The organism is Rhodosalinus sp. K401, assembly GCF_041365735.1.
GTDB lineage: Bacteria > Pseudomonadota > Alphaproteobacteria > Rhodobacterales > Rhodobacteraceae > Rhodosalinus.
This window is the reverse complement of record NZ_JBGFSI010000003.1, coordinates 57,672-112,589: the sequence shown is the minus strand read 5'-3', so window position 1 is coordinate 112,589 and position 54,918 is coordinate 57,672. Positions and strand designations below refer to the sequence as shown.

The window sequence follows — 54,918 nt, the reverse complement described above, 5'->3', positions numbered from 1 at the left end:
ACCATATCCAGCGCCTGATGATAACGGGCAATTTCGCGCTTCTGGCGGGCGTCGATCCGGCCGAGGTGCACGACTGGTACCTTGCCGTCTATGCCGACGCCTACGAATGGGTGGAGGCGCCCAACGTGATCGGGATGAGCCAGTTCGCCGACGGCGGCATCGTCGCCTCGAAGCCCTATGTCTCGTCGGGCGCCTACATCAACCGCATGTCGGACTACTGCAAGTCCTGCGACTACGCGGTCAGCCGCAAGACGGGGGAGGGGGCCTGTCCCTTCAACCTGCTTTACTGGCACTTCCTCGACAGGCATCGCGAGCGCTTCGAGGGCAACCCGCGCATGGCGCAGATGTACCGCACATGGGACCGGATGGACGAGGACCGGCGCAGGACGGTCCTGCGCGAGGCCGGGGCGTTCCTCGACCGCATGGAGGCCGGCGAGACGGTCTGACCTACCAAACGCCGTGGTCGTCGAGGTCGCGGCGCAGCGCGCGCTTGAAATCGAGCGCCCCGGCGCGCGGTTGCGTCACGAGGCTGACACCCACGAAAAGCGCGACCGTGGTCGAGATCACGCCGAGCGCGAGGCGCGGATCGAAGACGCTGACGCTCGCCCCCATGACGAGCCAGATCGCAAGCCCCGCGCCGCCCAGGAAGGAGGCCAGCACCCCTGCCGCCGTGCCGCCGCGCCAGAAGAAGGCGCCGATGGTTGCGGGCACCGTGACCACGAGCCCGGCCGCCGAAAGCGCCGCGAGCTGGTCGATGATCGGCGCGTTCCTGAGCGCGAAGACGGCCGCGAAAAGCACCACCAGCACCACGACCACGCGGCCGATCAGGATCTGCCGCGCATCGCGTCCCTCGCCCTGGCGCATGAGGTCGCGCGCCACCATTGATCCAAGCGTCAGCGCGATGGAATCGAGCGTCGAGACCGCGGCCGAGAGGATGCCCACGATCAGCAGCAGGCTGACCGGCAGCGGCACCACGCCCGAGCCCAGCAGCGCCGGGGTCGCCCCGGCGGGGTTGTCGAGCCCCGGTTCCAGCACCAGCGCCGCGAAGCCCCAGATCACCGCGATCAGCGTGAAGACGAGCCCGAAGCTCAGCACCCAGAAGATCATGCGCCGCAGCGCGCGCATGTCCTCGGTGACGAAGAGGCGCTGGCTGACCTGCGGGTTGGAGAGCGGAAAGAAGAACCACGGGATCGAAAGCGCGAGGAAGGTGCCGAGGCTCCACAACCCCGGCCCCGGCACGTCGAGCCAGGGCCCGTGTTCCGCGGCGACCCGCTCGACGAAGACGCCCACGCCACCGATCGACGCGACGACGAAGCCCACGGCGAGGAGCGCCGAGACGAGCATCACCGCCGCCTGCACCGCGTCGGTCCAGGCGACCGAGCGCAGCCCGGCGACCAGCGTCCAGAAGATCGCGAGCGCCGCGCCCACCGCGATCGCCTGCAAGAGCGTGATCGCGCCCCCCGTCACGCCCGACAGCAGAAGGCCGATGCCCGCCATCTGCGTCGTGCAGTAGGGCATCAGGAAAAGCAGGCTCAGCACCGCCGCCAGCCGCGCCACGTTGCGGTCGCCGTAGCGCGCGCCGAGCATCTCGGCCGGCGTGATGAAGCCCCAGCGCCGCGCCGCGAGCCAGAAGCGCGGGCCGAAGACCACGAGAAGCGTGAGCCCCGAGAAATAGATCAGCTCGAAGCCCAGCGCGCCGATCCCGCCGCGATAGGTCAGCCCGGTGAGCACGACCAGCATGAATGCCGAGTAGGTGGTCGCGGCGTAGGACAGGCCCGACACCATGCCGCCGAAATGGCGGCCGCCGAGATAGTAGTCGGCGGCCGTTCCGGTGTTTCCGCGCATGGCGGCAAAGGCGATCGCGCCGCCCAGGACGGCGAAGGCGGCGACGGTCAGCCAGATGACGACGGCCGGGATCATCTCAGATCTTCCAGCGGGCGACACCGGCGGCGATCAGGCCGATGACGGCCGCGCCGAAGACGCACCAGAAGACGAAGATCACGAGCGACGGGGCGCCCCCGCTCAGAATGCCGTAGGGGACGACGATCCCCGCCAGTATGACGAGGGCCACCGCCACAAGCCAGATCCCGAAGCCTCGCATGGCATGTCCCTCGCAGGTTCGACGCGGCGACGCGTCGTTTCGCGGGCGCGCTATTGCGTGTCGTCCCCGTCGGTCAGGGCGCCGTTCACCCAGGTGCCGCTTTCCTCTTCACCGGAGGCGTAGCGCATCGTTCCCTCGCCCTGGCGGCGTCCGTCGACGAACTGGCCCTCGTAGACGTCGTGGCCCACGATCTCGCCCGCGTCGTTGCGGCGGGGATAGCGCGCGGTGCCCATGCCCTCGATCTCGCCCCGCGACCAGCTGCCCTCGTAGGTGAAGCCGTCGGGCATCTCGATCCGGCCCTCGCCGTGGCGCTGCCCATCCGCGAACTGACCGACGTAGACGGTCCCGTCGGGATAGGTCGCGGTGCCCTGGCCGTGGCGCTGACCGTCCCGCCACTCGCCCTCGTAGCGGTAGCCGTCGGCATAGGTCATGACGCCCTCGCCGTGGTTGCGGGCGTTCTGGAATTCGCCCTCGTAGACCAGCCCGTTGGGATAGGTCGCGCGGCCCGCCCCCTCGATCACGCCGTCCACCCAGTCGCCCTCGTAGGTGGAGCCGTCGGGGTAGGTGATGCGGCCCTCGCCATTGGCGAGCCCCTCGCGGAAGTCGCCCGTGTAGACCGATCCGTCCGGGTAGGTGACCTTGCCCTCGCCCTCGATCCGGCCCGCGACCCAGGAGCCTTCGTAGACGTAGCCGTCGGTGCCGGTGAAGGTGCCCTGGCCGTGGCGCTGGTCGTTCTGGAACGCGCCCTCGTAGACGTCGCCGTTGGCGTAGGTCACCTTGCCCATGCCTTCCCGGCGGCCATTCACCAGCTGGCCTTCGTAGATGTCGCCGTTGGGCTGGGTCAGCGTGCCCTCGCCGTTGATCTGGCCGTCTTTCCAGAGCCCTTCGTAGATCAGCCCCTCGGGCGTGGTGAGCGTGCCCACCCCCTCCCGGGAGCCGCGCACGATGGAGCCCTGGTAGACCGAGCCGTCGGGGTAGGTGATCGTGCCCTGGCCCTCCTTGACGCCGTTCACCCAGTCGCCCTCGTAGACATAGCCGTTGGGGCTCGACATCGTTCCGCGGCCATGGTGCAGGGCGTTGCGGAAGCCGCCTTCGTAGCGGGTGCCGTTGGCGTAGACCGCGATGCCCTGGCCGGTGATCTGCCCGTCCACCCAGGTGCCCTCGTAGGTGGACCCGTCGGCGAAGGTGATCTTGCCAACCCCGTCGGGCTTGCCCCGGGCGAAGGTGCCTTCGTAGACCGAGCCGTTGGGAAAGCGCGCCACGCCCTCGCCGCGGATCTCGCCCTCGACCCACTCGCCGGTGTATTCGTAGCCGTTCGGCAGGCGGTAGGTGCCGCGGCCGTGCTGCAAGCCATCCTTGAAGGTGCCCTCGTAGACGCCGCCGTCCTCGTACTGCTTCGTGCGGACGTCGCCGTCCTGCGCCTGGAGCGCCGGGGCCCACGCCGCGGTCAGAAGCGCCGCGGCAAACGCCCCGGCGAGCGGCGCGCGTCTGCTGCCTGACTTGCCTGCCATAAGAAGTGTCCGCCCTGTCGTTCCGGATTTCGACCGGTCAGGGGAAAGGGTAAAGGAGCCTCCCGGGGGTGACAACGCCTTTTGCCGCAACCCGCTTCCCCTCGCCCCGGCATCTGCTAAGTGAGGGCCGACACGTCAATTCCGGGGACAGACCCATGGCCGACAGGTTCCGCCTGACGCTCGCTCAGTTCAACCCCACGCTCGGCGACCTCGACGGAAACGCCGCGCGGGCGCGCGAGGCGTGGAAGACCGGCAAGGCCGCGGGCGCCGACATGGTGGCGCTGCCCGAGATGTTCATTCCGGGCTACAACCCCCAGGACCTCGTCCTGCGCCCGGCGTTCCAGGCCGCGGCGATCGAGACCGTGCAGCGTCTCGCGCGGGAGTGCGCCGAGGGGCCCGCGCTCGGCGTGGGCGGGCTCTGGCTGGAGGGTGCGGAACTGCACAACGCCTGGTTCGTGCTGAAGGAAGGCCGGATCGCGGCGGTCGCGCTCAAGCACCATCTGCCGAACTACCTCGTCTTCGACGAGATGCGCACGTTCCGCCCCGGCCCGATTTCCGGACCCTACGCGGTGGGGCCGGTGCGGCTCGGCAGCCCCGTCTGCGAGGACGCGTGGTACCCGGACGTGGCCGAGACGCTGGCCGAGACGGGCGCGGAGATCCTGCTCGTGCCGAACGGCTCGCCCTATTACCGCGACAAGCGCGACGTGCGGCTCAATCACATGGTGGCGCGGGTGGTGGAGACGGGGCTGCCGCTCGTCTACCTCAACCTCGTGGGCGGGCAGGACGACCAGGTCTTCGACGGCGGCAGCTTCGTCCTCAATCCCGGCGGCCGCCTCGCGGTGCAGATGCCGGTGATGGAGGAGGCGATCGCGCAGGTGGATTTCCGCCGCGGCGACAACGGCTGGCAGGCGGAAGAGGGCGGACGCACCCACATTCCCGACGCGATGGAGCAGGACTATCACGCCTGCGTGCTGGCGCTGCGCGATTACCTGGCGAAAAGCGGCTTCTCGAAGGTTCTGCTCGGCCTCTCGGGCGGCGTGGACAGCGCCATCGTCGCGGTGATCGCGGCCGACGCGGTGGGCGCGGAGAACGTCCGCTGCGTGATGCTGCCCTCCGAATACACCTCGGCGCTGTCGCTGGAGGACGCGGCCGCCGTGGCGCGGAACCTCGGCGCGCGGCTGGACGAGGTACCGATATCGGGGCCGCGCGCGGCGGTGACCGAGGCGCTCGCGCCCCTGTTCGAGGGTCTCGCGCCGGACGTGACCGAGGAGAACGTGCAGTCGCGGCTGCGCGGTCTGCTGCTGATGGCGCTGTCGAACAAGTTCGGGGAGATGCTGCTGACCACCGGAAACAAGTCCGAGGTCGCGGTCGGCTACGCCACGATCTACGGGGACATGGCGGGCGGCTACAATCCCATCAAGGATCTCTACAAGACGCGGGTCTTCGATCTGTGCCGCTGGCGGAACGCCCACCATCGCCCGTGGATGAAGGGGCCGGGCGGCACCGTCATCCCCGAGCGCGTGATCGCCAAGCCCCCCTCGGCCGAGCTTGCCGAGGATCAGAAGGACAGCGATTCGCTGCCGCCCTACGAGCGGCTCGACGAGCTTCTCGAAATCCTGGTGGACCGGGACGGCTCCATCGAGGACTGCGTGGCGGCGGGCCACGACCGCGCAGAGGCCGCGCGGGTCGAACACCTTGTCTATCTTTCGGAATACAAACGCTTCCAGTCCGCGCCGGGCGCGCGGCTTTCGAACCGCGCCTTCTGGCTCGACCGCCGCTACCCGATCGTCAACCGCTGGCGCGACGCTGCGCGCCGCGAGGACTGACCGGGGGCGGACGATCATTCCCACCAGCGGTCGATCGTCGCGATGTCGGCGTCGGACCAGCCGAAATGGTGGGCCAGCTCGTGCACCAGGACATGCGCCACGAGCGCGCCGAGGGTGACATCGCCGCGGTCCGCCCACTCGTCGAGGATCGGGCGGCGGAAGAGCCAGACGGTATCGGGGCCGTGCGGCTGGTCGCCCACCGATTTCTCGGTCATCGGGATGCCGTCGTAGAGCCCGGTGAGTTCGAACGGGTCCTCGATCGCCATCTCGGAAAGCATCCAGTCCGGCGCGAACTCATCGACCCGCAGGGCCACCTGCCGCGCGGCCGGGCGGAACGCCTCGGGCAGCGCGTCGAGGGCGGCGCGGGCGAGGCGTTCGATGTCCTCGGCGGAGGGGGCGACGTGATCCATGACCGCGACAATCGCGCGGCGCCTTGCCCGGCGCAAGCGCGCCCGGTGTCCCGGCTTGCGTAAATTGCGACAGCCGGGTCGCGGTGGAACGGGCGCGCTGCGGCTGGGCGCGCAGGGCTGCGGCCTGCAGCGCCGGGGCGGGCGGGCATTTCGACCGGCATGCCGACACCGGAAACGGGCGGGCCGCGGGGGTCCGCCGCGATCCCTGCCTGCGTGCTGCACCGGGCGACGCCCGTGACACGCGGGCGCCGGGTATCGTTTACACCGGGGGCGCCCGGCCCGGCCTTTCGGCTCGGCCGTGCGCCGCGCGGCCCGCGGTTCAGAGCAGCAGCTGGTAGGAGTGCGGAACGTAGGCGAAGCCCTCGCCCCGCGTCTCGACATAGCCGAGGCCCGGCCAGGGCATGTGATACCCGATGAAGGGAATCCTGTCCGTGGCCAGCATGTCGAGGATGCGCCGGCGCGTGGCGGCGGCCGCCTCCTTGTCGCGATCGAAAAGCACCTCCCAGTCGGGATGGGCGAGCGACCAGACGTAGTGGTTGGCGAAATCCGCCGCGATCAGCAGCCGCTGGCCTGCGCTTTCCAGCATGAAGGTCATGTGTCCGGGCGTGTGACCGAAGGCCGCCATGGCGGTGACGCCGGACGCCACCGCCGCGCCGTCGTCGAGAAACGCGATCCGTCCGGCCTCGGCGAGGGGGCGCACCTTGGCCTCGAACCCCTCGTCGCCCGACATGTCCCATGCGTCGAACTCGACCGCGCCGGCGAGGTAGCGCGCGTTCGGGAAGGTCTCGACGCCGCCCTCCATCAACCCGCCGATATGGTCGCCGTGCATGTGGGTCAGGACCACCGTATCCACCTGCTCGGGCGCGTAGCCCGCGGCCGCCAATGCGGCCACGGTGCCGGCGGGCGCGAGGCCGGTGTCGAACAGGATGAGCTCGCGGCCCGTGTTGACCACCGTGGGCGTGAAGAAGAACTGCGCCGCGTCGGTGGGGATGTTCGCGGCCCGGGAGACCTCGGCGAAGCGGTCGGCCGACACGTTCATGCCGAAGATGCCCTGCGGTTCGGGCACCGCGCGCGTGCCGGCGAGGATCGTCGTCACGTCGAACTCGCCCAGCCTGACGCGGTTGAAGGCGGGCAGGTCTTCGCCCATCATCGGGGCCGAGGCGCGCGCCGGGCCGGCCGAGGCGGTGGCGAGGGGCAGCGCCGCGGCGCCGGTGAGGGCCTGGCGGCGGGTGAGGGTACGGTCGGTCATCGTCGGATCCTCCGGTTTGGCGCTGGTGAAACTAGAGGATATTCGGCCCCGCACGCTGTGCAAGTTCGCGCAGGCCTTGTGGAGAGCCGCGCGGAGCCCCGCAAGCTGGACAAGTTTCCGGCCCTGTGACACAGGACACGCCCGACAGGAGAGCCGTCATGACCACAACCCGTTTCGCCCCGTCGCCCACGGGCTACCTGCATGTGGGCAACCTTCGCACGGCGCTGATGAACCACCTGATCGCCCGCAAGGCCGGGGGCACCTTCATCCTGCGCATCGACGACACCGATCCCGAACGGTCGAAGGAAGAGTATGTCGAGGCGATCAAGGAGGATCTGGCCTGGCTCGGGCTGGACTGGGACCGGCTCGAACGGCAATCGGCGCGTCTCGACCGCTACGAGGCCGCCGCCGAGCGGCTGCGCGGGATGGGCCGCCTCTACGAGTGCTTCGAGACGCCCACGGAGCTCGACCTCAAGCGCAAGAAGCAACTCAACATGGGCCGCCCGCCGGTCTACGACCGCGCGGCGCTCGCGCTCTCCGAAGAGGAGAAGGCCAGGCTGCGGGCCGAGCGCGGCGCCGGGCACTGGCGCTTCAAGCTCCTGCACGAGCGGATCGAGTGGGAGGACGGCATCCTGGGCCCGCTTTCCATCGACGCGGCCAGCGTCTCGGACCCGGTTCTGATCCGGGGCGACGGGCAGGTCCTCTACACGCTCGCCTCGGTGGTGGACGACACCGAGATGGGCGTCACGGACGTGGTGCGCGGCTCCGACCATGTCACCAACACCGCGACCCAGATCCAGATCATGGAGGCGCTTGGCGGGGAGGTGCCCCGTTTCGCGCATCACTCGCTGCTCACCGGCCCGCAGGGCGAGGCGCTGTCCAAGCGGCTGGGCACGCTCGCGCTGCGCGACCTGCGCGCGGCGGGGGTGGAGCCCGCGGCGCTTCTGAGCCTGCTCGCGCGGCTCGGTTCCGCCGATGCGGTGGAACTGCGCGGCGATCTCGACGCCATCGCGGCCGGCTTCGACATCTCGCGCTTCGGCGCCGCGCCTACGAAGTTCGATGTCGAGGATCTTTACCCGCTCACCGCACGATACCTGCACGGGCTGCCCTTCGAGACCGTGCGCGAGGAGATCGCGGCGCTCGGTGTGCCGGACGACCTGGCCGAGCAGTTCTGGGCGGTCGCGCGCGAGAACATCTCCACCCGCAAGGAACTGGCCGACTGGTGGGCGCTGTGCCGCGACGGCGCGGAGCCCGACATCGCGCCCGAGGATGCGGAGTTCGTCGCCGAGGCCATGGAGCTTCTGCCGCCGCCGCCCTACACCGCCGAAAGCTGGGGCGCGTGGACGGCCGCGGTGAAGGAGAAGACGGGGCGCAAGGGCAAGGCGCTTTTCATGCCGCTGCGCAAGGCGCTGACCGGGCGGGCGCGCGGCCCCGAGATGGCCGACCTGATGCCGCTTCTGCAGACGGTCCGGGACAAGCCCTGATCGCGCGCCCGGAACCCTGTGCGCGCCGCCCGGGGGCACCTCCTGGCGCGGCGCTCCGCCCTCTCGCGATTCAGGCCGTCGCGGGCAGTATCCGCGCCGAAAGGCCGCGCAGCATGGCATCCACGAAGGCGCGTTCGTCGGCTCCCAGCCCCTGGTGGCGCGGGTAGCGCGGCGCGGCGCGGTCGTCGAGGATCGGCGCCTCCCATCCCGCGGTCGTCTCGAAAAACCGCTCTGCCCCGGCCTGCCCGAATTCGCGCAGATATCCCTGGACCACGACATCGACGTAGCTGAGCAGGATCGGGTGCGCCGCGCTGGGCGCGGCGTGGCCGCCATCGGGCAGGCGGTAAAGCGCGACCTCCGGCCTGTGCGGCGCCTCGTGCCGGATGCCGGTCGTCACGCGTTCGCGGCGGTAGGCGGCCTCGCGGGCGTCGAGGGCCGCCCAGTCGCCGCCCGGGACGGCCGCGATCAGCCCCTCGATTTCCGCGCCGGGAGCGGGCTCCACCGACAGGAAGGCGACCGGGCGCAGCCGTGCGTGCCGCCAGACCCGCCGCCATCCTTGCACCCGCGCCCGGTGCGCTGACGGGTAGGCGTGGGTCGCCCGGTTGACGAGGCTTCCGTAGCCGAAAAAATGCGGCGCATCCTGCATGGCCGCAAAGATTGATGTACGATTGATGCATGTCAAACCCCGCGCCGCGGCTCTGTGGCACGGTCTGCTAAACATCTTGTCCGGGGAGCGACCGCTTGCGCGTCACGAAACGCACCAACATCGCCGTTCGCGTGCTCATGTACTGCGCCACCCATGACGGCCGGCTGGTCACAAAGCACGAGATCGCCACGCGCTGCAACGCGTCCGAGAATCACCTCGCGCAGGTGATCAACCAGCTTGCGCAGCTTGGCTATCTGCGCACCCAGCGCGGCCGGAACGGCGGCGTGGCGCTCGCGCGGCCGGCCGGCGAGATCTGCATCGGATCGGTCTTTCGCGCGCTCGAGGCGCCCGTGCCGATCGCCGAGTGTTTCGCCGACGCCGACAACACCTGCCCGCTCGTGGCGGGCTGCCGGCTTCGCATCGCGCTCAACGATGCGGTGGAGACATTCTTCGCGCATCTGGACGACATCACGCTCGAGGCGCTTGTCTGCAACAATCCCGCGCTCGAGGCGTTGCTCGCGCCCGCGGGGTGTCGCGGCTGACGCGCGACGGCGGGCTTGCCCGGCGTGAGGGGCTTCGCTATCTTGCCCTCGACGGATCGGGAGAACCGGCTCTTCGCCGGTGCCGAAGGAGCAACCGCCCCGGAAACTCTCAGGCCGAAAGGACCGATCCGGCAACGACACTCTGGAGAGAGATGCGCAGGCCGCATCCGCCGAAGGGATAGCGATCTCAGGCGAAAGGACAGAGGGGGCATCGCGGCGCAGGCGCTGGTCCTGCGCGATCGGGATGCCGGGCGCGTGTCGCAACCGACCACCTGGCGTAATAGGAGAGGCGGGCCATGGCCGAGGCTCAGCGCCTGACGCTTGATTCGCTGCACCGGGAACTCGGTGCGCGGATGGTGGATTTCGCAGGCTTCTCGATGCCGTTGCAGTATGCCGGCATCATGGCCGAGCACGCGCAGGCGCGCGAGCGCGCCGCGCTCTTCGATGTAAGCCACATGGGCCAGGTGCTCGTGCGCGCGGCGGATGTCGACGCGGCGGCGCGCGCGCTCGAGGGCCTCGTGCCGCAGGACGTTCTGGGCCTGCGCGACGGCCGCCAGCGCTACGGTTTCTTCACCAACGACACCGGCGGGATCGAGGACGACCTGATGATCGCCCGGCGCGGCGACGTGCTCTTCCTTGTGGTGAACGCGTCCCGCCGGACCGAGGACGAGGCGATCCTGCGGGCCGGGCTGGAACCCGCGGGCGTCAACGTGACGCTGCTTTTGGACCGGGCGCTCCTCGCCCTTCAGGGCCCGCGCGCGCAGACGGCGCTGGCCACGCTCGATCCGCGCGCCGGCGAAATGCGCTTCATGGAAACGGCCACGCTCGATCTGGCCGGCGCCGAGGCGTGGGTGTCGCGCTCGGGCTATACCGGCGAGGACGGCTACGAGATCTCGGTGCCCGCGGGCGCCGCGGAACCGCTCGCCCGGGCGCTGCTCGATCACCCCGATGTCGCGCCGGCGGGGCTCGGTGCGCGCGATTCGCTCCGCCTCGAAGCGGGGCTGTGCCTTTACGGCCAGGACATCGACGCCGCGACGACGCCGGTGGAGGCGGGGCTCGGCTGGGCGATCCAGCCCGTCCGCCGCGAGGGCGGCGCGCGGGCGGGCGGCTTCCCTGGCGCGGCGCGCATCCTCGCGGAACTGCGGGACGGCGCGGCGCGGGCGCGGGTCGGGCTGCGCCCCGAAGGCCGCGCGCCCATGCGCGCGGGCGTCGCGCTCTACGAGGAAGAGGCCGGCGGCGAGGCCGTCGGCGCCGTGACGTCCGGCGGCTTCGGCCCCACGGTGGGCGCGCCGGTCGCCATGGGCTACGTGCCCGACCGGCTGGCGCGGCAGGGCCAGCCTCTCTGGGGAGAGGTGCGCGGACGCCGCATGCCCGTGGCCGTGAGCGACCTGCCTTTCGTGAAACCCGGATACAAGCGCTGAGACAAGCGAGGAGACGTGAGCGTGACGACCATGAAATACACCGAGGAACACGAGTGGCTGCGCCCCGAGGAGGACGTGATCGTGGTGGGCATCACCCAACACGCCGCGACGCAGCTCGGCGACATCGTCTTCGTCGAACTGCCCGAGGAGGGGACGACCGTCTCGAAGGACGACGAGGTCGTGGTGATCGAAAGCGTGAAGGCCGCCTCGGACATCCTCGCGCCGCTCGACGGGGAGATCGTCGAGGTGAACGCCGCGATCGTCGACAACCCCGCCCTCGTCAACGAGGACCCGGCCGGCGAGGGGTGGTTCTTCAAGATCGCGCCGAGCGATACCTCGCAGCTCGACGACTACATGGACGAAGCCGCCTACAAGGACCTGATCGGCTGAGTTGACCAGATCCGGGGACGGGCCCGCAGGCGCATGGCCCCGGCAGACGCTTTGGCAACATGATGTCCGGGACCGCCGCGTTCCGGCAAGGAGGATCGCATGCCGTTCGAACCGACCGATTACCTTCCCTACGATTTCGCCAATCGCCGCCATATCGGCCCGTCTCCCGCCGAGATGCAGGAGATGCTCGGCATCCTGAAGGCCGACAGCCTCGATGCGCTCATGGAAGAGACGCTGCCCGCCGCGATACGGCAGGCGGAACCGCTCGATTTCGGCCGGGCCATGTCGGAGCGTGAACTGCTTCACCACATGCGGCAGGTCGCCTCGAGGAACAGGGTGCTGACCTCGCTGATCGGCATGGGTTATCACGGCACGGTGACGCCGCCCGCGATCCAGCGCAACATCCTGGAAAACCCCGCCTGGTACACCGCCTACACGCCCTACCAGCCCGAGATCAGCCAGGGACGGCTCGAGGCGCTGCTGAACTTCCAGACCATGGTGAGCGACCTCACCGGCCTCGAGATCGCCAACGCCTCGCTGCTCGACGAGGCCACCGCCTGCGCCGAGGCGATGACGATGGCCCAGCGCGTGGCCAAGTCGAAGGCGACGGCCTTCTTCGTGGACGAGAACTGCCACCCGCAGAACATCAACGTGATGAAGACGCGCGCCGCGCCCCTCGGCATCGAGATCGTGGTCGGCCCGCCCGAGGCGCTGGACCCCGCGGCGGTCTTCGGCGCCATTTTCCAGTATCCAGGCACATACGGCCATCTCCGCGACTTCGGGCCCGAGATTGCCGCGCTGCACGAGGCGAAGGCGATCGGCGTCGTCTCCGCCGATCCGCTGGCGCTTACCCTTCTGAAGGAACCGGGTGCGATGGGCGCGGACATCGCCGTGGGCTCCACCCAACGCTTCGGGGTGCCGGTGGGCTATGGCGGGCCGCACGCGGCCTATATCGCCACCCGCGACGCCTACAAGCGCGCGCTGCCGGGCCGGCTGGTGGGCGTGTCGGTGGACGCGCACGGCAATCGCGCCTACCGGCTCGCGCTCCAGACCCGCGAGCAGCACATCCGCCGCGAGAAGGCGACCTCGAACGTCTGCACCGCGCAGGCGCTGCTTGCCGTCATGGCGGGTTTCTACGCGGTGTTCCATGGGCCGGAGGGGCTGAAGGCGATCGCGCAGCGCATCCACCGCAAGACCGTGCGGCTCGCAAAGGGGCTCAAGGCCGCGGGCTTTTCCGTCGCACCCGAAACCTTCTTCGACACGATCACGGTCGAGGTTGGGGCGCTGCAGCGGGCGGTGATGAAATCGGCGGTGGACGAGGGCGTGAACCTGCGGCCCGTGGGCGAAACGCGCGTGGGCATCACCCTCGACGAGCGCACGACCTCCGACATCATCGAGGCGGTCTGGCGCGCGTTCGGGATCGAGCGGGCCGACGATCCGGCGCGGCCGGAGTATCGCCTGCCGGAGGGCCTGACCCGCACGAGCTCCTATCTCGATCACCCGGTCTTTCACATGAACCGCGCCGAGACGGAGATGGTGCGCTACATGCGCCGGCTCGCCGACCGCGATCTCGCGCTCGACAGGGCGATGATTCCGCTCGGGTCCTGCACGATGAAGCTCAACGCCGCGGCCGAGATGATGCCGGTCAGCTGGCGCGAATTCTCGCTGCTGCATCCCTACGCGCCGAGGGACCAGGCCGAAGGTTATACACACCTGATTGGGGATCTTTCCGAAAAGCTCTGCAAGATAACGGGTTACGACGCGATTTCGATGCAGCCGAACTCCGGTGCCCAGGGCGAGTATGCCGGGCTGCTGACGATCGCGGGCTGGCATCGGTCGCGCGGCGAAGGGCACCGGAACGTCTGCCTCATTCCGCTCTCCGCCCACGGCACGAACCCGGCGAGCGCGCATATGGTCGGCTGGGAGGTGGTGACGGTCGCCACCGCGGCGAATGGCGACATCGATCTTGAGGATTTCCGCGCAAAAGCCGAAAAACACGCGGAAAATCTGGCTGGCTGCATGATCACCTACCCCTCGACCCACGGCGTGTTCGAGGAGACGGTGACCGAGGTTTGCCGGATCACCCACGCGCATGGCGGGCAGGTCTACATCGACGGTGCGAACATGAACGCCATGGTCGGGCTCTCGCGGCCGGGCGATCTGGGCGGCGACGTGAGCCATCTGAACCTGCACAAGACCTTCTGCATCCCCCATGGCGGTGGCGGCCCCGGCATGGGGCCGATCGGCGTGAAGGCGCACCTCGTGCCCTTCCTGCCCGGCGACCCGGTGTCGGGCGAGGGCGCGGTAGCCGCGGCGCCCTACGGCTCTCCGTCGCTCCTGCCGATCAGCTGGGCCTACTGCCTGATGATGGGGGGCGAGGGGCTAACCCAGGCCACCCGCGTGGCGATCCTGAACGCCAACTACATCGCCAGGCGGCTCGAAGGCGCCTTCGACGTGCTTTACAAGGGCCCGTCGGGGCGCATCGCGCATGAGTGCATCCTCGACGTGCGCCCCTTCGCCGACAGCGCCGGCGTCACGGTGGACGACATCGCCAAGCGGCTGGTGGATTGCGGATTTCACGCGCCTACGATGAGCTGGCCGGTGGCGGGCACGCTCATGGTCGAGCCCACGGAGAGCGAGACCAAGGCGGAGCTCGACCGGTTCTGCGATGCGATGCTGGGCATCCGGGAGGAGATCCGCGCGATCGAGGATGGCCGCGTCGACCGGGAGAACAACCCGCTCAAGCAAGCGCCCCACACGGTGGAGGATCTCGTAGGCGTGTGGGACCGGCCCTACAGCCGCGAGCAGGGCTGTTTTCCGTCGGGCGCCTTCCGGGTCGACAAGTACTGGCCGCCGGTCAACCGCGTGGACAATGTCTGGGGCGACCGGCATCTCGTCTGCACCTGCCCGCCGGTCTCGGACTACGCCGAGGCCGCCGAGTAGCGGCGCGCGTAGGCGGCCTCGGCCCGCCAGCATGTCGAAACGGTCGCGGAGCCGCGCAGAGACGCGGCGCGACGGAGGCCCGGGTAAAGCGCCGCGGCCTCGCGGCGGAGCTTCTTGGGGACGGTTAGGGGGGATGACCCCCGACATCTCAACGATCAGCGCCTCGGCAGCGGCACCGGCGCGGGTCACGAGATCCTGCGGGCCGGACTTGGTCCCGATGTCGGCTTCGGACAGGCGGAGGAAGCGCGGCAGGATGTCCGCGCGCGCGGCGCGACGCACGAGGTTGATCGGCAAGGGCTGCCCTGCCGGGAAGAGGTGCATGAAGCGCCTCGGGTGGCTGTGCGGCACGGCACCGGCATGCTGTCGCCAGCCAGCCCGGACGCCGGCACCATCTATTCGCGCGCCCGCAACACCTGGGCGGGTCGGGCTGCCAGCGGCCTCCAGGCGAAGGCCAGCGTCGCCAGAAGCGTCGCCAGAACCCCGCCGGCGACGATCCCGATGGCCGAGGGCCAGATCACCGCGAAGCGCGTCTCCATCACGAAATGGCTGACGGCCCAGCCGCCGCCGATCCCGGCCGCAAGCGCCACGCCCGCCGCCGCCGCGCCCAGCAGCGCGGCGCGCAGCGCAAAACTTTGCAGGATGCGCGCGCGGCCGGCGCCCAGCGTCTTGAGAACCGCCGCCTCGTAGGTGCGCGCGCCTTCGCCCGCGGCCGCCGCGCCGATCAGGACGAGAAAGCCCGTGAGCAGCGTGGCGGAGGCGCCCCAGGCCGTGGCCACCGCGATCCCCGCAAGCAGGTCCGAGACCCGGTCGATCGCGTCGCGCACCCGGATCGCCGTGATGTTGGGGAACTGCCCGGCAAGATCGCGCAGGATCGCGGCCTCGGCGTCGGGCTCGGCGTAGACCGTGGCGATGAAGCTGTGCGGCGCGGCCTCGAGCGCGGCGGGGTTCATCGACATGATGAAGCCGATGCCGGCGGTCGAGAAATCCACGACGCGCAGGTTGGCCACTTCGGCGGTGATGTCGCGCCCGAGGATGTTGACGGTGATGCTGTCGCCCACGGCGAGGCCGATCTCTTCCGCCTCCTCGGCGGCGAAGCTCACGAGCGGGGGCCCGGCGTACTCCTCCGGCCACCACGCCCCGGCGGTGATCACGGTGCCCTCGGGCGGCGTGGCGGAGTAGGTCACGCCGCGGTCGCCCTGGNGGCGCGGCCTCGAGCGCGGCGGGGTTCATCGACATGATGAAGCCGATGCCGGCGGTCGAGAAATCCACGACGCGCAGGTTGGCCACTTCGGCGGTGATGTCGCGCCCGAGGATGTTGACGGTGATGCTGTCGCCCACGGCGAGGCCGATCTCTTCCGCCTCCTCGGCGGCGAAGCTCACGAGCGGGGGCCCGGCGTACTCCTCCGGCCACCACGCCCCGGCGGTGATCACGGTGCCCTCGGGCGGCGTGGCGGAGTAGGTCACGCCGCGGTCGCCCTGGATCACCCAGTGATCGCCCGCGACCTCCCGTGCCGGCTGGCCCTCGATCCGGGTGATGATACCGCGGAGCATCGGCGCGCTTTCCACCGCGCTCACCGCCGGGTCGCCTTCGAGCCGCTCCTGGAAGGCGGGCATCTGGTCCTTCTGGATGTCCACGAAGAAGTAGCTCGGCGCCACCTCGGGCAGGTCGCGGGAGATCGCGGCGCGCAGATTGCCGTCGATCTGCCCCACCGCCGCGAGCACGGACAGGCCGAGCCCCAGCGACAGCACGACCGGCGTCGCGGCGGCGCGTGGGCCGCCGATCGCCCCTAGCGCCCAGCGCAGCGCCGGCCGTCCCCGCGCAAGCGGCGCGGCGCGGCGCGCGATCCAGCGGATCGCGAGCGCCGAGAGGGCCAGAAGCGCGAGCGCGCCGGCCAGCCCCGCGGCGGACCAGAGGGTGAGCGCCGTGGCCTCGGAGAACCACGCCGCAAGCCCGACGAGGAGCGCCACCAACGTCACCGTGATCCCCACATAGCGCCACGCCGGCAACAGCCGCGCGCCCTCCAGCGCGTCTCGGAAAAGCGTGGCGGCGCGCACCTCCTCCGTCCGCGCGAGCGGCCAAAGCGTGAAGATGAGCGCGGTCAGCGCGCCGTAAAGCGCGGCCTCGGCCAGCGGAGCGGGAAAGATCGTGAACCGTGCAGGCACCGGAAGCCGGGCCTCGATCAGCGGCGCGAGGGCGAGCGGAAGAAGCCCGCCGAGCGCGAGGCCGATGAGGATACCGAGAAGGGCCAGCGCGCCGATCTGCAGGAAGTAGACGCGGAAAACCGTCGCCCGGTCGGCGCCGAGCGTGCGCAGCGTAGCGATCACCCCGGTCTTGCCGGCGAGATAGGCGCGCACCGCCGCCGAGACCCCGATCCCGCCCACGGCGAGGCCCGACAGCCCCACGAGCACGAGGAAGGCGCCGAGACGGTCCACGAAGGCCGCGATTCCCGGCGCGCCGTTCCGGGCGTCGCGCCAGCGCAGCCCGCTCTCCTCGAAGCGCGATCGCGCATCGGCGGCAATGGCGTCGAGATCGGCCTCGTCCGGCAGATCCAGGCGGTACTTCGTGGAAAACAGCGTGCCCGCGGACAGAAGCTGCGAGTCCGCCAGCGCCCCCGTGCGCACCAGCGTGCGCGGGCCGAGACCGAACCCGTCGGCGGCCGCGTCGGGTTCGCGTTCGAGCAGGGCGGAAAGCACGAAGTCCTGCGTGCCGAGGCGGAAGACATCGCCCGGCGCAAGGCCCAGCCGGTCGGCGAGCACACGCTCCATGACCGCGCCGGGGCGCGCGCCGTCGCCCGCGAGCGCGGCGTCGAGGGACATGTCGGGCGACAGCGCGACGCTGCCGACCAGCGGGTAGGCGTCATCGACGGATTTCACCTGCGTCAGGGCGCGCTCCGTTTCCGCCCCGCGCTCGACGACCGCCATGGAGCGGAAATCGGTGACCTCGGAAATCTGCCGGGCCACGCCCTCCATCCAGGCCCGCTCCTCCTCGGTCGCGAACCGGTAGGTGAACTCGGCCTCGGCATCGCCGCCCAGAAGCACCGCGCCCTCTGCCGCGAGCCCCGCCTCGATCGCCGCGCGCACGCTGGCGACGGCCGCGATCGCCGCGACCCCGAGCGCGAGACAGGCGAGGAAGATCCTGAAACCGCGCAAGCCCCCGCGCAGTTCGCGCCGGGCAAGGCGTGCCGCGACCGGCCAGCTCATTCCGCGGCCCGGGCGCGGGCGGCGTCGGCCACACGCCCGTCGGCAAGATGCACCATCCGGTCGCAGCGCGCGGCAAGCTCTTCCGCGTGGGTCACGAGCACGAGCGTGGCGCCGTGCCGGTCGCGCAGGGCGAAAAGCATGTCGATGATCGCCTCCCCGTTGGCGCTGTCGAGGTTGCCCGTGGGCTCGTCGGCAAGCAGGATCTCGGGACGTGGCGCCGCGGCGCGGGCCAGAGCCACGCGCTGCTGCTCGCCCCCCGAGAGCTGGGAGGGGTAATGATCGGTGCGGTGGCCGAGCCCGACCGAGACGAGTTCGTCGCGCGCCCTGTCGAAGGCGTCTTTCGCGCCGGCGAGTTCGAGGGGCGTCGCGACGTTCTCGAGCGCGGTCATGGTGGGGATCAGGTGAAAGGACTGGAAGACCACACCCATGTGATCGCGCCGGAACCGGGCCAGCTGGTCCTCGTCCATCGTGGTGAGGTCGCGCCCCAGCGCCGTGACGCGACCGCCGGTGGCCCGCTCGAGGCCGCCCATCAGCATCAGGAGCGACGACTTGCCCGATCCGGAGGGACCGGCGAGGCCGAGGGTTTCGCCCCGCGCCACGTCGAGGGTGATTCCGTGGAGGATTTCCACCGGCCCGGCATTGCCCGCGAGCCTCAAGGTCACATCTTGGAGGTCGAGAACCGACTCAGTCATGCGCAAGGGTCCATTTCATGCTGCCAGCCTATCGATATGGGGTTCTTCACCGGGCGAGCAAGGCGGCCGCGGTGACACTGTTCTGCATCGCGGCGCCGTTCGCCGCGATGGCCGAAACTGTGATCGTCGCGCTTGGCGACAGCCTTACGCAGGGGTACGGGTTGCCGCAGGAGGCCGGCTTCGTGCCGCGGATGCAGGACTGGCTGGATGCGCGGGACGCCGATGTCCGGCTCGTGAATGCGGGCGTCTCGGGCGACACCACGGCGGGCGGGCTCGCCCGTGTCGAGTGGACGCTCACGCCCGAGGTGGACGGCATGATCGTCGCGCTCGGCGGCAACGATCTCCTGCGCGGCATCGACCCTGCGGTGAGCCGGAAGAACCTCGATGGGATCATCTCGGCTGCGCGGGCGCGCGAGCTGCCAGTGCTTCTGGTGGGCCTCGAGGCGTCCGGGAATTACGGGCCCGACTACAAGGCGGCCTTCGACGCGATGTATCCCGATCTCGCAAGGACATACGACACGCTCTACGTCGAAAGCTTCCTCGCGCCCATCCTGGAAGACGGCGACCCCTCCGCGGCGCGGCGTTTCCTTCAGCCCGACGGCATCCACCCGAATGCCGAAGGGGTGGCGCGCATTGTCGAGGCGCTTGGTCCGCGTGTCCTGATGCTCGCGGAACAGGCCGACGCCGCGGCGGAGGGCTGACGGCGCAAGCGGCATCCCATGCGCCGCGGCGCAAAAAATTTTTTGCGGACAAGGCCTTGAGGGGCGCAACTCCATCGCGTGCGGTATTGTGGATTGCGCGGCGCGGGTGGAGCCGTGCTTCCTTGGGGGTGCCTGTGGAAATATCGGAAAATGTAAAGAATTCCGGGGAAGCCACGCCTGAGCGACGTTCCATGTGCGGTTGCAGAGTATTCTTATGCGGCGGGCCGTTCCTGTCTGATATCTGTCCGTTCGGGCCCGGTCTTCAAATCGCCGTTCGGATCTCTAAGTATATCGAAAATGGAATACGAGGAGCCCGTTCCATGTCCACGCGCAAGCTTACCTGCCTCGCCTGCGGCCAGTTCAACCGGGTCACGGCGGAGCGTCCGGTGGCGGCCGCGAAATGCGGCACCTGCGGTGCCCGGCTGTTTCCGAAGAAACCGGCAGAGATCGACGCGAAGATCCTCGCCAAGGCGGCGCGCGCCGACGAGGTTCCGCTTGTCGTCGATTTCTGGGCGCCCTGGTGCGGGCCATGCCGCATGATGGCGCCCGAATTCGCGAAGGCGGCCGAGACGCTCAACGGCAGTGCGCGTTTCGCCAAGCTCAACACCCAGGACCATCCGGAGGCGAGCGCCCGCTACAACATACGCGGTATTCCCATGCTCGCGGCCTTCTCGGGCGGGCGGGAGCGCGGGCGGCAGGCCGGCGTGCAGCGTGCGGAGGCCATCACCGGCTGGGTGCGCGAACTGGCCTAATGCGCCCGGTCCGGGACCAGCAGGCTGCGTGAGAGATGCCGGGGCAAGCGTCGCAAGAGGGCGGCCATGATGTCGGCATACTCACGCTGCCCGCCCAGCATGCGCAGATAGTCGTGGCGCAATGTCCGGGAGTCACGGAAGGCGCGGATGAAGCCCGCTTTGAGGGGCGGCGCGTAGATGACGAGGCGCAGCGCCCGCGCGTGGCGAAGGGCGCCGTGTATCGGGCCGAGCGATTTCCGGTAAAGCGGCAGCGCTGTCTCCGGCCGGTCCTCGGCCAGGGCTGCCGTTGCGGCCTCGGCCGCCATCCGTCCGCTATCGATCGCGTGGGCGAGACCCTCCCCCGTTATCGGATCGACGAGCCCGGCGGCATCGCCTGCAAGCAGCACCCGACCGTGCCCCGGTATGCGCCGAAAAGCGCCGAAGGGCAGGAACGCCCCTTTCACCTTCTGCATGGAGGGATCGACGCCAAGGCCGCGCAGGTAGGTCTCGAGGGCCGCGCGCATCTCGGGGTTCCGCCCGTGCAGTCCCCCCACGCCGATCGTCGCGCTGCCCGATTTCGGGAAGTGCCAGCCATAGCCCCATTCCGCCGCGCCGAAGTCGATGCGGACCCGGTCGGGCGTGTCCTGCTCTGGCGGGGCCTCGACCTCCATCGCGAAGCCGACCTGGTGCGGGTCGTAGGCGCGGCCGAAGAGCGACCGGGCAGTGGTGCTCGCGACCCCGTCCGCGCCGATGAGGATGCGCCCCTCCAGCGTCGCGCCGCTGTCCAGTGTGACCCGGCATGTGCCGGGGTCGATGCCGGCAGGTTTCTGCCCGCTCCGGTCATCGGCGCCTGCGGCGATCGCCGTGCTTTGAAGATAGGTGTCGAAGGCCCGCCGCGTGGTAAGGTGGATCGGCGGCACGCCATCGACCGTCCCGAGAGAGGCGCCATGGGCATGGAATTCGAACGTGCCGCGCTCTTCGGCAAGGTGTCCGGGCAGGGGGTGGCCGAGCAACCTCTCGAGGGCGGCGGCGCATCGGCCGGTGATCCCGCCCCCGCAAAGCTTGTCGCGTGGGAAGCGGCGCTGGTCGATCAGGGCGACGGACATCCCGTGACGGGCCGCGGTGAGTGCGGCCGCCGCCCCTGCGGGCCCCGCGCCGATGACCAGGATGTCATAGTGTTCAACCGGGCGCGCGTCGCTCGCGGCCGCGCTCTGCGTCACGTTCCGTGTCGTCAACCGATCACTGGCCCGTTCGATGGACCGCCGCGTTGTCGCAGGACGGTTGCGAAGCCTTCATCGCATCCGTGCTTTCGGCGGTGTAATCGTCACGACAGAAGGGACGGGCAAGGAGCAGCACGGTCGCTGCTGCGCCTCCGAGAGCATAGATCGCGACGGCCGCCAGCCATCCCGCGCCGAAGGCCACGGCCGCGGCGCCAAGGAAAAGGCCGGCGAGGCTTCCGATCATCAGGGCAGCCAAGGCCATGTGGGACACTCCATCATCGATCGTGGTCAAGGTGGCACAGGAGCTCTTTACGTGAGGTTAACACCACTCTCACTACGGTTCGCATGCGTGGATCCCGCTTCCGTCAAAGCAGCACGGTGACCTTCGTTCCGATCGGAACGCGCTCATACAGGTCGATCACATGCGTGTTCAGCATTCGGATGCAGCCATTCGAAACCGACGTGCCGATGGTTCGTGGCGCGTTGGTCCCGTGGATGCGGTAGAAGGTGTCCCGCCCGTTCTGGAAGAGGTAGAGCGCTCTCGCCCCGAGCGGGTTCGCCGGCCCGCCGGGCTGGACGTAATCGTTGTCCTTGAAGCGGCCATAGGCGCGGGGGTCGCGCTCGATCATCTCGTCGGTCGGGCGCCATGTCGGCCACTCCTTCTTGACGTCGATCGTCGCGGTGCCGGTGAATTCCAGCCCCGCGCGCCCGACGCCCACGCCGTAGCGCAGCGCCGTCCGCGGCGCCGTGACGTAGTAGAGGAAGTGGCTCTTCGGCAGGATGAGGATCTGGCCCGGCGCGATATCCGCGCGGATGCGGACCTCCTGCGGAAGAAGGCGCGGGGAGAGCTGGACATCCTGGGCAAAGGCAGCGGCGGGCAGCGTCGCGGCGGCGGCGCTGGTGGCAAGGAATGAACGGCGCGTAAGCATTTCCATCACTCTTCGTTTGGCAGCAGACCCATGCGGTCAGTGTGCCCGGCCGACAGATTTTATCAACCTGAGAGACGGCGATTTCGTGTCATGAACGGGTCATAATTTGGCCAACCGCGCGACGCTGTTGCCCGAATGGCCCGTTTCGGCATCGGATCTGTCGGGAACGGTCCGTCGCGGCGAGGTTCGAACGTCCTCTGCGACCGCGGCGCGCGGGACGTCGCGGGCGGCGCTAGACGGGCGTCTCGTCGGCGATCCAGGCCAGGAAGTCGGCGTTGGCCTCCAGCGGCACGCGCAGGATCGGCGGGCAGTCGTAGGGGTGAAGGCGGCGTATCTCCGCCTCCGCGCGCTCGGCCAGCTCTGGCCGGGTCTTCAGAAGCAGCGGGATCTCGACGGTCCGCTCCACCGCGCCCTCCCAGCGGTAGAGGGAGGTGATAGGTGCATACCGTTTCGCACAGGCCGCGAGCCGCGCCAGGATGAGCCCCTCCGCGATGAGGTCCGCGGTCGCTTCGTCAGGGCAGTTGGTGAGGATGGCGAGCATCGGCATGGCGCCGAGTGTCCGAAGCGGGCGCGGGCGCGTCAAGTGGCGGATGCGCACGAAAAAGGACGCGGCGGATCCCTCCGCCGCGCCCCTTGCGATCCGGTCGGTCGCCGATCAGGCGAGGGACAGGTTCGTCGCCGACTCGCGGCCGTCGCGGCCGGATTCGACATCGTAGGTCACCTTCTGGTCGTCTGCGAGGCCGGTAAGGCCCGAACGCTCGACGGCCGAGATGTGGACGAACACGTCCTTGCCACCCGTATCGGGCGCGATGAAGCCGTAGCCTTTGGTGGTGTTGAACCATTTCACGGTGCCAGTAGCCATACCGTGGTCTCCTTCTTCATGTGCTGCCCGCGGTAGTGCGGCAGCCTGGCCTGTCTGTCCTGATCGAGACTGACGGCCGTGAAGCGAGACAGTGGTCGAGTAGGGATAGCGAAGCAGTGAAATATTTGGCATGTCGCCGCCGGAATTGCAAGGGGCAAGGGGCCATCCGGCGCCGGACGCGCGGCCTCTCGCGGCGGCGCTAGGGTGCGCGCAGGCCGGAGGGGCGAATGAAAAAGGGCGCGGCGGATCTCTCCGCCGCGCCCCCTTGCCGGATCGGTCGCCGGCTCAGGCGAGGGCGAGGTTCGACGCGGACTCGCGGCCGTCGCGGCCGGATTCCACATCGTAGGTCACCTTCTGGTCATCGGCGAGGCCGGTGAGGCCCGCACGCTCGACGGCTGAGATGTGGACGAAAACGTCCTTGCCGCCCGAAGCGGGCTGGATGAAGCCGAAGCCTTTGGTGGCGTTGAACCATTTCACGGTGCCATTGGCCATGTCCGTGGTCTCCTGTACTTAACGCTGCCCGCAGGATGCGGCAGCCTGGCGTCAGTCTTTCCGTATCGAGTACTGAGCGCCGGTGTTAAGGGAGACAGCTGGTCGAGGTGGATCACGTTTGCAGGATACCGCCTGACAGGTCTGCGGCGGGGTGGCAAGGGAAATCGGGGGCTGCTTGCGGTATTGCCACCTGAAACCGGTCAGGCAGGGCCGGGTTGAGACACCGGAGGCATGGCCGTTCACCACGGTTCACCTTGACATCCGGCACGGACGGTGGCCGTAGGGCGCGTGGTCGCACGCACCCGCCAAGCGGTTGCGGGGCGTTGGGGGCGGGTGCGTGCGAGCACGCACCCAGCCATTGGTTTAACTATGAGCGATTCGCTCATCGAAAAGCGTAAAAAGCAACTCATAGACGTTCGAAAGTGGTCTTGCGCTGCATTCTCGGTCAAGCCAATAGAACACTTGATTTGGCGTAAGCGGGCTCTTGTCAGGCGCGTTCCAGAATTCCTGATTAGACCCGAGTGCAAGTCCGTTAAGAAAGCCTTGCGCTGCATGCCCAAGCGCGACAGATCGTTCTGAATCGCGCGCATCAAGCCAGCTCCCACAGTTAAAGATGCCCTTCAAGTAGACTTGGCCATAAGCAAATTCTGGGAGGCTGATAACGAAAAATGCAAGTATGATCTTCTTCTGGAGCAACTGCAACTCCTTGCACATCGTTTTGGATGAGAATTTTAGTTGTTTATTTGCAATTCGGGTGCCTAGTAAACGCATTCCAATAGAAAGCTGAAGCAATTGACCCACTTCGGTTCTACCAAGTACGGTTCCGGACAGCGCTTCTGGATATCCTATTAATCCTCAAAGGCGTCGTCAAGATTTTCGTTGCACGTCCCGCTCTCAAGGGTGGGAGTGCGAACGCAAATGCGCGCAAAAATATGGGACATCCAAAACGGACATTCGTTTAAGAATTGCCGTATTGAAATGCATCTTCCTCGGGGCTGAGTGATTACTCAGTGCCTGCAGACTGCCAAGCTAGGCAAGCACGGCGGGCACATTCCATCCTACTCGCCCTACGGGCGGGTTCGAACGCGCCTACGCGTGGTTACGCGCAGTCCCCAGTGCAAAGAGAAAGCCATATCACCTCGCGAACTTCTTGTACTTGATCCGCTTCGGCTCCACCGCGTCGGGGCCGAGCCTGCGCTTCTTGTCTTCCTCGTAGGCCTCGAAGTTGCCCTCGAACCATTCGACATGCGCCTCGCCCTCGAAGGCCAGGATATGGGTGCAGATGCGGTCGAGGAAGAAGCGGTCGTGGGAAATCACCACGGCGCAGCCGGCGAAATCGGCGATGGCGTCCTCGAGGGCGCGGAGCGTCTCCACGTCGAGGTCGTTGGTGGGCTCGTCGAGCAGGAGCACGTTGCCCCCCTCCTTCAGGAGCTTCGCCATGTGCACGCGGTTGCGCTCACCCCCGGAGAGGAGCCCCACCTTCTTCTGCTGGTCGCCGCCCTTGAAGTTGAAGGCCCCGCAATAGGCGCGGGAGTTGATCTCGGCGTCGCCCAGGTGGATGACCTCGGCCCCGCCGCTGATCGCCTCCCAAACGGTGTGGTCGGGATCGAGCGCGTCGCGGCTCTGGTCGACATAGGCGAGCTTCACCGTGTCGCCGTAGTCGATCAGGCCCGCGTCGGGCTGCTCCTGCCCGGTGAGCATGCGGAACAGCGTTGTCTTGCCCGCGCCATTCGGGCCGATGACGCCCACGATGCCGCCCGGCGGGAGCGAGAAGGACAGATCCTCGATCAGCAGCTTGTCGCCATGCGCCTTGCGCAGCTGCTCGACCTCGATGACCTTTCCGCCGAGGCGCGGCCCGTTCGGGATGACGATCTGCGCGCGGCCCACGCGCTCGCGCTCGGACTGGCCGGCGAGCTGTTCGTAGGCCTGGATGCGGGCCTTCGACTTGGCCTGGCGCGCCTTCGCGCCCTGCCGGATCCATTCGAGCTCGCGCGCGAGGGTCTTCTGCTTGGCCTTGTCCTCGCGCGCCTCCTGCTCCAGCCGCTTGGCCTTCTGCTCCAGCCAGCTGGAATAGTTGCCCTCGTAGGGGATGCCGCGGCCGCGGTCGAGCTCGAGAATCCAGCCGGTGATGTCGTCGAGGAAGTAACGGTCGTGGGTGACGATCAGGATCGTGCCCTTGTAGGCGATGAGGTGGCTTTGCAGCCAGGCGATCGTCTCGGCGTCGAGGTGGTTCGTGGGCTCGTCGAGAAGCAGCATGTCGGGCTGCTCCAGCAGCAGCCGGCAGAGTGCGACGCGGCGCTTCTCGCCGCCCGACAGCGTGTCGGGCATGGCGTCGTCGGGCGGGCAGCGCAGCGCCTCCATCGCCACGTCCACCTGGCTGTCGAGATCCCAGAGGTTCTCGCTGTCGATCTCGTCCTGCAGTTGCGCCATCTCGTCTGCGGTCTCGTTGGAGTAGTTCATGGCGAGCTCGTTGAAGCGCTCGAGCTTGGCCTGCTTGGCCTTCACCCCCTCCATGACGTTGCCGCGCACGTTGAGATCCGGATCGAGGTCGGGTTCCTGGGGCAGGTAGCCCACCCGCGCGCCCTCGGCCGCCCAGGCCTCCCCGGTGAAGTCCGTGTCGATGCCCGCCATGATGCGCAGGAGCGTCGACTTGCCCGCGCCGTTCACGCCCACCACGCCGATCTTCACGCCGGGCAGGAAGTTCAGGCGGATGTTCTCGAAGGTCTTCTTGCCGCCCGGATAGGTCTTGGAGACGCCGTCCATGTGGTAGACGTACTGGTAGCTGGCCATCGGCTGCCTTTCCTTCGCGAAATCAGGGATGTTCCCGCCTTGATAGCCAAGCGCGGGCGGCGGGGCAATGCGATGTGCGGCCGTTGACAAGGGCGGGACACTCGTCTTCGCTGCCGCGGACCACGGGGGGAAAGGGCGATGATGCGGGCCGAGCTGGGGCTGCCGTCCGCGGCGGCCGGGCAACGGGTGGGCCTTCTGGGCGGCTCCTTCGACCCGCCGCATGCGGGCCACAGGCACATCTCGCGGGAGGCGCTCAAGCGTTTCGCGCTCGATCGGGTGTGGTGGCTCGTGAGCCCCGGCAACCCGCTCAAGGCGCACGGGCCCTCGCCGCTCGGCGCGCGCATGGCCGCGGCGCGGGCGCTGCTGGAGGATCCGCGGATCGCGGTGAGCGATTTCGAGGCGCGGGTCGGCACGCGCTACACCGCCGAGACGCTGATGAAGCTGCAAATTGCCTGCCCGGGCGTGCGTTTCGTCTGGCTGATGGGCGCGGACAACCTCGTTCAGTTCCACCGCTGGGAACGCTGGCGCCGGATCATGGACACCGTGCCCGTGGGGGTGCTGGCGCGACCGGGGCTCCGGATCCCGGCCCGGACGTCGGTGGCCGCGCGGGTCTACCGGCAGGCGCGGATCCCGGCATCGGAAAGCCGGCGCCTCGCCTCCGCGCAGGCCCCGGCCTGGTGTTTCATCAACGTCCCGATGCTCGACGTGAGTTCGAGCGCGATCCGTGCCGGGGGCGGCTGGAACGCGCGGCCGTGACGGTGTCGTCACGAGGCTTGCCCGGCGGGGAACAGAGGGGATAACCATGGGACATCAGGTGTCATTAAAGCGCAGGACGATGTCGGCGCGGGTTTCACGACGGATCTTTCTCGGCGGGTTGCTCTCCGGAACGGCAGGGGCGGCGCTGGCGTCGCCCCCCGCGGCATCGCTGCGCCCCGTCGCGCGCGGCACGAACCTTCGGGCGCTTGCGGTCCCCGAGGCGGAGACCCTCGTCGGCGATGCGAAACTGGGCGGGCGCGTCGCGTTCGCCGTGGCGGACCTTGCGAGCGGCGAGCTTCTGGAAGCGCGGGGGGAGGAGACGGCCCTTCCGCCCGCGAGCGTCGCCAAGGCCGTGACGGCGCTTTACGTCCTCGACGCGCTCGGTGCCGCGCACCGGTTCACCACGCGCCTGCTTGCCACGGGCGAACTGCGCGACGGCGTGATCGACGGCGACCTTGTGCTCGCCGGTGGCGGCGACCCGACGCTCGACACGGATGCCCTCGCCGAGCTTGCAAAGCGGCTGAAATCCGCCGGGGTGCGCGAGGTGCGCGGAGGCTTCCGCGTCTGGGGTGGCGCGCTGCCCTTCGAGCGGGCGATCGATCCCGGCCAGCCGGATCACGTCGGCTACAACCCGGCCGTTTCCGGGCTCAACCTCAATTTCAACCGGGTCCATTTCGAGTGGCGCCCGTCGGGGGGCAGCTACCGGGTGACGATGGATGCGCGATCGGCGCTCTATCGCCCCGAGGTGCAGGTGGCGCGCATGGCCGTGACGGTGCGCGACGGGCCCGTCTACACCTACGAGGACAGCGACGGGCGCGACAACTGGACCGTGGCGCGCGGCGCTTTGGGCAATGGCGGCGCGCGCTGGTTGCCGGTCCGAAAGCCCGAGCTCTACGCGGGCGAGGTGTTCCAGACCTTCGCCGGCGCCCACGGCATCCGCCTCGGCGCGCCCGAACCCGTTCGCGCGGTGCCGCCGGACGCCGCCGAGCTCGCGGCCTGGGAGAGCGCGCCGCTCGGCGAGATCGTGGCCGACATGCTGCGCTACTCCACCAATCTCACCGCGGAGGTGGTGGGCATGGCGGCCACGGCGGCGCGCGGCGGATCTGTCCCGTCGCTCGCGGTGTCCGCCCGCGAGATGAGCCGCTGGGCCGGCCAGCGCCTCGGCATGCCGCGCGCGCGCTTCGTGGACCATTCGGGGCTTGGCGATGCCTCCCGCGTGAGCGCGGCCGAGATGGTGGCCGCGCTGGCGGCGGCGGGCCGGGCCGAGACGCTGAAGCCGATCCTGAAGGAGGTCACGCTGCGCGACGCGCAGGGCCGGCCGGTGCGGAGCGCGGCGCTCAACGTGCGGGCGAAGACCGGCACGCTTCATTTCGTCAGCGCGCTTGCGGGGTATGTCAGCGCGCCCGGGGGACGAGAGCTTGCCTTCGCGATCTTCACCGCCGACACCGAGCGGCGCGCGGGGCTGACGCGTGCGCAGCTCGAGCGGCCAGAGGGGGCGCGGGGGTGGAACGGGCGCTCCCGGCGCTTGCAACAGGCGCTGATCGAGCGCTGGGGCACGGTTTACGCGGCCTGAGCCTCACAGGGAGCGCTAGGGCCGGATCTCGATCAGCGTTTCGCTCTTGCCGACCTCCTTCACCAGCTCGAAAAGCTGGCGCGCGTTCTCGGGGTGCAGCCGGACGCACCCGGCCGACGCGGGCGCGCCCAGCGCACCGACCTGCGTCGTTCCGTGTATCGCGTAATTGCCGCTGAAGAAGATCGACCAGGGCATCGGCGCCCCGTCGTAAAGGGTGGACCGGTGATCCCTGACGAGCGTCTGCGGCACGAACAGCCCCGTCGGCGTGACCTTGCCGCTGCGCGCCGTGGACACGGGCCAGTCGGCGATGCCGACACCCGCGCGCCGTACCTCCATCCTCTGGTCGGAGAGGTCGATCAGGACGGAAAGCTCGGCAGCGGCCAGCCAGCCGGGCGCGGCCAGCAGCGCAAGCGCCGCCGCGACACGCCGCGCGTGGCGGCCGGCGCTCATGCCGGCATGTGCCGGGCCCGCGCCCCCCGTTCGATCGCGGCCGCGTGCAGTCGGTCGATATCGAGCTCGTAGCGGATCTCTTCGAGAAGGCGCAACTCGGGCTCGTGCAGCAGTCCGTCCGCCGCGCCCACGTCGCAGGCGAGCGCGTAGGCGGTTTCGAAGAGGCGCTCCGGCAGGTTCTCGCGCACAAGCCCGAAGAGCGCGTCGAGCCCGTCCTCCTGTTCGAACAGATCGAAGACGAGCTGGGCGACCGCGTTCATGCGGTCGATGTCGTAGGCCGCGAAGACGGGCAGGTTGTTGACGGCGGTCTGGATCTTCACGAGTTCCGCGGTGCGGATGTCCTCGTCGCTGGCCGAGACCGCGATCATGAGCGCCACGAGGCAGTCCTGCGGGCTGATGGGGTGGGGCGCGGCGTTGGTCATCTCTTGTCCTTCGAGGCTGCGTCGCGGCGAGATTATTGACCTCTCCGCGGGGCGGCAATAGGAACCGGCCGTCCGTGCCGTTGCGCGGCCCCCAGCCGGAGATCCCCCATGGACGAGATGCGCGACGCCGCGATGAAAGCGAAGGCCTGGCCGTTCGAGGAGGCGCGCCGGCTGCTTCAGCGATATGGCGACGCGCCGCCGGAAAAGGGCCATGTCCTGTTCGAGACGGGATATGGCCCCTCGGGCCTGCCGCATATCGGCACCTTCGGCGAGGTCGCGCGCACGACGATGATCCGCCGCGCCTTCGAGGTGATCTCGGACATTCCCACGCGGCTCATCTGTTTCTCGGACGACATGGACGGGATGCGGAAGGTGCCGGACAACGTGCCCGACCCGGACCAGCTGCGGGAGCATCTGCAAAAGCCGCTCACCGACGTGCCGGACCCTTTCGGCACGCATGAGAGCTTCGGGCACCACAACAACGCGATGCTGCGCCGCTTCCTCGACGCCTTCGGCTTCGAGTACGAGTTCTACTCCGCGACCGAGTTCTACCGGTCGGGCCAGTTCGACGACATCCTGCTGCGCGCGGCGGAGCGTTACGACGACCTGATGGCCGTGATGCTCAAGACGCTCCGGGACGAGCGCCGTCAGACCTACTCGATCTTCCTGCCGCTCCACCCCGAGACGGGGCGCGTGCTTTACGTGCCGATCCGCCATGTGGATGCGAAGAACGGCACCGTCACCTTCGACGACGAGTCGGGCCGCGAGTGGACCGTGCCGGTGACCGGCGGGAACGTGAAGCTGCAGTGGAAGCCAGATTTCGGCGCGCGCTGGGCCGCGCTCGACGTCGATTTCGAGATGTACGGCAAGGATCATTCGACCAACACGCCGGTCTACGATCGCATCTGCGAGATCCTCGGCGGCCGGAAGCCCGAGCATTTCACCTACGAACTCTTCCTCGACGAGAACGGCGAGAAGATCTCGAAGTCGAAGGGCAACGGGCTCACGATCGACGAATGGCTGACCTACGCCTCCACGGAGTCGCTCAGCTACTTCATGTACCAGAAGCCGAAGACGGCGAAGCGGCTCTTCTTCGACGTGATCCCGCGCGCGGTGGACGAGTATCACCAGCAGCTCCGCGCCTACCCGGACCAGGCGGCCGAGCAGCGGCTCGCCAACCCCGTCTTCCACATCCATGGCGGCCAGGTGCCCGAAAGCGGGATGGTGGTGCCCTTCTCGATGCTTCTCAACCTCGCCTCCGTCTCGGCCGCCGATGACAAGGAGACCCTCTGGGGTTTCATCCGCCGCTACGCCCCCGAGGCCAGTCCCGAGAGCCACCCGGACCTCGACGCAGCCGCGGGCTACGCCGTGCGCTACTACAACGATTTCGTGAAGCCCTCGAAGGTCTACCGCCTGCCCACGGAGCTCGAGCGCGAGGCGCTGGAAGAGTTGCGCGACGGCCTGAAGGCCTGGCAGGGCGGGGCCGACCCGGAGGAGCTGCAGAGCCTGGTCTTCGCGGTGGGGCGGGACCGGTTCGATCCGCTGCGCGGCTGGTTCAAGGCGCTCTACGAGGTGCTTCTCGGGGCAAGCCAGGGTCCGCGGTTCGGGGGGTTCATCGCGCTCTACGGCGTGGACGAGACGGCGGCGCTGATCGACAGGGCGCTCGCGGGCGATCTCGCGCAAGGCGTCTGAGCGCGCCCGCCGCGTTGATCGGCGCACGCTCCGGTTTACCTTTGGGTAAAGAAGGAGGATCCGATGCGCCAGCTTCTCGCCGCTTTCGCGACCACGCTCTGCCTCGCCACCGCTGCCCCCGCCGACGAAAGCGCGGCGCCGGCGGTGCAGGGCACCATCCAGAGCCAGATCGACGCCTTCCTCGCGGATGATTTCGAACGCGCCTTCACCTTCGCGAGTCCCGGCGTCCAGGGGATCTTCCGGACGCCGGAGAACTTCGGGCGCATGGTGCGCGACGGCTACCCGATGGTCTGGCGGCCCGAGAGCGTGCGCTTTCTGGACCTGCGCGAGATTTCGGGCGCGCTGTGGCAGAAAGTGCTGATCGAGGACGCCGAGGGCGCGACGCATCTGCTCGACTACCGGATGGAGTCCGACGAGGCGGGCAACTGGCGCATCGACGGCGTGCGGATCCTGCGCGCGCCCGACCTGTCGGTCTGAGCCTTCACCCTTCGCGGCGGGCGATCTCCCACCACGCCACGATCCGTTTCGCCGCCGCTGCGGGCTTCTCCGCGAAGAACCGCGCGCCGAGCGCGAAGGCCTCGCGCTCCAGCATGCCGATCCGCCGGTCGACGTGAGCGGACAGGGCGCGCGATGCCTCGGGGTCGAGGCGCGGCGCATTCCCGGAGCCCAGATACTCCATGTAGAGGGCGAGATCGTGGTGATCGCCCAGGAGGTCGGACAGGCGCTTGGCCTCCGCCGCCCTCGGCGCCATCTGCGCGGGCCAGCCCCGTTCGAGCAGGCAGCAATGGTGCCAGTGATACTTCGCGCGCTTGCGCCATTCGTGCATCACGGCGACCGTCGGCGCCGCAAGGGCCTTTTCGTGGGCGCGTGCCGCCCGCTTCCAGGTCAGGGCAAGGCCCTTTTCCAGGACCTTCACCGGATCGCCCTCGACGCGCCAGTCAGCGATCCGCGTCGCGAGCGCCTCGAGCTGCGCGCGGTGGGTGTCGCCGATCCGCACATCCACGGCCGACCTGGCACGGGTGAGCTGCGCGCGGACCGGGGCGAAGCCGTGCTTCTCGTCGCCCACGTCGCGCATCAGCGCGTCATGCGTCTCCACCAGCGCCTCCAGGTCGCGCAGGCCCGACAGCGATCGCGCGAAATCCCGGATCGCGGCGTTCTCCTGCCCGTAATCCGTGAATCCGGGCCGGACGAGGCGGATCAGGCCGCGCAGTTTCTTGCACCGCTTGCGCAGATCGTGGACCGCCTCGTGCGGATCGGATGCGTCATCGGACGCCGCGCGCCGTGCGCGGCGCACCTGATCCGCGGCCACCCTTCTCAGTTCAGCGCCGAGATCGCGCGCGCTGGGTTTGAACCGGAACGCCATTCTGCCCGTCTCTCCGTTGCCTGCCTCGGTCTCCACCGTAACGCTGGTCTCGCCCGGCGTTAAGCCTGCCCCGCTACCACCCCGCGCGCCGGAGCGGACCGGCGGATGCGAGACGGGGCAGATCATGAACAAGGCGATTACCGAAGGCGCGGCTCTGATGCCGCCATCTTTCGAGGCCGGGCTGGAAAGCTGGTCGTCCGGAGACGGGACACCGGGGTCCGACAGCTACGCGAATGATCCGGGCGCGGCGTTCGTTGCCGCCGACCAGGATTTCGCGGGCTGCCTCGAACTTGTGAAGGCAACGGCCACGCAGAAGCTGCGCTACATGGGGCAGACGCCGCTGCTCGATGGCACTTACCTCCGCGTACGGGCGCGGGTGAAGGCGGTTTCGGGCCCGCTTCCCTCGGTGCGCATCGCGGGCTGGCCAGGCGACGCCTTCGGCGCGCCGGTGCCGGGGCTGGTCGTGACGGGGCCGGAGGTGGCGCTCGAAAGCTACGGCAAGGTGGTCACGGTCTCGGCGATCGTGGGCCCCGGCGCGCGGGGCGGCGTGGACATGGTCTGGGGACGCGCGCCCGCCTACGGCCATTTCGGGCTCGACCTCACGGGGCCCACGGGCGGGGTTGTGCGCATCGACGACATAGAGATCGAGGACGTCACCTCCGTCTTCCTGCGGGACATGCTGAGCGTGGTGGACGTGCGCGATTATGGCGCACGGGGCGACGGCGCGACGGACGACACCGACGCGTTCGAGGTGGCCGACGCCGCGGCGGCGGGGCGGCGGCTGCTCGTGCCCGCCGGGACCTATCGGCTGGCGCGGTCGCTGACCCTAGCCTCGCGCGTGGATTTCGAGGGCACGCTGTCGATGCCCGACGATGCGATCCTGTCGCTCACCGCGCGGTTCGACCTGCCGCTCTATATCGACGCCTTCGGCGACGAGGAACGCGGCTTCCGCAAGGCGTTCCAGGCGCTTCTGAACAACGCCGACCACGAATCGCTCGACATGGGCGGGCGGCGCGTTTCGGTGACGGGGCCGATCGACCTCGCCGCCGCGGTGCCCAATCGGGAAAGCTACGCCCAGCGCCGCGAGATTCGGAACGGGCAGTTCTACGCCGAGGGCGAGGCGGCCTGGGAGACCGAGGCGGTCACCGCGCAGGCGAGCTACGATCCCGCCGACCCGCGGCGGCTTACCGGCGTGACGAACGCCGCCAACGTGCCCGTGGGCGCGCTGGTGGAGGGCGCGGGCGTGGGGCGCGAGATCTACGTGGTCTCGAAGAACGTGGCGGCGCAGGAGCTCACGATCACCGATCCGCTCTGGGGCGCGGCCGGAACGCAGACCTACACCTTCCGCCGCTTCCGCTACCTGCTCGATTTCAGCGGGTTCGGCCGGCTCGACAAGTTCGGGATGACCGACATCGAATTCCAGTGCAACGGCATGGCGAGCGGGATCCTGCTGGCGCCGACGGGGGTGGGGTTCCGGCTCGAGAACTGCTTCTTCACGCGCCCGAAGCACCGCGGCATCACCTCTGCCGGGCAGGGCTGCCAGGGGATGCTGGTGGATCGCTGCCAGTTCCTGACGGACGAGAACGACAGGCCCGCGCAGGACCGCGTGTCGATCGCGCTCAACGCCAACGCCAACGACGTGAAGCTTCGCAACAACCGCTCGACGCAGTTTCGCCATTTCGCGGTGCTCGCCGGGGCCAACAACGTCATCTCCGGCAACCATTTCTTCCAGGGTGATTCGGTCTCGGGCGGGCTGCGGATGGCGGGGCTCGCTCTGTTGCGGCCGAACGTCACCACGACGATCGTGGGCAACTACGTGGACAACTGCTTCATCGAGTGGACCAACGAGCGCGACCCGGAGCCCGCCTTCACTGGGGGCTTCGGCTTCTCCGCGCTCAGCGTCACTAACAACATCTTCCTGTCGGGAGACGTGGCGCCCTGGTTTTCCTACCTGGTGCTCCGGCCGCACGGGCCGGGGCACTTCGTCCATGGTCTCAACGTCACCGGCAACCTCTTCCGCTCGCTCAACGGGCGGATCGATCGGGTGGACCGGATCGACACGAGTTTCGCGGAGATGGACATGGGGCGGATGCGTAACGTCACCGTGGCCGCCAATGCCTTCAACAACGTGGACGTGGCGATCGAGAATCCGCTGCGCCTTACCCATGCGGAGAACAGCGCCTCGGACACCTGGACAATCGACGGCGCGCCGCGCCTGCCCTTCGGCGGCTGGGCGCGTGCCGTGGAGTCCGTGATCCCGCGCGGTTCCATCACGAACGCATCGGGCGGCGAGGTCTTCGCCCTGCCGCATGTCGAGGTGGAGGAGGGGCCGAGTCGCGATCAGGTTCGCCTTGGCTGGCCGGAGCCGGTGCACGGGGCGGTCACGCTCCTGATGCGGATGGACAACGAAACCTGAGCGGTTTCAGCCCCGGGCCAGGTCTTCGGGGCGGAGCAGGAAGGCTTTTCCGAAGCCGCCGTTCAGATGCGCGGCGGTGATCTCGTAAAGAAGGAACGAGAAGTCGGCGAAGCCGATGTAGAGTTGCGCCTTCGGGCGCAGCTCCAGATATCGCTGGGCCATCTCCGGGTGCCCGGCTTCGCCGTGGCGCAGGAACCGCGCCTGCGCGATCAGGGTGATCCGCGGATGCGTGAGCGGGTCGCCCTTCGGCCCGGGTTCGCCCAGAAGCAGCGAACAGGCCGGGTTCGCGGCAAGGGCGCGCGTGTGGTGCGAGAGGTCGGAGACGAGGCTTACCGGACGGCCGCTCGCGTCGGTGGCGACGGCCACGCGGCTGACCATCGGCGCGCCGGTTTCGGGATCGACGACGCCGAGCGAACCGTGTTGCGCGGTATCGACAAGGTGCCGCGCGAGCGCGCGGGCCTCGTCGTCGGCGGGGCGGAACGGATCGGTCATGGCCCCGGTATAGCTTCGACGCCGCGCCCGGGGTAGCGAAACGCGCCGGAAGGTCCGCCCTGCCGAACGATTTTCGAGGGATCCGCGCGTCGAGCATGTATCAATTACGTGACGCAGCAGCCCCGGCTTGCCGCAAGGGCATGGTATCCCGTGGCCGGGACGTGGTATGCTGCGGTGCAGCATGATCGAAGGGCAAGGGGGACGCATGGCAAGGGGCCGCATCATCACCGTCGCGCAGCAGAAGGGCGGCGCGGGCAAGACCACGCTTGCGGCCAATCTCGCCGTGACCTGGGCGCGCGCCGGGCGGCGCGTGGCGCTGATCGACACCGATCCGCAAGGCAGCCTCGGGCGCTGGTTCATGACGCGGCTGGAACGGTTGGATCCTCCGGGGCTGGAATTCGCCACCGCCTCGGCCTGGGGCGTGGGCTACGAGTGCCGGAAATACGCCGACAGCCATGACATCGTCATCGTCGACACGCCGCCCAAGGCCGACAGCGACCTGCGCCCCAGCCTGCGCGCGGCAGACCTCGTGCTGGTGCCGGTCGCATCGAGCCATGTCGATCTCTGGGCGACCGAGGGTGTCCTCGATCTGGCCCGGCGCGAGGATCGCCCGGCGCTCGTGGTGATGACGCGGGCCCGGGCCAACACGCGCCTCGGCGCCGAGGTCGCCGAGGCCGCGGCGGCGCTCGAGGCGACGCTGGCCGAAACGCCGATCGCGAACCGGGTCGTTTACGCGCAGACCCTGGGCCAGGGCCTCGGCGCGGCGGAGGCCGGGCGCTCGCCCGCCCGCGACGAGCTGGAGCGCCTCGCCGCGGAGGTCGATCGGCTGCTCTGATCCGTCGCATGGCGGTGGCGCGGAGCGGACAAGCGCGGTAGACGCGGTGACGATGGATGAGGATCCCGCGATGACCACTGCCGACCCGCTTGCCGACCTCCTTCGCGCCGACGGCGCGCGCCGCGGGCAGACCGTCTCGCGGCTCGGCTATTTCTGCGCACCCTTCCGTCCCGAAAGCGGCCCCTACGCCGATCGCGTCATCAAGGTCTACCGCGCGCTCTCCGATCACGCCGCGCTCGAGCGGCTGGCGGCGGCGCATGACGCCTACGTTGCGGCGCTGACGGCAACCGGCGTGCCACTGCCGGAGACGGAGTTCCGCCTCGTGAGGACGGGCGCGGTGCTTCGGCCCGTGATCGTGCAGGAGGCGCTGCCGGCCGAAACCATGATGCGCCCGAAGCTCCGGGACGTCCCGCGCGAGGAGGCGCTCGCGCTGCTGGAGTCGGCCGGCGCGGTGATCGCGCGGTTCTGGAACGCGGCGGACCGGTTCGACACGCGCATCGGCTTTCACCCGTCGATCCGCAATTTCGCGGTGCGCGACGGCGAGGCCGTCTTCTTCGACACCTTTCCCCCGCTGATCCACTACTCGCGCGAGGAGATGGGCAGGCTGCTTCTCCAGTTCTCGGAAAGCCGCCTGATGCGCTGGGCCGGGCCACTCGTGCAGCGCCGCATCACGGCGATCCAGGACGAGTGGTATTCGCCCGCCGAGACGCTGGTCGGGCTCGTGGGCTCGGCCTGCCGGCTGCGCCCCGCGGATGCGGAGGCCATCCTGGACTGGGGCCGGCGCTTCGCGCCGCGCGCCATGCCGCGCTGGGCCGACGAGATCGCCGAAGGCCTCGCGCGGCCGCCGCGCCTTCCGGGCGAGTGGACGGCCGTGCGCCGCCTCCTCGGGCTGGAGGGTGAACCGAACGTCTGAGCGACGGGGCTTGGGTCCGGTGCCGGGTTCGTGCGATAGTCCCGCGGACACAAGGGAGAGAGAGCTTATGCTCACCATCGCGAGCGATGCGCCCGGGCAGACGGTCATCACCACGTTCGAAACGACGCCCGGAACCTGCCAGGACGTGCTGGACGCGCTGACCGACGCCTACCGCAGCTTCATTTCGAAGCAGCCGGGCTTCATCGCGGCCGGGCTTCACGTCAATGACGCGCAGACACGGATCGCCAACTACTCGCAATGGGAGCGGCGCGAGGATTTCCTCGCCATGCTCCGCTCGGACGAGATGCGCGCGCGCAACCGCAAGATCAACGATCTCTGCCGCAGCTTCGAGCCGGTGATGTACGAGGTGGCGGCGACCTTCGACTGACCCCGGTCAATGACGGGCCGGCGCAGGATGTCGGAAAGTGCCCGAGCGAAACACGAAAAACGGACAGGAACTGCCAGACATGTATTCCCATATCCTCGTGCCCATCTCCTTTGACGAAGACCGCGACGCCGCGGGGGCGGTGCACGTCGCCCGCGTGCTCGCGGGCGCGGAAAGCAAGGTCACGCTCTTCCACGTGATGGAGCGCGTGCCATCCTATGCCATCAATTACCTGCCGCAGGACTACGTCGCCTCGGCGCGCGCCGCGATCGAGGAGGAACTGGCGAACATGGCCGAAGACCTGCCCGGCGCCGGGGCCATGGTCGTGGAGGGTCATGCCGGGCGGACGATCCTCGACTGGGCGGAGGAGAACGATGTCGATTGCATCGTCATCGCATCGCACCGGCCGGGGATGCAGGACATGCTTCTCGGAAGCACCGCCACGCAGGTGGTGCGCCATGCGAAATGCTCGGTTCACGTGATACGATGAACCGGGCCATATAGGGAGGAAACGACATGAGATACGCATTCGCACTTGCTGCGGCGCTGGCCGCGACCACGGCCCTTGGCGAGGAGGCCCCCGTGAACATCACGCCGGAGATGTGGTCCGTGACGGTTGAGACGCGTTCGGGCCCGGTAGAGATCCGGCGCGCCCAGGATCCGCAGAACAAGCTCGAGGGCGACTGGGCGCGCACCTCGCGGCCCTGCCCGGAATTCTGCATCCAGCCGAACCAGCCCGCCCCCGGCGTGACCACCATCGGCGAGCTTGAGCTTCTGGATCTGCTGCAGGATCCCGAGGTCATCGTCGTCGATAGCCGGACGCCCGACTGGTATGCCGGCGGCACGATCCCGGGCGCGGTGAACATCCCCTACACCGAGGCCGTCGATCGGCTGGGCGAACTGGGCTGCGAGATCGATTTCGATGGCTGGAACTGCGAAGAGGCACAGCCCGTGGCGCTCTTCTGCAACGGGCTGTGGTGCGGACAGTCGCCCGCGGCGATCCGGCGAATGATCGAGGCGGGCTTCCCGGCCGAGCGGATCCACTACTACCGCGGCGGGATGCAGACATGGCGTCTGCTGGGACTGACGGTCGCAGGCGGCGAGAGCTGAGGCGCCGGGATCGGGCTTGCGCCGCATCCTGCGGCGCCCCATCTCCTGCCGGAAGCAACAGGAGGTGCCCGACCATGCAATGCCCGATCGACGGAACCCAACTCGTGATGACCGAACGCGCCGGCGTCGAGATAGACTACTGCCCGCAATGCCGCGGCGTCTGGCTCGACCGTGGCGAACTCGACAAGATCGTCGAGCGCAGCGCGCCCGCCGCCGCGCCGATGGGCGCCGGTGACCGGGACCGCGGTTTCGACGAAGACGATTACGACCGGGCGAAAGGCCGCAAGAAGCGGCGCGGCGGCTTCCTGGAAGAGCTGTTCGACTTCTGAGCCGGACAGCCCCGGGGCGGTACGGATACACTCACCGCGCGCCCACGGCATCCCGCATCCGCGCGGTGGGGACGTCGTGCGCGACGCAAGAACTTGTGCGCACTGAACGCCCGCCCTCGGCGACCGGGCGGGCCCGCCTGTCGGGCGGGGTCCGTCACCATATGGCGTGCCGTACCCGGGGGCGGGCACGTGCGCTGCGTCAGCCGTGCCCGCGCAGGAACTCCTTGCAGTCGAGTCCGAGCGCGTCCAACCCCGCCATGAGATAATCCGCGGCGAGCGGCGTGCCACAGATGTAGCCCGGCGTCTCGTCCGTGTGCTCCGTGACGGCCGTGCGGCGCAAGTCCGCCCAGTCGCCACCGTCGCGGCCGAACCACATCAGCGTCACGAGGTCGACCTGCTGTTCGAACGGAAGATCGGACAGGATCGATGTAAGCTCCTGCTCCACCGGGTCGGAAGGCCGGTCCTCGAGCACCGCGGATTCGATATCGTCGTCGTCGAGCCGTGAGGCGGACGGGTCGGTCGATCCCTGCTTCGCCTGCCGCTCGTGCAGTTTCGCCACGATGAAACAGACGGTATCGAGCGGGACCGAAATCTCGATGTCCTCTCCCGGGCTCTGCGGCGGGGGCGTTTCGCGGTCGGCCGGCGTCATCGGTCGGGCTCCTTTCTTACGGGAAAGATTTTGCTGGCGGGAAGTCTCGCGCGGCGGTGCCGCATGGGCAATAACCTGCGTCAACTTTGCCGGCGGGGGCGCGCGTGTCGATGCAGCGGCCGTTTCGGGCTCACCCATGCGGCGAGGCGGGCGACCCGGCGAGGTGACGGTCGAACCACGACGCGGTCTTTTCCATCATGGCCCGAAGCGTGCCCGGCTCCTCGAAGAGATGCGTGGCGCCCGGCACGATCGCGAGCCGCTTTTCGCAGGGCAGTTCGGTCAGCGCCTCCTCGTTCAACGCGATGACATCCGTGTCGCGCCCGCCGACGACCAGCAGAGTGGGCGCATGCACGCGCTGAAGCGACGCCCCGGCCAGGTCGGGCCGCCCCCCGCGCGAGACCACGGCCGATACGGCCTCCGGCCGCTCCGCCGCCGCCACCAGCGCCGCGGCGGCCCCGGTGCTCGCGCCGAAGAGACCGATCCTCAATCCGCGCACGGCAGGTTCCTGGCCGAGGCAGGAAAGCGCGTCGCCCACCCGGCCCGCGAGCAGGGGAATGTCGAAGACGTGGGAGCGATCCCGCGCCTCGCCGGGGGTCAGAAGGTCGAAGAGGAGCGTGGCGTAGCCCCGCCCTCCGAGCCACTCCGCCACCGCACGGTTGCGCGGGCTGAACCGGCTGCTGCCGCTGCCATGGGCGAAGACGACAAGCCCGCGCGGCGCATCGGGCAGGGCGAGGTCGCCCTCCAGGCGGCCGCGGCCGGACGAGACGGGGATGTCCAGTTCGATATCGCGAGGGCCGGTCATGCCGCCACTGTGGCGTCCCGCGCCGGGGCCGCAATGACGCCCGTCAATCCTCGGCTGCGCGCAGCGCCTGCCGGGCCAGGGCGAGGTACCGGCGCGCCGCCGGCGCCCATTTTCCAGGCGTGCGCGGGTCCGGGTCGAGCAGATGGTCCATCGAAAGCCGCGCCCGCGTCAGGCAGCGCAGCACGCGGTAAAGCGCGGCCAGGCCCGGCGATGGCGGGGCGATGCCCTCCTTCTCGAGACGCGCGGTCAGCGCCGGTCCGAGATCCGCGTCGCCGAGGATCTCGCTTTCGAGGCCGAGATAGGCGGCCTCGTCGAAGGGATCGACGATGCGCAGGTCGATGCAGAATTCCACGCGGTCGAAAACGGTGACCGGATCGGTGAAGCACACATGCTCTGGCCTGAGATCGCCGTGACCCTCCACGACGAGGCGATCGGCGACGCGCCCCATCACCTCGCGCCGGCGATAGGCAAGCGCGGCGACGGCGCCGCGGCCCACCTCCGCCGCCTCGGGGCCGAGATCGGCGCCCCACCGGGCGAGCGCGTCGCGGCTGCGCCGCGCCTCGGCGAACATGAAGGACCAGTGCCGCGCGGCCCGTCCCGGCGGAAGGGGCGGCGCCGCGCGAAGGAATTGCGCGATGCGCTCGCCCAGCGCATCGCGCCACAGGGGCGGGCAGGGGCGCCCGGATTTCAGGATGGTCTCGAGATTTCGCGCCTCGGGCAGGCGGCGCATGACGACCACCCTGTCGATCACCTCTCCGGGGGTGTCGAGCCCGATCCGACCGGACGGCGCCCGGCGCACCGGCGCGACCCCCAGATAGGTCTCTCCCGCGAGGGGGCGGTTGAGCCGCAGTTCCGACAGGCAGGCCATGAGCCGCCGCGGCGCGCTCGAGAAGTCCAGGTGGCTGCGGGTGACCGGCTTTTTAAGCTTGAACGCGCGGTCGGCGGTCAGGAACACGAGGGCGGCATGGGTCTCGACCACCCGTTCCGGGGCCAGCTCGCGCTCCAGCGCGGCCCGCGTCAGGTCGTGGAGCGCCCGGGCCTGATCTGGCATCAGCGCGCCCGCGCTCACGCCGGGCTGCGCGCCGCGACGTGCGCGCAAGGTGTCGGGTCTCCGGTTCGCCTCATCGCGCCTGCCTCCGTTCGCGCGGGACCTTGCGGGGCGGCGGTGGCACGGACATTGACCGGGGTCAATGCGTGCCCTCCACGGGCGCGGTTGGCTCTCGCCATGCGATTCTTCGCCCTCGACACGGAAAAGAGCCTTGCACAGGCCGTGGCGGATGCGGGCGGCTTTGCCATCGATCCCCATGAAATCCGCGATTTCGAGGAGGGCGAGCACAAGGGCCGCCCGCTGGTCGACGTGCAGGGCGAGGACGTTTTCGTGCTGGCCGGGCTGCGCGGGAGCGGAGCGTTATCGACCAACGACCGGCTGATCCGGACGCTCTTCTTCATCGGCGCGTGCCGCGATCACGGCGCCGCTTCGGTGACGGCGATCTGCCCGCTTCTGCCTTACGCGCGGAAGGACCGGCGGACCAAGCCCCACGATCCGCTCGGCGCGCGCTACGTCGCCCAGCTGCTGGAAGCGGTGGGCACGAGCGCCGTCGTCACCGTGGAGGCCCACAACCCCGCGGCGTTCGACAACGCGTTCCGTATCCCCGCCCTGCACCTCGACGCGCGGCAGCTTTTCATGCGCCATGTCCGGGCCCGCGCGGGCGATGCGCCCTTCGCGCTCGTCTCTCCCGACATCGGCGGGTTCAAGCGCGTGCAGCTTCTGGCCGAGAGCTTCGACGAGGCGGAGCGCGCGCGCCTGTCGCTGGGGCTTTGCGAGAAACGCCGGTCCGGGGGCGTGGTGTCGGGCGGGTTCTTCGCGGGCGACGTCAGGGATCGCCCGGTCTGGATTCTCGACGACATGATCGTGGGCGGGGGCACGATGCGCCGGGCGATCCGCGCGAGCCTCGAGGCCGGCGCGTCCGAGGTGCGCCTCGCCGCGACGCATGCGCTTTTCGATGCCGAAACCCTGGACGGGCTGATCGCGGAAGGCGCACGGGAGGTGGTGGTGACCGATACCGCGGCGCCGCTGGATGACGGGCTGCGCAAAACGGCCGGCCTCGAGGTGCTTGCCATCGCACCCGTGATCGCGGCGTGCGTCGCGCGCCTGCGGGGCGGAACGGCCGCGGATCTGTGTCACGCGGACTAAACCTTCCGAGCACGTTGAACGCACGGTTCCTCAGTCTACCTTACCCTACGTAAGAAAGAACAGGGAGGAGACCATGTTTCTTGCATCTGTCGGCCGCGGCCTCGCGGCGGTGTTCATTCTGGCGGTTCCGGCGCTCGCGCAGGACCGCACGTCCGCGCCGGAGGACGCGCGCGCCTACATCATCTCGCCCGGCGACGGCGCGACGGTGTCAAACCCGGTCACGATCCGGTTCGGCCTCGACGGGATGGGCGTCGCGCCGGCCGGAACCGAGGTGGAGGGAGCCGGGCATCACCATCTTCTCATCAACGTCGATCCGGCGAGTTACGACTTCAGCCAGCCCGTTCCGGCCGATGACCGGCACGTCCATTTCGGCGGCGGCCAGACGGAGGTGACCAAGGACCTGCCCGCCGGCACGCACGAGGTCTGGATCCTTCTGGGCGATGCGTTCCACATGCCCCATGACCCGCCGGTCATGTCCGAGCCGATCACCATCACCGTGGAGTAATCCGCGCAAAGGCGGACTTTCCGCGCCTTTGCCCGTTGCCGCATGGCCCTTGGCGCCGAGGCGAGCGTTTCAAGACTTGCGGATGACCCTCCCTCTCTTTGGACGAGGCGCGCGGCCCCCTGCTTGCGCGCTCCGCCTCGCGAGGACAAGCATCGCACGGGGCTGGGAAAACCGGTGCTCCCCGCCTTATCATCCCGGCCATGACGATCCGACGGGAGGGAGATCGAGGATGACAGGGGTCAGGACCGAACGGCGGGGCCGGGTGCTGGAGGTCACGCTGGACCGACCAAAGGCCAACGCCATAGATGCCGCCACGAGCCGCGCCATGGGCGAGGCGTTCCGCGAGCTGGCCGAGGATGACGCATTGTCGGTCGGAATCGTGACCGGCGCGGGAGAGCGGTTCTTCTCGGCCGGATGGGACCTCAAGGCCGCGGCGGCGGGGGAGGCGGCCGACGCCGATCAGGGCGTGGGCGGCTTCGCGGGGCTGACCGAGTACTGGGACCTCGACAAGCCGGTGATCGCGGCGCTGAACGGGCTCGCGCTGGGAGGCGGTTTCGAACTGGCGCTCGCGGCCGACATGATCGTGGCGGCGGAGCACGCGGAGGTCGCGCTGACGGAAGCCGCGCTGGGGATCGTGGCGGACTCCGGCGGCGCGATCCGGCTGCCCCGGCGCCTTCCCCGCGCCGTGGCCATGGAGATGATGATGACCGGCCGGCGCGTCGGCGCACCGGAACTCGCGCGATGGGGCCTCGTCAACGAGGTCGTTCCCGGCGCGGATCTCATGGCGGCCGCGCACGCGTTGGCGGATCGGGTGGCCGCGGCCGCACCGCTTTCGCTTCGGGCGATCAAGCAGATCGTGCGCGCCACCGAAGGCGCCACCGAACGCGCGGCGTTCGGGATCATGCGCGACGCGGATCTGCCGGCCTATCGCGGCCTCTACGCGAGCGAGGACGCCGCCGAAGGCATGGCCGCCTTCGCCGAGAAGCGCGCGCCCGTCTGGAAGGGACGCTGACAGTGGCCGAGACCTACGACCCGCCGCTGCCCTGGACGGGCGAGATCGCCGCGCCGCTCACTTTGTTCCGGACGCGCGTCCGGCCCGAGTGGCTGGACGAGTACGACCACGTCAACACCGCCCATTACGTCACGATCTGCGACCATGCGAACTGGGCCTTCTGGAACTGGATCAATGCCCCCGAGGCCACGATCGAGGCGCGCGGCGGCCAGGAATACGTGATCGTCGAGACCCATGTGCATTACCTCGACGAGCTTGCGCTGGACACGCCGATCCACGTCACCACCCGGCTTCTCGCGCACGATGCGCGGCGTTTCCTGCTTTTCCACGAGGTATGGAAGAGCACGAGCGGGACGCGCGCCGCGACGAACGAGGTGAAATGCCTGGCCTTCGACCTCGACGCGCGACGGGCCGGAAGCTGGCGGCCCGTTGTCGCCCGCAGGCTCGGCGCCGTCTCGGCCGCCCACGCCGGGCTCGAAAGGCCGGTGCAGGCGGGCACGGGGATCGCGCTCAGGAACCGCTGAGACCAGCCCGCGCTTCCGGCGCCCGAACCCTTTCGGCCTTTTCGCGGGCATCGCCTGCCGCAGGTCCGTGTTCCCGGACCTGAGATGACGACACCGCCCGCTTCATGCGAAGACCGTCCGGCGCCCGAGGGCGTGGCTCGGGTCTGCGCGCCGACACGCCAACGCCGGCCCGCGGCCGACTCTCTACTTTCGCGCGTAGGCGTCCTCGTAGCGGACGATATCGTCCTCGCCGAGATAGCTTCCGGTCTGCACCTCGATGAGCACCATCGGCACCTTGCCGGGATTTTCCATCCTGTGCACGGCCCCGAGCGGCACATAGACGGACTGGTTCTCGCCAAGCAGCCGCTCCTCGCCGTTCACGGTGACCCTGGCGGTGCCCTGCACCACGATCCAGTGTTCGGAGCGGTGCACGTGGCTCTGCAGCGATAGCGTTGCGCCGGGGTTCACGTGAATGCGCTTCACCTGGAAGCGGTCGCCGCGCACCAGCGTCTCGAACCAGCCCCAGGGGCGGTAGTCCACGGGCAGCTGCACGGCCTGCGCCGCGCCACGCGCCTTGAGCCGACCGACGGCCTCCTTCACGTCCTGCACGCGGGACATGTCGGCCACCATCACCGCGTCGCGCATGGCCACGGCCACCACGTCGCGCAGGCCGATGCCCACCACCTCGATGTCGGCGCTCTCGGAGCGCAGGAGCGTGTTCTCGCAGTCGAGCGCGGTGGCCGGCCCGGAGAGCGCGTTGCCGGACCCGTCCCGCCCGCTTTCCTGCCAGACCGACTCCCAGCTTCCCAGATCGCTCCAGTGCCCGTCGAAGCGCACGACGCTCATGTTCGCGGCCTTCTCCATCACCGCGTAGTCGATGGACTGCTCGGGCACGCCGGCCCAGAGCGCGGCGTCGATGCGAGTGAAGCCGAGGTCGCGCTCGGCCGCGTCGAGGGCGGGCTCCACGGCGGCGAGGATCTCGGGGGCATGGGCGCGGAACCCCTCGATGAGCGCGTCGGCGCGGGCGAGGAAGACGCCGGCGTTCCAGAGATGCCGCCCGTCCGCCAAGAGACCCTCGGCGGTGGCGGCGTCAGGCTTTTCCACGAAGCGGGCGAGGGCGGCGACGCCCGGATGGGTCTCCTCGGCGCCGATCTCCAGCCAGCCATAGCCCGTCTCGGGCCGGGTGGGGGCGATGCCGAAGGTGACGATCCGCCCCGCCTCGGCCGCCGGCAGGCCGCGCGCCACCGCCGCGCGGAACGCCTCCGGATCGGCCACGGCGTGGTCGGAGGGAACGAGCAGGATCACGGCCTCCGGATCGGCGCGATGGGCGATGAGCGCGGCGGCGGCGGCGGCGGGGGCGGTGTTGCGCCCCTCGGGCTCGATCACGACGGCGGCCGGCGAGACGCCCAGCTCGGCGAGCTGCTCGCCCACGATGAAGCGGAAGGGCTCGCCGGTGATCACCACCGGATCGCCGAAACCCGCGCCGGTGAAGCGCCGGGCGGAGGCCTGGAAGAGGCTTTCCTCGCCCAGGATGTCGGCGAACTGCTTGGGATAGCTCTTGCGCGAGAGCGGCCAGAGCCGCGTCCCGGACCCGCCGCAGAGGAGGATGGGGGTGATCATGGGGTGGACGTCCTCTGTCTCAGTCCTGACCGGGCCGGAAGAAGAAACTGCTCGCAAATGTTGTAGAACGTGTCGTCCCAGTGAGTGAAAGTCTCTAGAATTTCAAGCTGCCGGCTCGTGAGCTTTGTCTCGGCTTCTTCGATAGATGCTGGTTCCGGAGCAGCGTTCTCCCGAGTCGGTTGATACTTCTTTATAAGCTCTTGAGTCACGAGAGTTGCCAGAAGCTCGTCAAATTTTTCAGTAAGGCCCACCACCATGTCAGGCGAAAATGCATTTCCAATTGCATCCCGAAGCAATGCTGCCTCGTTGCCAATATCTGCATGCGTGAAACTTCCGGAAATCCGCCTGATTTGACTGTTGTCAACTTCAATCCTTTGGTTTTCCTCATCCACGCAGAACTCTAAAAAGTCTCCGAACTCCATATTGCGTTCCGTGAGGAAGGTATGCATTGGATGATCGCTGCGTCGCTTTATGTAGTTGAAGTAGCTGAGTAATCGGGGGCGGGCTCGTCGAATGGCGCAGATATAAACGGTTCTTCGGCCAAGCTCTCTCCCTATGCCGTGCCACAGGTGGCCAAAGACAAGACGTATACGATTCCGGGTCGACACAGGAAGTCCTGCAAGTATTTCCCTTTGTCCTGCGTCGAGTGCAAGTTTCTCTCCATCTTGGAAGTTCGATGCCAGTATCTGCGTTAAACTGGTTCCTGCGGTTTTCGGCACGTGCAAATGGACCAAGAGGGGAGGGCTGGACGCAGTGTGAGGCTGCCTGTCGGCGGTATCCCTCTGGGGCCTCATGGCCGCAAAGCGGGCGGCAAACTCCTCGGACAGAAGGAAGGTGCGACGCAATCCCTCGATATTTCGCTGTCGCGATTGCATTCGCTCAAGCTCGATTGCCGACGGTGATCGGCCAAGGAACAGAGTGTAGGCGAGTGTGATCTCTTCTTTCGAGAGCGTCATTGGCTGATCTTTTCCCCCTCGCTTTCGTGCCTACCTCTGAGTTTCTAAAATCTCCCGCAGCCGCGCGCCGTAGCGTTGGGCGACGGCCTCGGCGGAGAAGTTTTCGCGCACGTTGCGGAAGGCGGCCTCGGCTTTCCGTTCGCGCGCGGCCGGGTCGTCGCGCAGGGCGCGGAGCTTGGCGGCGGCGTCGGCGATGTCGGGCTCGGCCCATTTCTGGCCCGGGCGCACGAAGATGTAGTCGTCGGGGGCGAGCGTCACTTCCTCGTAATCCACGAGCCAGGCGGTCTCGTCCGAGCAGAACTCCATGTTCCCCGAATAGCCCGTGCAGAGCACCGGCACCTTGAGGTTCATCGCCTCGATCATGCCGAAGCCCCAGCCCTCGGAGCGGTGGAGCGAGACATAGGCGTCCGAGCCCGCCTTTAGCTCGAGAAGCTGGTCGTAGGGCAGGGTCTCGTTCATCAGCAGGATCCGCGGATCCTCGGCCAGGATCGCGTCCACCCGCTTCCAGATGCGCGCCTGTGCCGGGTCGAACACGTTCTCGCGGTTCTGCGTCTTGACGATCAGCCGCACGTCCGGGTCGTCGGGGAAGGCGCGGCGGAAGGCCTCCAACACGCCCACCGGGTTCTTGCGCTGCACGAAGGAGAAGCTGTCGAAGGTGACGAGCACAACGAACTCGTCGCCGCGGAAGCGGAAGCGGCGGTCGATGAAGCGGCGCGCCGCAGCCCGGTCGATCTCGCCCAGCTCCTCGTAGCACATGCGGACGTTGCGCACGGGCTTCTCGGTCTCGGGCTGGTAGATCGAGACGCCGTACTCGGTGGAGACCCAGATCTCGTCCAGGAGATCGAGCGCGAGGTAGTGGCAGAGCGCCGGGCTGTCGAGCTCCCAGAAGAAGTAGCCGATGTTGTAAGCGCCCGAGAACACGTCCGGCCCGTAGGCGTACACGAGCGGGATCGATTCGGCGTTGAGGTGGATGAGGTTCACCCGGGCCGCCCGGTAATCGGCGACCGCGCTCGCCGAGGAGAAGCCCTCGGGCGCGGGGTTGTCGAGGCCGAAGTCCACGCGGTTGAGCGAGAGCCCGGTGTGCTCGAGGATGCGGGCGGAGAGCCGGGTGGCCTGGCCGAGCCCCGAGGCCTTGGCGAAGGGGCCGATCACCTGCACGTCCACCGGCTCGCCCTTCGGCCGGGGCAGCGCGGCGGCGTGCAGCCGATGGCCCTCCTCGGTGCGGGTGAGGAAGCTGTGGCTCGGCAGGTCGTAGCCCTGCAGCCGGAGCACGGCCGCGTAGCGCTCGGCGTCGAGCGGGGCCTCGGGCTCCGGCATGCCGAGGGTCACGCAAAACTCTTGCAAGAGCGAGGGCGCGCCGTCGCGGGGCGCGAGCAGGGTGCTGAGCGAGCGGTGCGGGATGTAGCGGAGGATATGGGGCTCCTCGACCGCGCGCACCAATGCGCAGAGCGTGTAGGCTGTCCTGTCCGCGACGCGCGACATGTCCAGGAAATGGTCGTCCTGCGTGGCGTTGAAGCGGTATTCCATGAAGCGCGAGAGCGGCATGCGCTTCTCGCGGTGCTGGGGATCCACGAGGCGCATGGCATCGGCGATATGCTGCGGGACGAGGCAGTCCTCGACGCCGAGACCCGGGGCTTCCTCCCCGGCCCACCAGTAGGCGACATGGCCGAACCAGGCGGGGTCGGAAAGGTTCAGGCTCTGCAGAAGGCCATGGTGCTGCACGAGCCGCCACCACATGAACCGCGTGAGCGCGAAGCTCTGGCCCCCCATCACCAGGGGCGCGTTCAGATGATCGATCAAGTCCTTGGTCAGCGGGGTCCGGAGGCCGGTGCGCGTCGGCCCGTAGCCCACGAGATACCAGTTGAGGAAATGATCCAGGTCCGCCGGCGTGCCCTCGGTGTCGTATTGCGTGTCCACGCGAAGGCGGAATTTCGCGAAGTCGAGATAGGCGGGGAGCTTCGTGCTCTCTCCCGACCTTTCTCCCGGCGCGGCGCGGCGGGTCGACAGCAGGCGCGCATGGGGGGCGAGCGACGGGCGTTCGAGCGACGCGTTGGCCCCGTCGATCTCCGACAGGAGCGACTCGAGCAGCAGCAGCGGGTCGGCAAGGTGGGCGCGCAGGCGGTCCGCCTGCGCCTCGGTGAGCGACAGCGTGATCGCGTCTTCGCCCGGAAACTCGCAACGCCCGATCAAGGCCTCCGTCCCGACCGGGCGGACTTCGAGCGTTTCCCCCCGCTTGCCGAGCGTCTGCCGCATGCGCTCGGTGATCGCGAAGGCGAAGCCCGCCTTGCCGTCGCCCATGCCGGCCTTTTCGACGTCGGCCCGGTACAGATCGGCCACGGTGGTGGCGAGCAGGCGGTCGCCCGCGTACAGCCCGACGCGCAAGCCGCCCTCGCGCGTGTCGGCGCGCACGACCCAGCCGTTCAGCCTGTCGCCGGCGAGCCCGTCCACATGGCCTTCGAACGGGACGCCCGCGAGGCCCTTGTCGTCCTCAGCCCAGGGCATCGTAGTCGGCCTTCGCCATCATTTCCGCGAGCTCCCGGATGCCCACCCGCGGCGCCCAGCCGAGCTTTTCCCGCGCCTTGCTCGCGTCGCCGATCAGCAGGTCCACCTCCGCCGGGCGGAAGAACTTCTCGCTCACCTCGACGACGCGGCGCCCCGTCCTGCGGTCCGTGGCCGTCTCCTCGACGCCCGCGCCCTGCCAGTCGAGCTCCATCCCAAGCGCCTCGGCCGCGTAGGTCACGAAGTCCCGGATCTTCGTCGTCTCGCCCGTGGCGAGCACGTAGTCGTCCGCCTCGTCCTGCTGGAGCATCCGCCACATGCCTTCGACATAGTCTCCGGCGAAGCCCCAGTCGCGCTGCGCCTCGAGATTGCCGAGCACCACCGGATCCTCGGCGCCCCGCGCGATCGCGGCGAGGCCGAGGGTGATCTTGCGGGTCACGAATTCCTTCCCGCGAAGCGGACTCTCGTGGTTGAAGAGGATGCCGCTCGAGGCGTGCATTCCGAAGGATTCCCGGTAGTTCATGGTGATATAGTGGCCGTAGACCTTGGCCACGCCATAGGGCGAGCGCGGATGGAACCGCGTCGTCTCGCTTTGCGGCACCTCCTGAACGAGCCCGAACATCTCCGAGGTCGAGGCCTGGTAGAAGCGCGTCTCCGGCTGCATCGTCCGCAGCGTGTCCAGGACACGAACGACGCCCATGGCATTCGTGTCGGAGGAATAGATCGGCAGATCCCAGGATGCTCCCACGAAGCTCTGGGCGGCGAGATTGTAGAATTCGTCCACCGGGACGTCGCGGATCGTGCGATAGATGTTGTTCATCTCCGCGAGATCGAACTCGTGAAGCGTGAGGTCGCCAAGAATGCCGAGTTGTTCGAGGCGTTGGGTTTCGGGGTGCGAGATCCGGCGCACGCCGCCATGCACCCTGTATCCCTTTTCCAGCAGCAGCCGGGCCAGATATGCTCCGTCCTGACCGGTGATCCCTGTGATGAAAGCGGTTTTCACCCCGTCATGCCCTCTGCTTCGCCGTGTGTGGCCGACATTGGCACCTCCCGTTGGGAACACAACCCCAAGGCGGCATTCGTCCCGATGTCGATAGGGTAGACTGCGCCACATGACACCTGCAATCCCGCTTGTCGGGTGTCGCGGCCGAATTCGACCCGGACCCGTCGCCCCGGTCGCCGGTGGCCCTCGCGGACGGTTCGAGAATTTCCGGGTTCAGCCGGTCGAGTTCGTTCCCGATGATCCGTGGCGGCCGGTGCCATGCCGCTTTTCCGGACAGTGGCCATTGCGCGTTTACATGCGTTCGAGCGTGGACTACCGTCATCAAGTCCGGGTTTTATCGGAGGGACGACATGGCGGTTTTTCTGCTCTCCTACGATCTCAGGAACGAGGCCGGCCATGAGTATTACCACGGGTTCTGGGCCGAACTTTCAAGGCTCGGCGCCCACCGCGTGCTGGAAGGCGCCTGCATGGTGAACCTGAATACCGAGAATCCGCGCCAGGTCGTCGAAACTCTGAAAAAGCTGACCGACGATTCAGACCGCGTCGTGGCGGTGCGTATGGAGCCGGGAAATTACTGGTATCTCAACGCCTATCCGAAAACCAACGACTGGCTGTCGCGCAACGCCCCGGCTGCGATGGTTCCCCCGGCGCAAACGCCCCTCGACTCCTGATCTTTTGCGCTCGCAGGCTCAGCAGGGGCTGTCCTTGAGATGCTCGGACGCCCACATCGCGGCCTGCGTGCGATTGCGCGCGCCGATCTTTCGATAGCAGGTCCGCAGATGCACCTTGACCGTGGATTCGCAGATCCCGAGGTCCTTGGCGATATCCTTGTTCGATACCCCACCCGTGAGTTTCCGCAGGATCGCGAGTTCGCGTACGGACAGCCGCAGCGTGGCCGGTGCCATCCTGTTTTCGAGATCGGGCACCGGCGGACCGTCCGCCATGCCGGGCCGTTCCCGGAGCGGGGAGGAAGCAGCAGCGGCAGGATGCATCCCGCGGCTGACGCTGAAGCCTGCTCGGACTACCGAGACCGCGCCCAGCAGGGCCTCCGATGTGCAATCGTTCGTCAGCATCGCGCTCAACATGTTCGCAAGGCGGGAGGCGGTATCATCAGGAAGCGGTTCGCATGTGACCAGGATGAGCCGGTGTTGCGGGGCGCGGGTGGTGTGGGCGTGCAAGTCTTCGATAAGAGCGTCGCCCGGCTGGTTGTCGTGCACCACCACTGTCGCATCGGCCCTGTCATCGGCAAACTCGGTCAGGCTCTCGCGAATCTCTATCGGCCCGAGGCCGGCCTGCTCGAGACAGCCGCGCAGCAAGCTCGCGACGAGTTTTTCCCTGCAAACGACGTAAACCTTCATGCGGACACGTCCCGATCTAACCTGGGCTGTGCGCCGGGGTGGCCGTCGCTCCGAAGCGTGGCCGGCCGGCGCGAGGCCTGGCGAAAAAGTAAATACAGAAACCTGTATTCAATATGGCGGTAGATCGTCCTTTCACGATAGATTCTTCGAACGGTCTGGAGAATCTCAATTCCGCGCCAAGCCGAGCTGTTGTCGCGGCAGTTCTCGGTTAATGAATTGTAAACAGGTGCAATCTTCCCTATTCTTCGATGCTGTTGGGCCGTGCTGACGCGTCCTTTCGCGCTGAAACACTGTGTTTCCGTTACGGAAAGTGCGCGAAAAGATAGTGCCAGGCAAGTGGATTCAGTTTAAGGTTGTGTCGTGTGGTGACCGCGCTGACCTTTAGGGGTAAGCCTTCGCCATCTCCCGTCGCGAACTTCCGCTGACGCAAGACTTCCCTACGAAAGTGTTAATACTCTTGCGCGTCCTCTAGCGCGGGCCGTCTCGTGTTAACCTTACCTGACGTAACGGTACGACCGGGGGGAAGATCGTATGTGGTTGTCTGAGTTCCCTGCCGTTCAGGCGGGTCTTTACCATTATTCCAAGGTGTTCAGGCGAGGGATTTCCGCACTTTCCGGCACAGCATTCGCAAGGCTCGACGTCAGGGGCGGCGTCTGCATCAGTTCCGACGAGCAATTCGCCGATGTATCGCGCCCCCGCGCGCCATGCCTCGTGGAACGTTCGGACATCTCGCCGGGTACCGTCGTGGACGTCGCGCGCGTCCGGCCCTCGCGTTTGCGGGGCTGGTTTCACGGTGCCGACGTTGCTGACGCGGCATGGGCCGCTTACGAAATCCGATTCGCGTCGGGAGGCGTGGATGCCATCGCGCTGCGGCTCGAGGGCGGCGCCCACGACCCGCATTGCGACGGCATCATCGCGGCGATCTGGCCAATGCTCCGCGAGGACTGCCTCGAGGAATTGTCGGGCCGGAAGGAGGCCGCGGCCGCCGATGCCCTGCTCTGGATGATTTCGAAGAGGATCCAGGCCGGCGTGCTCGTGCTGGACGAGCGCGGGCGGGTCGTCCGCGCCAACGCCGCGGGCGCAGAGATCCTGCGCGAGGGGCGGCTTCTGCGCGAGGCGGCCGACGGGCTGCACTGCCCGACGCCGAACGAGACCCGCGCGCTGCGCCATGCCTTGAAGGAGTGTCTGACACAAGGCGCGGACACCGAGATGATCCTGTTCCTGGAGCGTGACGGGGACTGTGGCCGGCTGCCGGTCTCGTTGTCGAGCTACCCCGGCGAAGATCTCGTCGTGGCGCTCATTGCCCGGGAGCCCGACCCGAAGCGTGTCGAGATGATCGCGCAGAAGATGGGGCTGACCCCTGTCGAGGCCCGGGTCGCCGCGCTCATGCAGCTCGGCATCCCGAACCGGCAGGCGGCTTACATCGCCGGGGTCAAGGAGCAGACGTTCAATACATATTCCAAGCGCGTTCTGGCGAAGCTCAACATGAGCAGCCGGGCCGAGATGGCCCACATGCTCACATGGCAAGCCGGGATGGGGAGAGCCTGATGACCACGTATTCGCAAAAGACATACGAGGCGGCGTCCGAAGCCCGCGGCCCGTCCGGTCAGGGCGTGGTCCGACCGGCCGAGGGGGCTGGCGCCTCGACGGGCCCGCAGGCACCGCTCGCGCCGGGGCAGCCCAACCCCGCCGGGCAGGCCGGCGCCGACGCGGCGCAGGCCGAAACGGCCCGCCTGACCAGGGCGGATGCGGAACTGCTCTATCGCGCGCTCGTGTCCGACAGCAACGCGCCGCTGGCGCGGCGCGGCGATCTGGTCGAATTGCACAACCGCTTCGTGAAGCTCTTCGAGACGCTGAACGAGGGGCTGGGCGAGGCGCAGGCCCGCAAGGCGGCGGACGATCGCGCGGCGATCACCGAACGCCTCGAGGTGATGGAAGACGCGGTCAACCGCATGGAAGGCGCGCTGAGGATCGAGTTCGAACCGGTGCTGCGGGCCGCGTTGCGCGATGTGGTCGCCGAACAGAACCGGCCGAAACGACGCCCGGTGCGCGCCACGCTTCGCGTCGCGGTCCTGCTCGGCTTGGGGGTGGCGCTGGGCGCCGCCCTGCACCAGCCGATCCGCGACGGGGCGCAGGCGGCGGCCGTCGCCGCGACGCCGGTTCAAGGCAAAATTATGGCGATTTTGTCCCCAAATGGGGGCAGTTCCGAAACGGCCTCCGAGCTTGAGTAAAGCACAGGCGGAGATCGCCTTGTCGGCCTGCCGGACGTGATCGGCGGGCCATGCGAACCCGGGACGAGTGGGCCGCTGTGGCTGGCTGTCCTGTTTGATTTGGAGGAAGACAATGCCCGAGATCAGCTTCAACGAGCCGTGGGAGGTCTGTGACCCGACCTGCGACATCGTTTACCAGAACCATGATCCCGACGCCCCGAACTACAACGACGGCATCTGGGAAGCGTCCGACAACGGCGGCAACGTCATCGACCTGAACGACCACCAGGCGGCCGACAACGCCCGCGGCCGTCACGGCGATGACGCGCTCTACGGCAACTCGAACGGCAACCAGCTTCAGGGTGACGAGGGCCACGACTACATCGAGGGCCGCCTCGGCCGCGACATCATCACCGGCGACGAGGGCAACGACTGGCTCTTCGGCGGCGACGGCACGAACACCACGCAGGATGGCGACGACTGCATCGATGGCGGCACCGGCTGCGACTACATCGACGGCGAGAACGGCAACGACCTGCTGCTCGGCGGCACCAACGTCGATGTGATCTTCGGCGGCGCCGGCAACGACACCATGTTCGGCGACGACGGCGACGGTGACTACACCAACGGCGATCTCGGCGACTACATGGATGGCGGCTCCGGCGACGACTGCATGGACGGCGAAGGCGGCGACGACTGCATGTATGGCGGTTCGGGCAACGACACCATG

55 protein-coding genes, 2 pseudogenes and 1 riboswitch (2 of these 58 running past the window's edge) are annotated in these 54,918 nt (G+C 68.6%); of the genes and pseudogenes, 28 read left to right on the top strand and 29 right to left on the bottom strand.

Annotated features, from left to right (window positions below):
- Positions 1-446, top strand: partial view of a cryptochrome/photolyase family protein gene (locus AB6A66_RS04810; RefSeq protein WP_371054995.1) — the 3' portion only. The gene continues 1,081 nt to the left of window position 1, outside the view; 446 of the gene's 1,527 nt are visible here — the last part of the coding sequence; the start codon falls outside the window, past its left edge; its stop codon occupies positions 444-446.
- A 1-nt stretch (position 447) separates the two neighbouring features.
- On the opposite strand, the gene AB6A66_RS04805 is transcribed toward AB6A66_RS04810, so the two are convergent.
- Genes AB6A66_RS04805 through AB6A66_RS04795 form a run of 3 tightly spaced genes read right to left on the bottom strand, consistent with a single transcriptional unit; the run spans position 448 to position 3,612 of the window.
- Positions 448-1,920 carry a sodium:solute symporter gene (locus AB6A66_RS04805; protein ID WP_371054994.1) on the bottom strand — a complete coding sequence of 491 codons (1,473 nt, stop codon included), beginning with the start codon at positions 1,918-1,920 and terminating at the stop codon, positions 448-450.
- 1 nt (position 1,921) lies between these two features.
- Positions 1,922-2,101, bottom strand: a complete 180-nt coding sequence (locus AB6A66_RS04800) for a hypothetical protein (protein ID WP_371054993.1) — start codon at positions 2,099-2,101, stop codon at positions 1,922-1,924.
- Positions 2,102-2,151: 50 nt separating this feature from the next.
- Positions 2,152-3,612, bottom strand: a complete 1,461-nt coding sequence (locus AB6A66_RS04795) for a 2-isopropylmalate synthase (RefSeq protein ID WP_371054992.1) — start codon at positions 3,610-3,612, stop codon at positions 2,152-2,154.
- A gap of 155 nt (positions 3,613-3,767) precedes the next feature.
- Here AB6A66_RS04795 and AB6A66_RS04790 point away from each other — a divergent pair, with 155 nt between their 5' ends.
- Entirely contained in the window at positions 3,768-5,438 is a 1,671-nt protein-coding gene (locus AB6A66_RS04790) for an NAD+ synthase (RefSeq protein ID WP_371054991.1), read from the top strand.
- A 14-nt stretch (positions 5,439-5,452) separates the two neighbouring features.
- Here AB6A66_RS04790 and AB6A66_RS04785 read toward each other — a convergent pair whose 3' ends face one another.
- Together AB6A66_RS04785 and AB6A66_RS04780 are read right to left on the bottom strand one after the other, a co-directional pair.
- Complete coding sequence (locus tag AB6A66_RS04785) at positions 5,453-5,848, bottom strand: metallopeptidase family protein (protein WP_371054990.1); 396 nt, start codon at positions 5,846-5,848, stop codon at positions 5,453-5,455.
- 319 nt (positions 5,849-6,167) lie between these two features.
- The gene (locus tag AB6A66_RS04780) at positions 6,168-7,097 is read right to left on the bottom strand and encodes an MBL fold metallo-hydrolase (RefSeq protein ID WP_371054989.1); all 930 of its coding nucleotides are present in this window, start codon (positions 7,095-7,097) and stop codon (positions 6,168-6,170) included.
- 158 nt (positions 7,098-7,255) lie between these two features.
- On the opposite strand from AB6A66_RS04780, the gene gltX reads away from it, so the two are divergent.
- Positions 7,256-8,581 carry a glutamate--tRNA ligase gene (gene gltX / locus AB6A66_RS04775; RefSeq protein WP_371054988.1) on the top strand — a complete coding sequence of 442 codons (1,326 nt, stop codon included), beginning with the start codon at positions 7,256-7,258 and terminating at the stop codon, positions 8,579-8,581.
- A 70-nt stretch (positions 8,582-8,651) separates the two neighbouring features.
- On the opposite strand, the gene AB6A66_RS04770 is transcribed toward gltX, so the two are convergent.
- A complete protein-coding gene (locus AB6A66_RS04770) occupies positions 8,652-9,227 on the bottom strand; it encodes a gamma-glutamylcyclotransferase family protein (protein ID WP_371054987.1) in 576 nt (191 codons plus the stop codon).
- Positions 9,228-9,322: 95 nt separating this feature from the next.
- On the opposite strand from AB6A66_RS04770, the gene AB6A66_RS04765 reads away from it, so the two are divergent.
- From AB6A66_RS04765 to gcvP, 4 genes are all read left to right on the top strand, one after another.
- Positions 9,323-9,769 carry an Rrf2 family transcriptional regulator gene (locus AB6A66_RS04765; RefSeq protein ID WP_371054986.1) on the top strand — a complete coding sequence of 149 codons (447 nt, stop codon included), beginning with the start codon at positions 9,323-9,325 and terminating at the stop codon, positions 9,767-9,769.
- Between the two features lie 47 nt (positions 9,770-9,816).
- Positions 9,817-9,905, top strand: a riboswitch (glycine riboswitch).
- Between the two features lie 160 nt (positions 9,906-10,065).
- A complete protein-coding gene (gcvT, locus tag AB6A66_RS04760; RefSeq protein WP_371054985.1) occupies positions 10,066-11,190 on the top strand; it encodes a glycine cleavage system aminomethyltransferase GcvT in 1,125 nt (374 codons plus the stop codon).
- A gap of 30 nt (positions 11,191-11,220) precedes the next feature.
- On the top strand, positions 11,221-11,580 hold the full coding sequence (gene gcvH / locus AB6A66_RS04755; RefSeq protein WP_371037643.1) for a glycine cleavage system protein GcvH: 360 nt from the start codon (positions 11,221-11,223) through the stop codon (positions 11,578-11,580).
- A gap of 99 nt (positions 11,581-11,679) precedes the next feature.
- A complete protein-coding gene (gene gcvP, locus AB6A66_RS04750) occupies positions 11,680-14,523 on the top strand; it encodes an aminomethyl-transferring glycine dehydrogenase (RefSeq protein WP_371054984.1) in 2,844 nt (947 codons plus the stop codon).
- Between the two features lie 392 nt (positions 14,524-14,915).
- Here the strand turns inward: gcvP and AB6A66_RS04745 are convergent.
- The 3 genes and pseudogenes from AB6A66_RS04745 to AB6A66_RS04735 all read right to left on the bottom strand — a co-directional run.
- A pseudogene (locus tag AB6A66_RS04745) lies at positions 14,916-15,722 on the bottom strand (ABC transporter permease); the annotation flags it as partial.
- Between the two features lie 10 nt (positions 15,723-15,732).
- Positions 15,733-17,724 (bottom strand): annotated as a pseudogene (locus AB6A66_RS04740) (ABC transporter permease); the annotation flags it as partial.
- Positions 17,721-18,416, bottom strand: coding sequence for an ABC transporter ATP-binding protein (locus tag AB6A66_RS04735; protein WP_371037351.1), 696 nt, complete (start codon positions 18,414-18,416; stop codon positions 17,721-17,723). The gene AB6A66_RS04735 and the pseudogene AB6A66_RS04740, both read right to left, overlap by 4 nt.
- Positions 18,417-18,433: 17 nt before the next feature.
- On the opposite strand from AB6A66_RS04735, the gene AB6A66_RS04730 reads away from it, so the two are divergent.
- Together AB6A66_RS04730 and AB6A66_RS04725 are read left to right on the top strand one after the other, a co-directional pair.
- Complete coding sequence (locus tag AB6A66_RS04730) at positions 18,434-19,117, top strand: arylesterase (RefSeq protein WP_371037350.1); 684 nt, start codon at positions 18,434-18,436, stop codon at positions 19,115-19,117.
- Positions 19,118-19,437: 320 nt separating this feature from the next.
- Positions 19,438-19,869 (top strand): thioredoxin family protein, encoded by a 432-nt coding sequence (locus AB6A66_RS04725; RefSeq protein ID WP_371037349.1) that lies wholly within the window; start codon positions 19,438-19,440, stop codon positions 19,867-19,869.
- On the opposite strand, the gene AB6A66_RS04720 is transcribed toward AB6A66_RS04725, so the two are convergent.
- From AB6A66_RS04720 to ettA, 8 genes are all read right to left on the bottom strand, one after another.
- Positions 19,866-21,068: a geranylgeranyl reductase family protein gene (locus tag AB6A66_RS04720; RefSeq protein ID WP_371054983.1), complete on the bottom strand. Its 1,203-nt coding sequence runs from the start codon at positions 21,066-21,068 to the stop codon at positions 19,866-19,868. The two genes, AB6A66_RS04725 and AB6A66_RS04720, sit on opposite strands and share 4 nt — an antisense overlap.
- Before the next feature lie 19 nt (positions 21,069-21,087).
- Entirely contained in the window at positions 21,088-21,330 is a 243-nt protein-coding gene (locus tag AB6A66_RS04715; RefSeq protein ID WP_371037347.1) for a hypothetical protein, read from the bottom strand.
- Positions 21,331-21,433: 103 nt separating this feature from the next.
- Positions 21,434-21,997 (bottom strand): L,D-transpeptidase, encoded by a 564-nt coding sequence (locus tag AB6A66_RS04710; protein ID WP_371055155.1) that lies wholly within the window; start codon positions 21,995-21,997, stop codon positions 21,434-21,436.
- A 232-nt stretch (positions 21,998-22,229) separates the two neighbouring features.
- Complete coding sequence (cutA, locus tag AB6A66_RS04705) at positions 22,230-22,544, bottom strand: divalent-cation tolerance protein CutA (protein ID WP_371054982.1); 315 nt, start codon at positions 22,542-22,544, stop codon at positions 22,230-22,232.
- A gap of 108 nt (positions 22,545-22,652) precedes the next feature.
- Positions 22,653-22,859, bottom strand: a complete 207-nt coding sequence (locus AB6A66_RS04700; RefSeq protein WP_371037345.1) for a cold-shock protein — start codon at positions 22,857-22,859, stop codon at positions 22,653-22,655.
- A gap of 285 nt (positions 22,860-23,144) precedes the next feature.
- Positions 23,145-23,351 carry a cold-shock protein gene (locus AB6A66_RS04695; protein ID WP_371037344.1) on the bottom strand — a complete coding sequence of 69 codons (207 nt, stop codon included), beginning with the start codon at positions 23,349-23,351 and terminating at the stop codon, positions 23,145-23,147.
- Positions 23,352-23,714: 363 nt separating this feature from the next.
- On the bottom strand, positions 23,715-24,047 hold the full coding sequence (locus tag AB6A66_RS04690; RefSeq protein WP_371054981.1) for a hypothetical protein: 333 nt from the start codon (positions 24,045-24,047) through the stop codon (positions 23,715-23,717).
- Between the two features lie 438 nt (positions 24,048-24,485).
- Entirely contained in the window at positions 24,486-26,141 is a 1,656-nt protein-coding gene (ettA, locus tag AB6A66_RS04685) for an energy-dependent translational throttle protein EttA (RefSeq protein WP_371054980.1), read from the bottom strand.
- A gap of 141 nt (positions 26,142-26,282) precedes the next feature.
- Between ettA and AB6A66_RS04680 the strand changes: the two genes are divergently transcribed.
- Both AB6A66_RS04680 and dacB read left to right on the top strand, forming a co-directional pair.
- Positions 26,283-26,897, top strand: coding sequence for a nicotinate-nucleotide adenylyltransferase (locus AB6A66_RS04680; RefSeq protein WP_371055154.1), 615 nt, complete (start codon positions 26,283-26,285; stop codon positions 26,895-26,897).
- 79 nt (positions 26,898-26,976) lie between these two features.
- A complete protein-coding gene (gene dacB / locus AB6A66_RS04675; RefSeq protein WP_371054979.1) occupies positions 26,977-28,470 on the top strand; it encodes a D-alanyl-D-alanine carboxypeptidase/D-alanyl-D-alanine-endopeptidase in 1,494 nt (497 codons plus the stop codon).
- Positions 28,471-28,485: 15 nt separating this feature from the next.
- On the opposite strand, the gene AB6A66_RS04670 is transcribed toward dacB, so the two are convergent.
- Both AB6A66_RS04670 and AB6A66_RS04665 read right to left on the bottom strand, forming a co-directional pair.
- Positions 28,486-28,920, bottom strand: coding sequence for a L,D-transpeptidase (locus tag AB6A66_RS04670; RefSeq protein ID WP_371054978.1), 435 nt, complete (start codon positions 28,918-28,920; stop codon positions 28,486-28,488).
- Positions 28,917-29,342: a tellurite resistance TerB family protein gene (locus AB6A66_RS04665; RefSeq protein ID WP_371037339.1), complete on the bottom strand. Its 426-nt coding sequence runs from the start codon at positions 29,340-29,342 to the stop codon at positions 28,917-28,919. Before AB6A66_RS04665 ends, AB6A66_RS04670 begins: the two co-directional genes overlap by 4 nt.
- Before the next feature lie 108 nt (positions 29,343-29,450).
- Between AB6A66_RS04665 and AB6A66_RS04660 the strand changes: the two genes are divergently transcribed.
- Together AB6A66_RS04660 and AB6A66_RS04655 are read left to right on the top strand one after the other, a co-directional pair.
- Positions 29,451-31,034 carry a lysine--tRNA ligase gene (locus tag AB6A66_RS04660; protein ID WP_371054977.1) on the top strand — a complete coding sequence of 528 codons (1,584 nt, stop codon included), beginning with the start codon at positions 29,451-29,453 and terminating at the stop codon, positions 31,032-31,034.
- Between the two features lie 63 nt (positions 31,035-31,097).
- Positions 31,098-31,511, top strand: coding sequence for a DUF4864 domain-containing protein (locus tag AB6A66_RS04655; RefSeq protein WP_371054976.1), 414 nt, complete (start codon positions 31,098-31,100; stop codon positions 31,509-31,511).
- Between the two features lie 4 nt (positions 31,512-31,515).
- Here AB6A66_RS04655 and AB6A66_RS04650 read toward each other — a convergent pair whose 3' ends face one another.
- Complete coding sequence (locus tag AB6A66_RS04650; RefSeq protein WP_371054975.1) at positions 31,516-32,397, bottom strand: CHAD domain-containing protein; 882 nt, start codon at positions 32,395-32,397, stop codon at positions 31,516-31,518.
- A gap of 124 nt (positions 32,398-32,521) precedes the next feature.
- Between AB6A66_RS04650 and AB6A66_RS04645 the strand changes: the two genes are divergently transcribed.
- Positions 32,522-34,813 (top strand): glycosyl hydrolase family 28-related protein, encoded by a 2,292-nt coding sequence (locus AB6A66_RS04645; protein ID WP_371054974.1) that lies wholly within the window; start codon positions 32,522-32,524, stop codon positions 34,811-34,813.
- 6 nt (positions 34,814-34,819) lie between these two features.
- Here the strand turns inward: AB6A66_RS04645 and AB6A66_RS04640 are convergent, their stop codons facing one another.
- Complete coding sequence (locus tag AB6A66_RS04640) at positions 34,820-35,305, bottom strand: HugZ family protein (protein ID WP_371037334.1); 486 nt, start codon at positions 35,303-35,305, stop codon at positions 34,820-34,822.
- Positions 35,306-35,510: 205 nt separating this feature from the next.
- Between AB6A66_RS04640 and parA the strand changes: the two genes are divergently transcribed.
- From parA to AB6A66_RS04610, 6 genes are all read left to right on the top strand, one after another.
- Positions 35,511-36,140, top strand: coding sequence for a ParA family partition ATPase (gene parA, locus AB6A66_RS04635; RefSeq protein ID WP_371054973.1), 630 nt, complete (start codon positions 35,511-35,513; stop codon positions 36,138-36,140).
- Between the two features lie 70 nt (positions 36,141-36,210).
- On the top strand, positions 36,211-37,053 hold the full coding sequence (locus AB6A66_RS04630) for a DUF6206 family protein (RefSeq protein ID WP_371054972.1): 843 nt from the start codon (positions 36,211-36,213) through the stop codon (positions 37,051-37,053).
- 67 nt (positions 37,054-37,120) lie between these two features.
- Complete coding sequence (locus tag AB6A66_RS04625) at positions 37,121-37,441, top strand: antibiotic biosynthesis monooxygenase (protein ID WP_371037331.1); 321 nt, start codon at positions 37,121-37,123, stop codon at positions 37,439-37,441.
- A gap of 79 nt (positions 37,442-37,520) precedes the next feature.
- Positions 37,521-37,928, top strand: coding sequence for a universal stress protein (locus tag AB6A66_RS04620; RefSeq protein WP_371037330.1), 408 nt, complete (start codon positions 37,521-37,523; stop codon positions 37,926-37,928).
- A 26-nt stretch (positions 37,929-37,954) separates the two neighbouring features.
- Positions 37,955-38,548, top strand: coding sequence for a rhodanese-like domain-containing protein (locus AB6A66_RS04615; RefSeq protein ID WP_371054971.1), 594 nt, complete (start codon positions 37,955-37,957; stop codon positions 38,546-38,548).
- 74 nt (positions 38,549-38,622) lie between these two features.
- Complete coding sequence (locus AB6A66_RS04610) at positions 38,623-38,877, top strand: zf-TFIIB domain-containing protein (protein ID WP_371037328.1); 255 nt, start codon at positions 38,623-38,625, stop codon at positions 38,875-38,877.
- 199 nt (positions 38,878-39,076) lie between these two features.
- Here the strand turns inward: AB6A66_RS04610 and AB6A66_RS04605 are convergent, their stop codons facing one another.
- The 3 genes from AB6A66_RS04605 to AB6A66_RS04595 all read right to left on the bottom strand — a co-directional run bounded on the left by AB6A66_RS04605 (position 39,077) and on the right by AB6A66_RS04595 (position 41,379).
- Positions 39,077-39,526 (bottom strand): DUF3775 domain-containing protein, encoded by a 450-nt coding sequence (locus AB6A66_RS04605; RefSeq protein ID WP_371054970.1) that lies wholly within the window; start codon positions 39,524-39,526, stop codon positions 39,077-39,079.
- 130 nt (positions 39,527-39,656) lie between these two features.
- Complete coding sequence (locus tag AB6A66_RS04600) at positions 39,657-40,328, bottom strand: dienelactone hydrolase family protein (RefSeq protein ID WP_371054969.1); 672 nt, start codon at positions 40,326-40,328, stop codon at positions 39,657-39,659.
- Between the two features lie 43 nt (positions 40,329-40,371).
- On the bottom strand, positions 40,372-41,379 hold the full coding sequence (locus tag AB6A66_RS04595; RefSeq protein ID WP_371054968.1) for a hypothetical protein: 1,008 nt from the start codon (positions 41,377-41,379) through the stop codon (positions 40,372-40,374).
- 174 nt (positions 41,380-41,553) lie between these two features.
- Here AB6A66_RS04595 and AB6A66_RS04590 point away from each other — a divergent pair, with 174 nt between their 5' ends.
- From AB6A66_RS04590 to AB6A66_RS04575, 4 genes are all read left to right on the top strand, one after another.
- Positions 41,554-42,522 carry a ribose-phosphate diphosphokinase gene (locus tag AB6A66_RS04590; protein ID WP_371054967.1) on the top strand — a complete coding sequence of 323 codons (969 nt, stop codon included), beginning with the start codon at positions 41,554-41,556 and terminating at the stop codon, positions 42,520-42,522.
- A 73-nt stretch (positions 42,523-42,595) separates the two neighbouring features.
- Entirely contained in the window at positions 42,596-43,027 is a 432-nt protein-coding gene (locus AB6A66_RS04585; RefSeq protein WP_371054966.1) for a DUF4399 domain-containing protein, read from the top strand.
- 229 nt (positions 43,028-43,256) lie between these two features.
- Positions 43,257-44,039, top strand: coding sequence for an enoyl-CoA hydratase-related protein (locus tag AB6A66_RS04580; RefSeq protein ID WP_371054965.1), 783 nt, complete (start codon positions 43,257-43,259; stop codon positions 44,037-44,039).
- A gap of 2 nt (positions 44,040-44,041) precedes the next feature.
- The gene (locus tag AB6A66_RS04575; RefSeq protein ID WP_371037321.1) at positions 44,042-44,563 is read left to right on the top strand and encodes a thioesterase family protein; all 522 of its coding nucleotides are present in this window, start codon (positions 44,042-44,044) and stop codon (positions 44,561-44,563) included.
- 183 nt (positions 44,564-44,746) lie between these two features.
- Here AB6A66_RS04575 and AB6A66_RS04570 read toward each other — a convergent pair whose 3' ends face one another.
- The 4 genes from AB6A66_RS04570 to gmd are packed head-to-tail and all read right to left on the bottom strand — an operon-like array spanning position 44,747 to position 50,620.
- Complete coding sequence (locus tag AB6A66_RS04570; protein ID WP_371054964.1) at positions 44,747-46,162, bottom strand: mannose-1-phosphate guanylyltransferase/mannose-6-phosphate isomerase; 1,416 nt, start codon at positions 46,160-46,162, stop codon at positions 44,747-44,749.
- Positions 46,159-47,118, bottom strand: coding sequence for a hypothetical protein (locus AB6A66_RS04565; RefSeq protein WP_371054963.1), 960 nt, complete (start codon positions 47,116-47,118; stop codon positions 46,159-46,161). Before AB6A66_RS04565 ends, AB6A66_RS04570 begins: the two co-directional genes overlap by 4 nt.
- Before the next feature lie 30 nt (positions 47,119-47,148).
- Positions 47,149-49,620 (bottom strand): glycosyltransferase, encoded by a 2,472-nt coding sequence (locus tag AB6A66_RS04560; protein ID WP_371054962.1) that lies wholly within the window; start codon positions 49,618-49,620, stop codon positions 47,149-47,151.
- Complete coding sequence (gene gmd, locus AB6A66_RS04555; RefSeq protein ID WP_371054961.1) at positions 49,607-50,620, bottom strand: GDP-mannose 4,6-dehydratase; 1,014 nt, start codon at positions 50,618-50,620, stop codon at positions 49,607-49,609. The genes AB6A66_RS04560 and gmd overlap by 14 nt, the downstream gene beginning before the upstream one ends.
- Before the next feature lie 350 nt (positions 50,621-50,970).
- Between gmd and AB6A66_RS04550 the strand changes: the two genes are divergently transcribed.
- Entirely contained in the window at positions 50,971-51,291 is a 321-nt protein-coding gene (locus AB6A66_RS04550) for a hypothetical protein (RefSeq protein ID WP_371054960.1), read from the top strand.
- Between the two features lie 18 nt (positions 51,292-51,309).
- On the opposite strand, the gene AB6A66_RS04545 is transcribed toward AB6A66_RS04550, so the two are convergent.
- Entirely contained in the window at positions 51,310-51,978 is a 669-nt protein-coding gene (locus tag AB6A66_RS04545; RefSeq protein ID WP_371037315.1) for a LuxR C-terminal-related transcriptional regulator, read from the bottom strand.
- An 852-nt stretch (positions 51,979-52,830) separates the two neighbouring features.
- Between AB6A66_RS04545 and AB6A66_RS04540 the strand changes: the two genes are divergently transcribed.
- The 3 genes from AB6A66_RS04540 to AB6A66_RS04530 all read left to right on the top strand — a co-directional run.
- Positions 52,831-53,526 (top strand): LuxR C-terminal-related transcriptional regulator, encoded by a 696-nt coding sequence (locus AB6A66_RS04540; RefSeq protein WP_371054959.1) that lies wholly within the window; start codon positions 52,831-52,833, stop codon positions 53,524-53,526.
- Entirely contained in the window at positions 53,526-54,209 is a 684-nt protein-coding gene (locus AB6A66_RS04535) for a hypothetical protein (RefSeq protein WP_371054958.1), read from the top strand. Before AB6A66_RS04540 ends, AB6A66_RS04535 begins: the two co-directional genes overlap by 1 nt.
- Before the next feature lie 112 nt (positions 54,210-54,321).
- Positions 54,322-54,918: the 5' portion of a calcium-binding protein gene (locus AB6A66_RS04530; RefSeq protein WP_371054957.1), read on the top strand. The gene runs 1,827 nt beyond the window's last position; only the first 597 of its 2,424 coding nucleotides appear in the window; the start codon lies at positions 54,322-54,324; its stop codon lies off the right edge, out of view.

Coding starts and splice junctions, on each gene's coding strand:
- AB6A66_RS04805 (WP_371054994.1), bottom strand. CDS start 1,920: ATGATCCCGGCCGTCGTCATCTGGCTGACCGTCGCCGCCTTCGCCGTC.
- AB6A66_RS04800 (WP_371054993.1), bottom strand. CDS start 2,101: ATGCGAGGCTTCGGGATCTGGCTTGTGGCGGTGGCCCTCGTCATACTG.
- AB6A66_RS04795 (WP_371054992.1), bottom strand. CDS start 3,612: ATGGCAGGCAAGTCAGGCAGCAGACGCGCGCCGCTCGCCGGGGCGTTT.
- AB6A66_RS04790 (WP_371054991.1), top strand. CDS start 3,768: ATGGCCGACAGGTTCCGCCTGACGCTCGCTCAGTTCAACCCCACGCTC.
- AB6A66_RS04785 (WP_371054990.1), bottom strand. CDS start 5,848: ATGGATCACGTCGCCCCCTCCGCCGAGGACATCGAACGCCTCGCCCGC.
- AB6A66_RS04780 (WP_371054989.1), bottom strand. CDS start 7,097: ATGACCGACCGTACCCTCACCCGCCGCCAGGCCCTCACCGGCGCCGCG.
- gltX (WP_371054988.1), top strand. CDS start 7,256: ATGACCACAACCCGTTTCGCCCCGTCGCCCACGGGCTACCTGCATGTG.
- AB6A66_RS04770 (WP_371054987.1), bottom strand. CDS start 9,227: ATGCAGGATGCGCCGCATTTTTTCGGCTACGGAAGCCTCGTCAACCGG.
- gcvT (WP_371054985.1), top strand. CDS start 10,066: ATGGCCGAGGCTCAGCGCCTGACGCTTGATTCGCTGCACCGGGAACTC.
- gcvH (WP_371037643.1), top strand. CDS start 11,221: ATGAAATACACCGAGGAACACGAGTGGCTGCGCCCCGAGGAGGACGTG.
- gcvP (WP_371054984.1), top strand. CDS start 11,680: ATGCCGTTCGAACCGACCGATTACCTTCCCTACGATTTCGCCAATCGC.
- AB6A66_RS04735 (WP_371037351.1), bottom strand. CDS start 18,416: ATGACTGAGTCGGTTCTCGACCTCCAAGATGTGACCTTGAGGCTCGCG.
- AB6A66_RS04730 (WP_371037350.1), top strand. CDS start 18,434: ATGCTGCCAGCCTATCGATATGGGGTTCTTCACCGGGCGAGCAAGGCG.
- AB6A66_RS04725 (WP_371037349.1), top strand. CDS start 19,438: ATGTCCACGCGCAAGCTTACCTGCCTCGCCTGCGGCCAGTTCAACCGG.
- AB6A66_RS04715 (WP_371037347.1), bottom strand. CDS start 21,330: ATGGCCTTGGCTGCCCTGATGATCGGAAGCCTCGCCGGCCTTTTCCTT.
- AB6A66_RS04710 (WP_371055155.1), bottom strand. CDS start 21,997: ATGCTTACGCGCCGTTCATTCCTTGCCACCAGCGCCGCCGCCGCGACG.
- cutA (WP_371054982.1), bottom strand. CDS start 22,544: ATGCCGATGCTCGCCATCCTCACCAACTGCCCTGACGAAGCGACCGCG.
- AB6A66_RS04700 (WP_371037345.1), bottom strand. CDS start 22,859: ATGGCTACTGGCACCGTGAAATGGTTCAACACCACCAAAGGCTACGGC.
- AB6A66_RS04695 (WP_371037344.1), bottom strand. CDS start 23,351: ATGGCCAATGGCACCGTGAAATGGTTCAACGCCACCAAAGGCTTCGGC.
- ettA (WP_371054980.1), bottom strand. CDS start 26,141: ATGGCCAGCTACCAGTACGTCTACCACATGGACGGCGTCTCCAAGACC.
- AB6A66_RS04680 (WP_371055154.1), top strand. CDS start 26,283: ATGCGGGCCGAGCTGGGGCTGCCGTCCGCGGCGGCCGGGCAACGGGTG.
- dacB (WP_371054979.1), top strand. CDS start 26,977: ATGTCGGCGCGGGTTTCACGACGGATCTTTCTCGGCGGGTTGCTCTCC.
- AB6A66_RS04670 (WP_371054978.1), bottom strand. CDS start 28,920: ATGAGCGCCGGCCGCCACGCGCGGCGTGTCGCGGCGGCGCTTGCGCTG.
- AB6A66_RS04665 (WP_371037339.1), bottom strand. CDS start 29,342: ATGACCAACGCCGCGCCCCACCCCATCAGCCCGCAGGACTGCCTCGTG.
- AB6A66_RS04660 (WP_371054977.1), top strand. CDS start 29,451: ATGGACGAGATGCGCGACGCCGCGATGAAAGCGAAGGCCTGGCCGTTC.
- AB6A66_RS04655 (WP_371054976.1), top strand. CDS start 31,098: ATGCGCCAGCTTCTCGCCGCTTTCGCGACCACGCTCTGCCTCGCCACC.
- AB6A66_RS04650 (WP_371054975.1), bottom strand. CDS start 32,397: ATGGCGTTCCGGTTCAAACCCAGCGCGCGCGATCTCGGCGCTGAACTG.
- AB6A66_RS04645 (WP_371054974.1), top strand. CDS start 32,522: ATGAACAAGGCGATTACCGAAGGCGCGGCTCTGATGCCGCCATCTTTC.
- AB6A66_RS04640 (WP_371037334.1), bottom strand. CDS start 35,305: ATGACCGATCCGTTCCGCCCCGCCGACGACGAGGCCCGCGCGCTCGCG.
- parA (WP_371054973.1), top strand. CDS start 35,511: ATGGCAAGGGGCCGCATCATCACCGTCGCGCAGCAGAAGGGCGGCGCG.
- AB6A66_RS04630 (WP_371054972.1), top strand. CDS start 36,211: ATGACCACTGCCGACCCGCTTGCCGACCTCCTTCGCGCCGACGGCGCG.
- AB6A66_RS04625 (WP_371037331.1), top strand. CDS start 37,121: ATGCTCACCATCGCGAGCGATGCGCCCGGGCAGACGGTCATCACCACG.
- AB6A66_RS04620 (WP_371037330.1), top strand. CDS start 37,521: ATGTATTCCCATATCCTCGTGCCCATCTCCTTTGACGAAGACCGCGAC.
- AB6A66_RS04615 (WP_371054971.1), top strand. CDS start 37,955: ATGAGATACGCATTCGCACTTGCTGCGGCGCTGGCCGCGACCACGGCC.
- AB6A66_RS04610 (WP_371037328.1), top strand. CDS start 38,623: ATGCAATGCCCGATCGACGGAACCCAACTCGTGATGACCGAACGCGCC.
- AB6A66_RS04605 (WP_371054970.1), bottom strand. CDS start 39,526: ATGACGCCGGCCGACCGCGAAACGCCCCCGCCGCAGAGCCCGGGAGAG.
- AB6A66_RS04600 (WP_371054969.1), bottom strand. CDS start 40,328: ATGACCGGCCCTCGCGATATCGAACTGGACATCCCCGTCTCGTCCGGC.
- AB6A66_RS04595 (WP_371054968.1), bottom strand. CDS start 41,379: ATGCCAGATCAGGCCCGGGCGCTCCACGACCTGACGCGGGCCGCGCTG.
- AB6A66_RS04590 (WP_371054967.1), top strand. CDS start 41,554: ATGCGATTCTTCGCCCTCGACACGGAAAAGAGCCTTGCACAGGCCGTG.
- AB6A66_RS04585 (WP_371054966.1), top strand. CDS start 42,596: ATGTTTCTTGCATCTGTCGGCCGCGGCCTCGCGGCGGTGTTCATTCTG.
- AB6A66_RS04580 (WP_371054965.1), top strand. CDS start 43,257: ATGACAGGGGTCAGGACCGAACGGCGGGGCCGGGTGCTGGAGGTCACG.
- AB6A66_RS04570 (WP_371054964.1), bottom strand. CDS start 46,162: ATGATCACCCCCATCCTCCTCTGCGGCGGGTCCGGGACGCGGCTCTGG.
- AB6A66_RS04565 (WP_371054963.1), bottom strand. CDS start 47,118: ATGACGCTCTCGAAAGAAGAGATCACACTCGCCTACACTCTGTTCCTT.
- AB6A66_RS04560 (WP_371054962.1), bottom strand. CDS start 49,620: ATGCCCTGGGCTGAGGACGACAAGGGCCTCGCGGGCGTCCCGTTCGAA.
- AB6A66_RS04550 (WP_371054960.1), top strand. CDS start 50,971: ATGGCGGTTTTTCTGCTCTCCTACGATCTCAGGAACGAGGCCGGCCAT.
- AB6A66_RS04545 (WP_371037315.1), bottom strand. CDS start 51,978: ATGAAGGTTTACGTCGTTTGCAGGGAAAAACTCGTCGCGAGCTTGCTG.
- AB6A66_RS04535 (WP_371054958.1), top strand. CDS start 53,526: ATGACCACGTATTCGCAAAAGACATACGAGGCGGCGTCCGAAGCCCGC.